The 55,026-nt window shown below is 67.7% G+C and carries 52 protein-coding genes and 2 pseudogenes (1 of these 54 only partly in view); 26 read left to right on the forward strand and 28 right to left on the reverse strand.

Going from position 1 to position 55,026, the window contains the following annotated elements; translation table 11 throughout:
* The 7 genes and pseudogenes from AC1DBX_RS12730 to AC1DBX_RS12760 all read right to left on the reverse strand — a co-directional run.
* A pseudogene (locus AC1DBX_RS12730) lies at nt 1–140 on the reverse strand (bifunctional D-altronate/D-mannonate dehydratase); the annotation flags it as partial.
* Nucleotides 141–229: 89 nt separating this feature from the next.
* Nucleotides 230–1,261 (reverse strand): sugar kinase, encoded by a 1,032-nt coding sequence (locus AC1DBX_RS12735; RefSeq protein WP_476873383.1) that lies wholly within the window; start codon nt 1,259–1,261, stop codon nt 230–232.
* Nucleotides 1,261–1,932, reverse strand: coding sequence for a bifunctional 4-hydroxy-2-oxoglutarate aldolase/2-dehydro-3-deoxy-phosphogluconate aldolase (locus tag AC1DBX_RS12740; RefSeq protein WP_476873384.1), 672 nt, complete (start codon nt 1,930–1,932; stop codon nt 1,261–1,263). Before AC1DBX_RS12740 ends, AC1DBX_RS12735 begins: the two co-directional genes overlap by 1 nt.
* A 77-nt stretch (nt 1,933–2,009) precedes the next feature.
* The gene (dgoD, locus tag AC1DBX_RS12745) at nt 2,010–3,158 is read right to left on the reverse strand and encodes a galactonate dehydratase (protein WP_476931897.1); all 1,149 of its coding nucleotides are present in this window, start codon (nt 3,156–3,158) and stop codon (nt 2,010–2,012) included.
* Between the two features lie 7 nt (nt 3,159–3,165).
* Nucleotides 3,166–4,068, reverse strand: coding sequence for a carbohydrate ABC transporter permease (locus tag AC1DBX_RS12750; RefSeq protein WP_476857978.1), 903 nt, complete (start codon nt 4,066–4,068; stop codon nt 3,166–3,168).
* Entirely contained in the window at nt 4,065–5,033 is a 969-nt protein-coding gene (locus AC1DBX_RS12755) for a carbohydrate ABC transporter permease (protein ID WP_476887559.1), read from the reverse strand. Before AC1DBX_RS12755 ends, AC1DBX_RS12750 begins: the two co-directional genes overlap by 4 nt.
* A 133-nt stretch (nt 5,034–5,166) precedes the next feature.
* Nucleotides 5,167–6,462 carry an ABC transporter substrate-binding protein gene (locus AC1DBX_RS12760; RefSeq protein WP_223913573.1) on the reverse strand — a complete coding sequence of 432 codons (1,296 nt, stop codon included), beginning with the start codon at nt 6,460–6,462 and terminating at the stop codon, nt 5,167–5,169.
* Nucleotides 6,463–6,602: 140 nt separating this feature from the next.
* On the opposite strand from AC1DBX_RS12760, the gene AC1DBX_RS12765 reads away from it, so the two are divergent.
* Nucleotides 6,603–7,367, forward strand: coding sequence for a FadR/GntR family transcriptional regulator (locus tag AC1DBX_RS12765; RefSeq protein WP_476857979.1), 765 nt, complete (start codon nt 6,603–6,605; stop codon nt 7,365–7,367).
* 84 nt (nt 7,368–7,451) lie between these two features.
* Here AC1DBX_RS12765 and AC1DBX_RS12770 read toward each other — a convergent pair whose 3' ends face one another.
* Both AC1DBX_RS12770 and AC1DBX_RS12775 read right to left on the reverse strand, forming a co-directional pair.
* Nucleotides 7,452–8,483: an aldo/keto reductase gene (locus AC1DBX_RS12770; RefSeq protein WP_476851734.1), complete on the reverse strand. Its 1,032-nt coding sequence runs from the start codon at nt 8,481–8,483 to the stop codon at nt 7,452–7,454.
* A 19-nt stretch (nt 8,484–8,502) separates the two neighbouring features.
* The gene (locus tag AC1DBX_RS12775; RefSeq protein WP_476871362.1) at nt 8,503–9,375 is read right to left on the reverse strand and encodes an NAD-dependent epimerase/dehydratase family protein; all 873 of its coding nucleotides are present in this window, start codon (nt 9,373–9,375) and stop codon (nt 8,503–8,505) included.
* A 174-nt stretch (nt 9,376–9,549) separates the two neighbouring features.
* On the opposite strand from AC1DBX_RS12775, the gene AC1DBX_RS12780 reads away from it, so the two are divergent.
* Nucleotides 9,550–10,020, forward strand: coding sequence for a universal stress protein (locus AC1DBX_RS12780; protein WP_223913569.1), 471 nt, complete (start codon nt 9,550–9,552; stop codon nt 10,018–10,020).
* 10 nt (nt 10,021–10,030) lie between these two features.
* Complete coding sequence (locus AC1DBX_RS12785) at nt 10,031–10,717, forward strand: SRPBCC family protein (protein WP_476851736.1); 687 nt, start codon at nt 10,031–10,033, stop codon at nt 10,715–10,717.
* 63 nt (nt 10,718–10,780) lie between these two features.
* On the opposite strand, the gene AC1DBX_RS12790 is transcribed toward AC1DBX_RS12785, so the two are convergent.
* Both AC1DBX_RS12790 and mgtA read right to left on the reverse strand, forming a co-directional pair.
* A complete protein-coding gene (locus AC1DBX_RS12790; RefSeq protein ID WP_476857980.1) occupies nt 10,781–12,145 on the reverse strand; it encodes a phosphoribosyltransferase family protein in 1,365 nt (454 codons plus the stop codon).
* 118 nt (nt 12,146–12,263) lie between these two features.
* A complete protein-coding gene (gene mgtA / locus AC1DBX_RS12795; protein ID WP_476931898.1) occupies nt 12,264–14,999 on the reverse strand; it encodes a magnesium-translocating P-type ATPase in 2,736 nt (911 codons plus the stop codon).
* A 244-nt stretch (nt 15,000–15,243) separates the two neighbouring features.
* On the opposite strand from mgtA, the gene AC1DBX_RS12800 reads away from it, so the two are divergent.
* Nucleotides 15,244–15,978 (forward strand): GAF and ANTAR domain-containing protein, encoded by a 735-nt coding sequence (locus tag AC1DBX_RS12800; protein WP_476851739.1) that lies wholly within the window; start codon nt 15,244–15,246, stop codon nt 15,976–15,978.
* A gap of 25 nt (nt 15,979–16,003) precedes the next feature.
* Here the strand turns inward: AC1DBX_RS12800 and AC1DBX_RS12805 are convergent, their stop codons facing one another.
* The 4 genes from AC1DBX_RS12805 to AC1DBX_RS12820 form a co-directional block, all read right to left on the reverse strand.
* Nucleotides 16,004–16,825 (reverse strand): alpha/beta fold hydrolase, encoded by an 822-nt coding sequence (locus AC1DBX_RS12805; protein WP_476887564.1) that lies wholly within the window; start codon nt 16,823–16,825, stop codon nt 16,004–16,006.
* 143 nt (nt 16,826–16,968) lie between these two features.
* On the reverse strand, nt 16,969–17,178 hold the full coding sequence (locus tag AC1DBX_RS12810; protein ID WP_028276113.1) for a hypothetical protein: 210 nt from the start codon (nt 17,176–17,178) through the stop codon (nt 16,969–16,971).
* 95 nt (nt 17,179–17,273) lie between these two features.
* Nucleotides 17,274–17,687 (reverse strand): VOC family protein, encoded by a 414-nt coding sequence (locus AC1DBX_RS12815; protein WP_028276112.1) that lies wholly within the window; start codon nt 17,685–17,687, stop codon nt 17,274–17,276.
* A 205-nt stretch (nt 17,688–17,892) separates the two neighbouring features.
* Nucleotides 17,893–18,459, reverse strand: a complete 567-nt coding sequence (locus AC1DBX_RS12820; RefSeq protein ID WP_476931899.1) for a type 1 glutamine amidotransferase domain-containing protein — start codon at nt 18,457–18,459, stop codon at nt 17,893–17,895.
* 173 nt (nt 18,460–18,632) lie between these two features.
* Here AC1DBX_RS12820 and AC1DBX_RS12825 point away from each other — a divergent pair, with 173 nt between their 5' ends.
* The 3 genes from AC1DBX_RS12825 to AC1DBX_RS12835 all read left to right on the forward strand — a co-directional run bounded on the left by AC1DBX_RS12825 (nt 18,633) and on the right by AC1DBX_RS12835 (nt 21,944).
* Nucleotides 18,633–20,507, forward strand: a complete 1,875-nt coding sequence (locus AC1DBX_RS12825; protein ID WP_476931900.1) for a Na+/H+ antiporter — start codon at nt 18,633–18,635, stop codon at nt 20,505–20,507.
* A 149-nt stretch (nt 20,508–20,656) separates the two neighbouring features.
* Nucleotides 20,657–20,902 carry a DUF2630 family protein gene (locus AC1DBX_RS12830; RefSeq protein WP_223913561.1) on the forward strand — a complete coding sequence of 82 codons (246 nt, stop codon included), beginning with the start codon at nt 20,657–20,659 and terminating at the stop codon, nt 20,900–20,902.
* Nucleotides 20,903–20,939: 37 nt separating this feature from the next.
* Nucleotides 20,940–21,944: a CapA family protein gene (locus AC1DBX_RS12835; protein WP_476931901.1), complete on the forward strand. Its 1,005-nt coding sequence runs from the start codon at nt 20,940–20,942 to the stop codon at nt 21,942–21,944.
* Nucleotides 21,945–21,977: 33 nt separating this feature from the next.
* Here the strand turns inward: AC1DBX_RS12835 and AC1DBX_RS12840 are convergent, their stop codons facing one another.
* The gene (locus tag AC1DBX_RS12840) at nt 21,978–23,054 is read right to left on the reverse strand and encodes an LLM class flavin-dependent oxidoreductase (protein ID WP_476931902.1); all 1,077 of its coding nucleotides are present in this window, start codon (nt 23,052–23,054) and stop codon (nt 21,978–21,980) included.
* A gap of 253 nt (nt 23,055–23,307) precedes the next feature.
* Here AC1DBX_RS12840 and AC1DBX_RS12845 point away from each other — a divergent pair, with 253 nt between their 5' ends.
* Together AC1DBX_RS12845 and AC1DBX_RS12850 are read left to right on the forward strand one after the other, a co-directional pair.
* Complete coding sequence (locus AC1DBX_RS12845; RefSeq protein WP_476931903.1) at nt 23,308–24,687, forward strand: ammonium transporter; 1,380 nt, start codon at nt 23,308–23,310, stop codon at nt 24,685–24,687.
* Nucleotides 24,688–24,806: 119 nt separating this feature from the next.
* Nucleotides 24,807–26,252, forward strand: a complete 1,446-nt coding sequence (locus AC1DBX_RS12850; protein ID WP_476931904.1) for a S8 family peptidase — start codon at nt 24,807–24,809, stop codon at nt 26,250–26,252.
* A gap of 101 nt (nt 26,253–26,353) precedes the next feature.
* On the opposite strand, the gene AC1DBX_RS12855 is transcribed toward AC1DBX_RS12850, so the two are convergent.
* Both AC1DBX_RS12855 and AC1DBX_RS12860 read right to left on the reverse strand, forming a co-directional pair.
* Entirely contained in the window at nt 26,354–27,034 is a 681-nt protein-coding gene (locus AC1DBX_RS12855; protein ID WP_476851746.1) for a response regulator, read from the reverse strand.
* Nucleotides 27,027–28,367, reverse strand: coding sequence for a sensor histidine kinase (locus AC1DBX_RS12860; protein ID WP_476931905.1), 1,341 nt, complete (start codon nt 28,365–28,367; stop codon nt 27,027–27,029). Before AC1DBX_RS12860 ends, AC1DBX_RS12855 begins: the two co-directional genes overlap by 8 nt.
* A gap of 122 nt (nt 28,368–28,489) precedes the next feature.
* Between AC1DBX_RS12860 and AC1DBX_RS12865 the strand changes: the two genes are divergently transcribed.
* The 3 genes from AC1DBX_RS12865 to AC1DBX_RS12875 all read left to right on the forward strand — a co-directional run bounded on the left by AC1DBX_RS12865 (nt 28,490) and on the right by AC1DBX_RS12875 (nt 30,928).
* Complete coding sequence (locus AC1DBX_RS12865) at nt 28,490–29,851, forward strand: LssY C-terminal domain-containing protein (RefSeq protein ID WP_476931906.1); 1,362 nt, start codon at nt 28,490–28,492, stop codon at nt 29,849–29,851.
* A 97-nt stretch (nt 29,852–29,948) separates the two neighbouring features.
* Nucleotides 29,949–30,098, forward strand: a complete 150-nt coding sequence (locus AC1DBX_RS12870) for a hypothetical protein (RefSeq protein WP_164468554.1) — start codon at nt 29,949–29,951, stop codon at nt 30,096–30,098.
* Nucleotides 30,099–30,286: 188 nt separating this feature from the next.
* Nucleotides 30,287–30,928 carry an NADPH-dependent F420 reductase gene (locus AC1DBX_RS12875; RefSeq protein WP_476931907.1) on the forward strand — a complete coding sequence of 214 codons (642 nt, stop codon included), beginning with the start codon at nt 30,287–30,289 and terminating at the stop codon, nt 30,926–30,928.
* A 102-nt stretch (nt 30,929–31,030) separates the two neighbouring features.
* Here the strand turns inward: AC1DBX_RS12875 and AC1DBX_RS12880 are convergent.
* The 4 genes and pseudogenes from AC1DBX_RS12880 to AC1DBX_RS12895 all read right to left on the reverse strand — a co-directional run.
* Nucleotides 31,031–31,337 (reverse strand): annotated as a pseudogene (locus AC1DBX_RS12880) (phosphogluconate dehydrogenase C-terminal domain-containing protein); the annotation flags it as partial.
* Nucleotides 31,338–31,586: 249 nt separating this feature from the next.
* On the reverse strand, nt 31,587–32,348 hold the full coding sequence (locus AC1DBX_RS12885) for a DUF4386 family protein (RefSeq protein ID WP_476931908.1): 762 nt from the start codon (nt 32,346–32,348) through the stop codon (nt 31,587–31,589).
* Between the two features lie 161 nt (nt 32,349–32,509).
* Complete coding sequence (locus AC1DBX_RS12890; protein ID WP_476859912.1) at nt 32,510–33,421, reverse strand: SDR family oxidoreductase; 912 nt, start codon at nt 33,419–33,421, stop codon at nt 32,510–32,512.
* Between the two features lie 97 nt (nt 33,422–33,518).
* Nucleotides 33,519–34,139, reverse strand: coding sequence for a DnaJ family domain-containing protein (locus AC1DBX_RS12895; RefSeq protein ID WP_476871376.1), 621 nt, complete (start codon nt 34,137–34,139; stop codon nt 33,519–33,521).
* A gap of 245 nt (nt 34,140–34,384) precedes the next feature.
* Between AC1DBX_RS12895 and AC1DBX_RS12900 the strand changes: the two genes are divergently transcribed.
* The 3 genes from AC1DBX_RS12900 (at nt 34,385) to AC1DBX_RS12910 (ending at nt 36,786) form a co-directional block, all read left to right on the forward strand.
* Nucleotides 34,385–34,618 carry a hypothetical protein gene (locus AC1DBX_RS12900; protein ID WP_028276090.1) on the forward strand — a complete coding sequence of 78 codons (234 nt, stop codon included), beginning with the start codon at nt 34,385–34,387 and terminating at the stop codon, nt 34,616–34,618.
* A 131-nt stretch (nt 34,619–34,749) separates the two neighbouring features.
* Entirely contained in the window at nt 34,750–36,075 is a 1,326-nt protein-coding gene (locus AC1DBX_RS12905; protein WP_476931909.1) for a glycosyltransferase family 2 protein, read from the forward strand.
* A 15-nt stretch (nt 36,076–36,090) separates the two neighbouring features.
* The gene (locus tag AC1DBX_RS12910) at nt 36,091–36,786 is read left to right on the forward strand and encodes a PilZ domain-containing protein (protein ID WP_476931910.1); all 696 of its coding nucleotides are present in this window, start codon (nt 36,091–36,093) and stop codon (nt 36,784–36,786) included.
* Nucleotides 36,787–36,813: 27 nt separating this feature from the next.
* Here the strand turns inward: AC1DBX_RS12910 and AC1DBX_RS12915 are convergent, their stop codons facing one another.
* Nucleotides 36,814–37,749 carry an MBL fold metallo-hydrolase gene (locus AC1DBX_RS12915; protein ID WP_476931911.1) on the reverse strand — a complete coding sequence of 312 codons (936 nt, stop codon included), beginning with the start codon at nt 37,747–37,749 and terminating at the stop codon, nt 36,814–36,816.
* Between the two features lie 329 nt (nt 37,750–38,078).
* Here AC1DBX_RS12915 and AC1DBX_RS12920 point away from each other — a divergent pair, with 329 nt between their 5' ends.
* The 4 genes from AC1DBX_RS12920 to AC1DBX_RS12935 all read left to right on the forward strand — a co-directional run bounded on the left by AC1DBX_RS12920 (nt 38,079) and on the right by AC1DBX_RS12935 (nt 44,228).
* Complete coding sequence (locus tag AC1DBX_RS12920) at nt 38,079–39,677, forward strand: PucR family transcriptional regulator (RefSeq protein WP_476931912.1); 1,599 nt, start codon at nt 38,079–38,081, stop codon at nt 39,675–39,677.
* Nucleotides 39,674–40,618, forward strand: a complete 945-nt coding sequence (locus AC1DBX_RS12925) for a glutaminase (RefSeq protein WP_476931913.1) — start codon at nt 39,674–39,676, stop codon at nt 40,616–40,618. Before AC1DBX_RS12920 ends, AC1DBX_RS12925 begins: the two co-directional genes overlap by 4 nt.
* 74 nt (nt 40,619–40,692) lie before the next feature.
* Nucleotides 40,693–42,207, forward strand: coding sequence for an amino acid permease (locus AC1DBX_RS12930; protein ID WP_043435285.1), 1,515 nt, complete (start codon nt 40,693–40,695; stop codon nt 42,205–42,207).
* Nucleotides 42,208–42,500: 293 nt separating this feature from the next.
* The gene (locus AC1DBX_RS12935) at nt 42,501–44,228 is read left to right on the forward strand and encodes a thiamine pyrophosphate-dependent enzyme (RefSeq protein ID WP_476859917.1); all 1,728 of its coding nucleotides are present in this window, start codon (nt 42,501–42,503) and stop codon (nt 44,226–44,228) included.
* Between the two features lie 125 nt (nt 44,229–44,353).
* On the opposite strand, the gene AC1DBX_RS12940 is transcribed toward AC1DBX_RS12935, so the two are convergent.
* Nucleotides 44,354–44,893 carry a DinB family protein gene (locus AC1DBX_RS12940; protein WP_476931914.1) on the reverse strand — a complete coding sequence of 180 codons (540 nt, stop codon included), beginning with the start codon at nt 44,891–44,893 and terminating at the stop codon, nt 44,354–44,356.
* Nucleotides 44,890–45,729 (reverse strand): DUF2306 domain-containing protein, encoded by an 840-nt coding sequence (locus AC1DBX_RS12945; protein ID WP_476931915.1) that lies wholly within the window; start codon nt 45,727–45,729, stop codon nt 44,890–44,892. The genes AC1DBX_RS12940 and AC1DBX_RS12945 overlap by 4 nt, the downstream gene beginning before the upstream one ends.
* 134 nt (nt 45,730–45,863) lie before the next feature.
* Here AC1DBX_RS12945 and AC1DBX_RS12950 point away from each other — a divergent pair, with 134 nt between their 5' ends.
* The gene (locus tag AC1DBX_RS12950) at nt 45,864–46,616 is read left to right on the forward strand and encodes a TetR/AcrR family transcriptional regulator (RefSeq protein WP_476931916.1); all 753 of its coding nucleotides are present in this window, start codon (nt 45,864–45,866) and stop codon (nt 46,614–46,616) included.
* Nucleotides 46,617–46,623: 7 nt separating this feature from the next.
* Here the strand turns inward: AC1DBX_RS12950 and AC1DBX_RS12955 are convergent, their stop codons facing one another.
* From AC1DBX_RS12955 to AC1DBX_RS12965, 3 genes are all read right to left on the reverse strand, one after another.
* The gene (locus AC1DBX_RS12955; protein WP_476931917.1) at nt 46,624–47,412 is read right to left on the reverse strand and encodes an alpha/beta fold hydrolase; all 789 of its coding nucleotides are present in this window, start codon (nt 47,410–47,412) and stop codon (nt 46,624–46,626) included.
* 90 nt (nt 47,413–47,502) lie between these two features.
* A complete protein-coding gene (locus tag AC1DBX_RS12960; protein ID WP_476931918.1) occupies nt 47,503–48,000 on the reverse strand; it encodes an SRPBCC family protein in 498 nt (165 codons plus the stop codon).
* Between the two features lie 18 nt (nt 48,001–48,018).
* Nucleotides 48,019–48,438 (reverse strand): ArsR/SmtB family transcription factor, encoded by a 420-nt coding sequence (locus tag AC1DBX_RS12965; protein ID WP_476931919.1) that lies wholly within the window; start codon nt 48,436–48,438, stop codon nt 48,019–48,021.
* Between the two features lie 123 nt (nt 48,439–48,561).
* On the opposite strand from AC1DBX_RS12965, the gene AC1DBX_RS12970 reads away from it, so the two are divergent.
* The 6 genes from AC1DBX_RS12970 to AC1DBX_RS12995 form a co-directional block, all read left to right on the forward strand.
* Entirely contained in the window at nt 48,562–49,575 is a 1,014-nt protein-coding gene (locus AC1DBX_RS12970) for a medium chain dehydrogenase/reductase family protein (protein WP_476931920.1), read from the forward strand.
* A gap of 114 nt (nt 49,576–49,689) precedes the next feature.
* Complete coding sequence (locus AC1DBX_RS12975) at nt 49,690–50,262, forward strand: MOSC domain-containing protein (RefSeq protein WP_223913536.1); 573 nt, start codon at nt 49,690–49,692, stop codon at nt 50,260–50,262.
* 151 nt (nt 50,263–50,413) lie between these two features.
* Nucleotides 50,414–51,346 carry a LysR family transcriptional regulator gene (locus tag AC1DBX_RS12980; protein WP_476931921.1) on the forward strand — a complete coding sequence of 311 codons (933 nt, stop codon included), beginning with the start codon at nt 50,414–50,416 and terminating at the stop codon, nt 51,344–51,346.
* 116 nt (nt 51,347–51,462) lie between these two features.
* Nucleotides 51,463–52,560, forward strand: coding sequence for a tartrate dehydrogenase (locus AC1DBX_RS12985; RefSeq protein WP_476931922.1), 1,098 nt, complete (start codon nt 51,463–51,465; stop codon nt 52,558–52,560).
* 166 nt (nt 52,561–52,726) lie between these two features.
* Entirely contained in the window at nt 52,727–54,190 is a 1,464-nt protein-coding gene (gene dctA / locus AC1DBX_RS12990) for a C4-dicarboxylate transporter DctA (protein ID WP_476931923.1), read from the forward strand.
* 1 nt (nt 54,191) lies between these two features.
* A protein-coding gene (locus AC1DBX_RS12995) for a glycerate kinase (protein WP_476871390.1) crosses the window boundary here: on the forward strand, nt 54,192–55,026 show its 5' portion. 326 nt of this gene lie beyond the right edge of the window; the window shows 835 of its 1,161 coding nt (coding positions 1–835); the start codon lies at nt 54,192–54,194; its stop codon lies off the right edge, out of view.

Here is a 55,026-nt window from a genome sequence, read left to right on the forward strand (position 1 = left end):
AAATAGGCGGCCACGGCGAGCTCGCGCCCGTTCAGGGTCGCGTCCCCGATCCCGGTCACGCCGTCCTCGGTGGTGATCCGCAGGGTCACGAAGTTCCGGGAGGGGCTGGTGACGAACACTTCAGCGGCAATGATTTTCACAACAGGTCCAGGCTTTCTTGGTCGGTGAATGTCGGGCGCGCCGGATAGCCGCCAGTGTGGTTCAGCGCGGGTGGTTCAGCGCGGGGGGCTTAGCGCTGGGTGGTTCCGCCCGGCGTGGTCCCGAGCAGTGCCAGCTCCGCACGGCCGGGCAGGCCTTCCCAGTCCCCCGCGGTGCTGACGGCGAAGGCTCCCGCCAGGGCGCCGCGCTGCAGGCGGCCGGCGACGTCGGCGCCGTCGAGCAGGGCGGACAGGTAGCCGGCGGTGAAGGCATCCCCGGCGCCCACGGTATCGATGCTGGTCACAGGCACGGCGGGCACTTCCCATCGCCCGTCGGCGGTGTGGACACCGGCGCCGGCGGCGCCGCGCTTGACCACAACTTCGCGGACGCCGCGCTCCAGCAGTTCGGCGGCCATGGCTGTTTCGGCGGCATCTGCATCTGTATCGGCATCGCCGGGGTGCGGTGATCCCTCCGGGCCAGCTCCCACCGGGGCAGCGACCAGCCCGAGCTCATCGTCGGAGGCGATCACGATGCTGGCGTGCCGGGCGAGCGGCGAGAGCGCGGCGCGGGCCTCCTCCCGGGTCCAGAGCTTGCTGCGGTAATTGACGTCGAGGGAGACCTCCATGCCTTCGGCGGCGGCGCGCTCGGCCGCGTACTCCACGGCCTTGCGGGCGTCGGGGCTGAGGGCGGCGGTGACGCCGGTCAGGTGCAGGATCCGCGCCCCGGCCGCCAGGGCACGGTCCAGGTCCTCCCGGCCGAGGGTGGACCCGGCGGATCCGGCGCGGTAGTAGAAGGCCCGGGTGACATCCGCGGTGCGCTGTTCAAGGAACATCACCCCGGTGTTCCTTGCCGCGTCAATCCGGTGCCGCAGCCCGATCCCCTCGGCGCGCAGCTGCCGCAGAATGTACTCCCCGTGCGGGTCGGCGCCGACAACCCCGGCCCAGGTGACGCTGTGCCCGAGCCGGGCGACCCCGACGGCCACGTTCGATTCGGCCCCGGCCACGTGCATGCCGAGGCTGCCGCCGGCGGACAGCGGGCCGGTGGACCGCAGCGAGACCATGGACTCACCAAACGTCAGCAGGTCGACGCCCTCCCCAGCCAAAGCCGGGCCGACGGCGGCCATCACCGCAGGCTCTCCGCGCGTGGGCGGCCGAACCCGGCGGCCAGGGTCAGGAAACCGCGGGCCCGCTCCCGCATCGGGGCGAGGTCGCCGCCGGAGCCGGCATCGCCGAACAGCGGTCCGCCGAGCCCCACGGCAATGGCGCCGGCTTCCCAGTAGCCCTCGGCTTCATCCAGCCCGACGCCGCCGACGGCGATGAACGGGATCCCGGGGAACGGGTCGCGGAGCGCCTTGAGGTAGCCCGGACCGCCGATGGAAGCGGGGAAGAGCTTGACGGCCGTGGCGCCGCGGTTCATGGCTTCGTGGGCTTCGCTGGGTGTCAGCGCACCGGCGAGCACAGGCAGTGCCAGCCGGGCCGACTCGGCAATCGACTCTGCCAGCGACGGGGTCACCATGAACTGGCCGCCCGCATCGGCGACGCGGGCAACGTCCTGGGCCGTCAGCACCGTTCCGGCACCGACGAAGCAGCCCCCGGGGGCGGCCGCGCGGACTTCACGGATGGCTTCAAGGGCCCGCGGCGTGGTGAGCGCTATTTCGACATACCGGAAGCCCTCCTCCATCGCCGCGAGGGCTGCCTTCGCGGCGGCCGCGCCGTCCGTGCCGCGCACAATGGCCACCAGCCGGCTTTCCTGGATCCCGGCCAGCAGCAGTTCGGGCGTCAGGGTGTTCTCCATGTCAGGCTTCTCCTTCGGGGCAAATACGTCAGGGCAAATACGCCGGGGCGACAGGTCCGGTCCCAGCGTTCCGGCGTTCACCACTCGGCGAAGGCGCCGTCGGGGTGCCGCCAGACGGGACCGCGCCAGGCATGCCCGCGCTTGTCCGCGGCCCGGACCACGGCCTCGTCAATCTCGATGCCCAGGCCCGGGCCGGTGAGCCGTTCGATGTGTCCGTCCACGAACTTCAGCGGGGACTTGTCCACCACGTAGTCCAGGACTTCGGCGCCCTGGTTGTAGTGGATGCCGATGCTTTGCTCCTGGATCAGGAAGTTGGGCGTCACGAAGCCCACCTGCAGGCAGGCGGCGAGCGCCAGCGGGCCCAGCGGGCAGTGCGGGGCGAGCTGGACCTCGTAGATTTCGGCGAGCGAGGCGATTTTGCGGACCTCGGTGATGCCGCCGGCGTGGGAGAGGTCCGGTTGGGCCACGGCGATGCCGGCCTGCAGCGCGGGCAGGAATTCCTGCCGGCTGTAGAGCCGCTCACCGGTGGAGACCGGCGTCGTCGTGGAGGATGTGAACTCGCGCAGCAGGTGCGTGTTTTCCGGGACCACCGGCTCTTCGAGGAAGAAGGGCCGGTACGGTTCCAGCAGCGGCGCCACCCGGCGGGCGTTGGCGAGGCTGAAGCGGCCGTGGAAGTCCACGGCGACGTCGCGGTGATCGCCGAGGACCTCGCGGGCGGCGGCGACGCGGCGGACGACGCCGTCGAGCTCGGCCACGGAGGCGATGGGGCTCATCCGGCCGCTGGCGTTCATCTTGACCGCCGTCAGGCCGACCTCCAGCTGCGCGCTGATCTGGTCCGCCACCTCGTTGGGCTCATCCCCGCCCACCCAGCCGTACATCCGGATCCGGTCCCGGACGTGGCCGCCGAGCAGCTGGTGCACGGGCGTGTTGAAGTGCTTGCCGGCGATGTCCCAGAGGGCCTGGTCCAGGCCGGACACGGCGCTGGCCAGGATGGGCCCGCCGCGGTAGAAGGACCCTTTGGTCATGACCTGCCAGTGGTCCTCGATCCGGAGCGCGTCGTTGCCGATGAGCAGCTCGGAGAGCTGGTCGACGGCGGTGCGCACGGTTTCGCTGCGGCCTTCGCAGCTCGCCTCGCCCCAGCCGACGATCCCGCTGTCCGTCTCGATCCGGACGAAGAGCCAGCGCGGAGCGACGAGGAACGTTTCAATCCTGCTGATGAGTGTCATCTGTTGCCTAGCCCTTGGTCGCGCCAGCGGTCATGCCGGAGACGATGTACTTCTGCGTGAAGAGCGCAATGATCATGATCGGAATGGTGACCACGGTGGCGGCCGCCATGAGTCCGCCCCAGTCGATACTGGCGTAGGAGACGAAGTCGAAGATCGCGACCGGCAGGGTCTTGGTCTTGGAGCCGGAGAGCACCAGGGCGAACATGAAGTTGTTCCACGAGAAGATGAAGGACAGGATGCCGGCGGTGGCCATGCCGGCGACGGAGAGCGGCAGGGTGATGCGGCGGAAGGCGCCGATCGGGGTGAGGCCGTCCACCTGGGCCGACTCCTCCAGCTCCAGCGGCAGGGAATCGAAGTAGCTCATCATGATGTACACGATCAGCGGCAGCGCGACGAACATGTGGCTGAGGATCAGCACCTCGAAGCCACCCACCATCTTCAGGTTGGAGAAGACGTAGTACCAGGGCACCAGCAGGGAGACGCCGGGGATGACGCGGGCCATCAGGACCACAAGGGCCGAGCGGTGCATCGTGAACCGGCTCATGGCGTAGGCGGCGGGCACGCCCAGGACCAGCGACAGGGCAGTGGAGACGAAGGCCACCCAGAAGCTGTTGAAGATGAAGACGAAGTAGTTGTTCCGCTGCAGCACATTGGCGTAGTTCTCGAACGTGGGCGTGAACAGGAACGACTTGCCGGTGTCGTAGATGTCCACGTTGGTCTTGAGGGATGCCAGCAGCATCCAGAACAGCGGGGCGATCAGGAACAGCACCACGGCCACCAGTGCCGCCACGCGGAACACCTTGTACGCGCGGGTGCCCAGCGGCTTCCGGGGGCGCGGCGCCGGTGTGGGCCGGGCGGGGTCTGCGGTCCGGGGCTCGGTGTTTTCTGTGTTTTCTGTCAGTACGGTCATTTGCTTACCGCTTTCTTGCGCATGGTCAGCAGCCACATGGAGCCGATGATGATCATGAAGAACAGGATCAGCACCGCGGAGGAGAGCCCGTACTGGTTGTAGTCGAAGCTCAGCCCGTAGGCGTAGACGTTGAGCGTTTCCACTTCGTGGAAGGACCCGCCGCCCTTGCCCTTGGTGGCGTAGAGGATGTCGAAGGTCTTCAGGGCGTCGATGCCCCGGAGCAGGATGGCGACGATCACGGTCGGCATCATGAGGGGCAGCGTGATGAAGAAAAAGCGCTGGAAGGCGTTGGCGCCGTCCATCCGGGCCGCCTCGTCGGGTTCCTCGGAGAGCGAGGTCAGTCCGGCCAGGAGGATCAGGACCACCATGGGGGTCCACTGCCACACATCCATGAAGATGGTGGTGCCGAGCGCCGTGTCCTGGCCGGAGAGCCAGGGCTGGGCGGGAATCCCGACCATGCCGAGCAGCTGGTTGACGAAGCCGATGTTGGGATCGAAGATCAGCCGCCACATCATGCCGACGGCCACGGGAGTGGCGACGAGCGGGAGCAGGATGGCCACGCGGACCCATTTTTCGCCGCGGAACGGGCGCCACAGCAGCAGCGCAATGCACATGCCGAGGACCACTTCGCAGACAAGGGCAACGCCGGTGAAGCTCAGCGTGCGGCCGACGGCGGGCCAGAAGCGTTCGACGTCGGAGAGGACCGTGAGGTAGTTCTGCACGCCAACAAACTCGGAGGTCGCCCGGACCGAGCCCTGCGAATCGGTCAGACTCAGGTACAGGGTCCAGCCGAGGGGGAAAACGATCAGGACGCCGACGAAGATCATGGCGGGGGCGGCGAAGAGCCATTTGCGGTGCCGGTTGGCCCAGCCGGAGAAGTTCTCGCGTGCACCGGGGGTGCGGGCGCCCTTGCGGCCGGACGGCGGCTGGGTCTGGGCGCTGCGGGGAGTGGTCAATACAGACATGGTTCACCTAAGGAGTTGGGGGTGAAGTGAAAAGCTGGCCGCGGCGGGACGACATCGGACCGCCGTCCCGCCGGGCTGTTTGGTGCTCAGGCGCAGTGCTCAGGCGCGAAGCCTGGCTGGCGCGCCGGGGGCGCTACTTCTTTTCGCTGTCCAGGAACTTCTGGAAGGCGTCGTGCGCCGTGTCGGCTGCGGCGGACGAGTCAGAGCCGGTGATAGTGGCGACGATCGGGCCGCCCACGATTTCGCGGGCCTTGCCTACGGTGACAACCTCGGGACGGTCGTGCCCGACGCCGTTCTTGGCGCTGGCGGAGATGGCCTCGGCGAGGTCCTTCGGGTAGGTGGAGGTGCCGGCCTGGTCCGCCCAGACCGAGGCGCGGGGTCCGGGGACTCCGGCCTTCTGTGCCTCGAGGGTGCGTTCCTTGCTGGTGGCCCACTGGATGAACTTCCAGGCGTTGTCCTGGTTGCTGGATGCCTGGTTGATGGCGAGGCCCCAGGACGGGATGTTGTACGGCTTGGAGCCGGCGGGGCCGGCGGGCAGCGCGGCGAAGCCGACGGTGTCGGCGACCTTGGACTTGGCCGGGTCGGTGGCGTTCTTGTAGAGCGAGTCGGCCTCCGTGTAGAAGGCGGCCTTGCCCTGGGTGAAGATCGCCATTGCCTCGGGCCAGCTCATGTCGGTGCTGACGTTGGCGGGGCCGTAGTTCTTGATCAGGCCGCCGTAGAACGCGTAGGCCTTCTTCGCAGCGTCGGAGTTGACGGCGGACTTGCCGCTGGCGTCGGTGAAGTCGCCGCCGAAGCTGTACAGGAAGCTGGAGAACTGGGTGACGGCGGCGGACTTGCCGGTGCGGGCCACGAAGCCGGCCGTGCCCGGGGAGGAAGCCTTGATGGCCTTGGCCGCGGCTTCGAGCTCGTCCATGGTCTTGGGAACCTCCAGGCCGGCGGCCTTCAGCAGGTCCTTGCGGTAGTAGAGGACTTCGCGCTCGGTGATGATCGGGACGCCGACCACCTTGCCGTCAGCGGTGGTGGCCTTGACCGGGCCCTCCTGGTAGTCCTTCCAGTCCCACGCGGCGTCCGAGGAGACCTTGGACGTCAGGTCCGCGAGGTAGCCGTTCTTCGCGAACGCCTTTCCTTCCTGGAGCGGGCGGTACATCATGACGTCGATCTCGTCGCTGCCGGCGTTGAGCTTGACGTTGTACTGGTCCGAGAGCTGGTCTTCGCCCAGCTGGGTCAGTTCGACCTTGAGCCCGCTGGACTTCTCGAATTCCGGAATGGCTGCCTTGATGCCCTCGGTCCAGACGTGGTTGGCGAGGGTGACCCGGACGGTGCCGGAGGTCTTGGCGTCGGCGCTGCCGCTGGCCCCGCCGCAGGCAGTCAGGCCCAGGGACAGGACGGCGGCGACGGCCGCGTACTTCGCAATTGAACGTCGCTTCATTACGACTTCCTTTGGTTTTCAGGGCTGGGCGTCTCTGTCCAGCCGGCTGCAAATGCATCTTTACATCTGCTCTGGAAGTGATCTTAGGTAAATAAAGCAGATTTATACAAGACCTTGAGGGCTCCCAGTATGATTTATTTATGAAAACTCCAAAGGCGGAGCCAACAGCAGACCTGCACGCCGTGCTGCTCCAGAACCTGGGGCTTGCCATCGCCGAAGGGACGCTGGCACCGCACTCGATCCTGCGCCTGGACGAGATTGAGGCCCGGCACAACGTCTCCCGGTCCGTGGTGCGGGAAGCCACCCGCGTGCTGTCCTCCAAGGGGATGCTGGAGTCGCGGCGGCGGCTGGGGACGGTGGTGCAGCCGGAGGAATCGTGGAATGCGTACGACCCGCAGGTAATCCGCTGGCGGCTGGCCTCGTCAAAGCGGCTGGAGCAGCTGCAGGCCCTGAACGAACTCCGCGGGGCAATCGAACCGGCGGCCGCCCGCCTCGCCGCCGGGAGGGCTTCCTGGGATGCCGGGAGCGACCTCGTCTCGCTGGCCGCACGGCTGTGGGCATCCGGCCAGCGCGGAGACCGGGACGAGTTCCTGCGGCTCGACATCGAATTCCACGCGTCAGTACTCCGGGCCTCCGGCAACGCCATGTTCGCCCAGCTGCATAACCTGGTCACCGAGGTCCTGACCGGGCGCACCCAGCACGGCCTCATGCCGCACTTGCCACACCACGAGGCCCTGCAGCTGCACGTCGATGTGGCCAGCGCCATTCAGCGCGGCGAGGCGGACGCCGCGCACGCCGCCATGAGCAGGATCGTGGAGCAGTCCACGGAGGAAATGGGCGACATCTGGTCCAGCTATCATGCCGGCGGCCCCGCCTCCCCGGAAGGGCAGCACTCCCCCGAATGACAGCGCGGGGTCACTTCCGGCCCATCGCCACCCCCCGGACCGGCGCTAAATGACCCCGCGTTGCCTTGTTAGCCCGTTGCCTTGTTAGCGGCCGCCCTCGAGCTTCCGGCTGCGCTGTTCCTGGGCCATCGGCCCGTACGGATAGACTCCGACGCGCGGCCGGCTGGCCTCGGTCAGCCGCTCCGTCTCCCCCGCGGTGAGCCGCAGATCCGCGGCCGCGAGATTGTCCGCCAGCTGCGCGGTGGTGCGGGCGCCCAGGATCACCGAGGTGACCGCCGGCCGGTCCGCCAGCCAGGCCAGCGCCACCTGGGAAGGGCTCACGCCGTGGCGCCCGGCGGTCTGCTCCACCTCGGCAATCACGTCCCAGGTGCGCGGATCGGCGTTGCGGGCCTCCCAGGCCTCCATCCCCCGTTTCGGGTTCTCGCCCAGACGGGTGGCCCCGGCCGGCGGCTGGTCGCGCTTGTACTTGCCGGACAGCCACCCGCCGCCCAGCGGCGACCACGGCAGCAGCCCGATCCCGGCGTCGAGTGCGGCCGGCACAATTTCCGACTCGATCTCACGGACCAGCAGACTGTACTGCGGCTGCAGCGTCACCGGGGCACTCCAGCCATGTGCCTTCGCCACATGGACCGCCTTGGTCAACTGCCAGCCCAGGAAGTTGGAGAAGCCGTAGTAGGCGATTTTGCCGCTGGTGACGGCGTCGTGCAGGAACCGGAGGGTCTCCTCGAGGGGCGTAACAGGGTCCCACGCGTGCAGCTGGTAGAGATCGATCTGTTCTACGCCGAGCCGGCGCAGCGAGTCATCGAGTGCCCGGACAAGGTGCCGGCGGGAGGTTCCGACGTCGTTGGGGGCCTGGCCCATCGGGAAGCGGCCCTTCGTGGCCACCACCGCCCGGTCCCGGACCTCGGCCCGGTCCGCCAGCCACCGGCCGATGATTTCCTCCGACACCCCCGAGCTGTAGACGTCGGCGGTGTCGATGAAGTTGCCGCCCGCCGCGAAGTAGTCATCCAGGATCGCGCGGGATTGCTCCTCGGTGGCCTCGGCGCCAAAAGTCATGGTGCCCAGCGCATAGTTGGAGACGACGGCGCCGCTGTTGCCCAGGGTGCGGTATTGCATGGAGCTCCTCAAGTTGGGGTCAGTCTTCCGTGGGGGTGGTGCGCAGCGGGTGGTAGTTCCGCCAGGTGTGCTCCGGTGCGTAACCCAGCAGCCGTTTGGCCTTGTCGATCGAGAGCATGGTCTCGTGCTCGGCCAGGTCTTTGACCACTTTGACGTTCGGGAACACCTCGGCGGCCAGGCTGGCGCTGGAGCGGCTCATCACCGTGTCCTCGTTGGCGATGATGAACGCCTCGAACCCGGGCTTGCCGTGCTCCAGGGCTCGGGCCACGGCCTGGGCGCCGTCCCGGCCGTCAATGTAGCCCCAGAGATTCCACTTGCGCGCCCGCGCGTCGTGGTCGAAGGAGGGGAATTCCTCATAGTCCTCCGGGTCCATCACATTGGAGAACCGCAGGCCGGTGATGCTCAGGGCCGGGTCCCAGCGGGTCAGCTGGATGGCCATCTGCTCCTCAAGGTGTTTGACCAGGGAGTACGTGCTTTCCGGCCGGGCGGGGTAGTCCTCGTCCACCGGGATGTAGGGAGGGTCCACGTCGAAAGGCAGCCCCAGCACCGTCTCACTGGACGCGTAGACGATTTTCTTGATCCCGGCCCGCCGGGCAGCCTGGAACACGTTGTAGGTGGACTGCATGTTGTTCTCGAAGGTGGCGGCATCCGGGGCATGTCCCGGTGCGGGAATCGCGGCCAGGTGCACCACGGCGTCAAAGCCGGCATGGCGGTCCTCCAGGCCGAGGAACACGTCCACCACCTGGCCGTAGTTCCGCAGGTCCACCTCCGTGAAGCCCGGGCCGCGCGCACCGGTGCGGTCCAGGTTGGTCACCTCGTGCCCGTCATCGCTGAGCCGCCGCACGACGTTTCGGCCCAGCTTTCCGCTTCCTCCGGTAACAGCAACTTTCATCAGGAACTCCTCGGGTGGCAGGCTCGGCTGACCGTCATGGTCCGGCCGGGGGGCCGGCACCTGCTCCGGTGCCGGCGGTCCCCGTTCCACCCTAAGCGGAGGCGGCCACGGTGCCCAGCCCCGCGTGACTTTCGGCCCTAGGCAGTCCCGGGGGCAGGGGCAAGGCTGGGGAGCATGAACGGTGATCAGCGCATTGTCGTGGGTGTGGACGGTTCCGAGTTTTCGACGACGGCGCTCCGCCTCGCCGGGCGCATGTCCACCGCTCTGAACATCCCGTTGGAAGTCATCACATGCCTGGGAACTTCCGATTTCTTCCTGGCCTCCCACCTGCCCGAGGACAGAACGCCCACCCTCGATGAGCTGGAGGAGACCGCCGAACGCCTCGTGGACCAGGCACTGGAGCGGGCCTTCGGCGAATCGCGTCCGGAAGGACTTACCCGCTCGGTCAAGTTCGGGGCGCCCGCCAAGGTCCTCGTCGAGGAAAGCCAGCACGCCGAAATGCTCGTGGTGGGCCGGCGCGGCAAGGGCGGCTTCCTCCATCAGGTCATGGGCTCGGTGAGCGCGGCCGTCGCGGCCCACTCCCACTGCCCGGTGGTGGTGGTTGGGCCGGAATCGGATGACCCCAGGGGCCGGACCAGCGCATGAGGTCCCTCGCGTGAGCGGTCAGCACGTCCCCGGCCGGTTGCGCGGACCGCTCGCGGCGCTGGCTGCGGCATCGGCGGGCGCAGCCTACGTCCTGGCTGTCCGGCCGCGGCTCCTGCGCTGGGGGGCTACCACCCAGGAGGCCGCCGGCCCGCTCGCCGGGGACGAGATCGTGCCCGCCCCGCGCATGCAAAGCACCCGCGCGATCACTATTGCGGCCCCGGTGGCAGAGGTCTGGCCGTGGCTTGTCCAGATGGGCGCCGGGCGGGGCGGTTTCTACTCCTACGACTGGCTCGAACGCGGCGCGGGTCTGGGCATCCGGAGCGCGGACCGGATTCTTCCGGAGCTGCAGCGCCTGAAAGTTGGCGACGTCGTTCCGCTGTCCCCCGACGGCGGCCTTCCGGTCCGGCTCATCCAGTCCGGGGCGGCGCTGGGGCTGGGCGGAACCATCGATCTGCGCACGGGGAGGATGTCGCCGGCAGGGGTCCGTCCCATCGGGCGCCGGCTGGACGTCGGCTGGACGTTCGTGTTGCGACCTGCTGGGCCCCAGGCCACCAGGCTGCTGTCCCGCACCCGGTACGACTTTTCGCCCCTGGCGGAGGGTCTGGCCCTGCGTGCACTGCTGGAACCGGTGCAGTTCCTGATGGAACGGCGGATGCTCCTGGGGATCCGGTCCAGGGCAGAGGGCCGCCGGCGCTAGGGTCCGCGGGATTCGTGGTCCCGGCCCTCCCCGGTTCTGGCCACCTCAGACGCCCGCGGCCCCTCAGACGCCCGCGGCCCGCGCGCCGGCACCGTTCGGGGGAAGCAGGTAGTCGACAAACCAGTCCCGCGCCAGGATGGCCGCCGCCGCGAGCGTGCCCGGCTCTTCAAACAAGTGCGTTGCCCCCTGCACGACGGCGAGCTGGCTGGGACTGCGCATCATCGCCTTCGCCCGGCGGTTCAGTTCCAGGACCTCGTGGTCCAGGCTCCCCACAATCAGGAGCGTGGGCGCCTTGACGGCGGACAACCGCGGGCCGGCGAGGTCGGGGCGGCCGCCGCGGGACACGACAGCCGCGATCCGCGCCGACGGCTCCGACGCCGCCCACAGTGCAGCCCCGGCTCCCGTGCTCGCACCGAAGTACCCCAGAGCGCAGGAGGCCGTGTCCGCCCGGGTGGAAAGCCAGTCCGTTGCCGAGGACAGCCTGCGGGCCAGGAGTTCGATGTCAAAGACGTTGGCGCGGTGGCGCTCCTCCGCCGGCGTCAGCAGGTCCAGCAGCAGCGTGCCGAGACCGGCCTGTTGCAGGACGCCGGCCACGTACCGGTTCCGGGGGCTGTGGCGGCTGCTGCCGCTGCCATGGGCGAACAGCACCACGGCGCTGGCCGGCACCGGAAGGTGCAGCTGGGCCTGGAGCCGCACCGCGCGGGACGGGATTTCCACTTCCTCGTCGACGTCGGCGGCGTTGTCGGCGCGGATCGCCGTCGAGGTCCAGAAGGGCGGCGGTGCGGCCTCGACGCGTTTGGCCGCAAGATCGAGCAGGCGCAGCACCTCGTCGTCGTCAGTCGGCGAGAAGTCCCGGTAGTGGTATCCGACGGCGGTGAACTGGCGCGGCGTCGCCAGGCAGACCACTTCGTCCGGTTCCGTCAGGTCGGCGAGGGTCTCGGCGGGGGCAACCGGAACGGCCAGGATCACGCGGGCCGCACCCTGTTTGCGGGCGACCCGGCAGGCCACGCGGGCGGTGGAGCCGGTGGCGATCCCGTCGTCGACGATCACCGCGATGCGTCCGGTCAGGTCGTGCCGGGTCCGGCCCTTCCGGAACAGGACCACCCGGTTTTCCAGCACGCCGCGTTCGCGTTCTTCAACAGCTTGGAGTTCCGCACCGCTGATCCGCGCATGGGCCAGGACCTCCTCGTCCAGGACTTTGGCGCCGCCTTCACCGATAGCCCCCATGGCGAGCTCGGGCTGGTAGGGAAGCCCAAGTTTCCGCACCACAATCACATCCAGGGGAGCATCCAGGGCTGCGGCGACTTCGAAGGCCACAGGCACGCCGCCGCGCGGCAGGCCCAAGACCACAATGTCCTGGCCACGCAATTCCGCCAGACGCCTGCCGAGCTGCCTGCCGGCGTCGACCCTGTCTTCAAAAATGCTCATGGGCTATGGCTTTCAAGTCGAAGCGTGGGCCATCGGCCATCAGTCGTGTGCTGCTGAAACTGGTGCGCTCCTACGGGTTCCCCTAACCCGAACAGGACCAGGTGGCCGCTGACTCCAACTATCCGCCCGCGCCCGAAACCCTGTGAGGGCCTTTATGCCCGAGTTTGCGTCGGCGGCGCCAGCCCGGGCCACGGTGGACGAGCAGCGGCCTGGCCGCCGGGATGCTGAAGCGGGCGGCCCGGCGGGCGATGCGGTGGGTCTGGCCGCGGTGCCGGAGCGCCGCCGGCTCGCGTGAGACAGGCTGCTGGGCGGCCCGGGAGTAGAACCAGACTTTCGCCATTTCCACCAGCACCAGGTACACCACTGCCATCCCGAGCAGGGCGAGGAAGAACGGCACAGGCAGCGGATCGAAGCCCAGCACGCCGGCCAGGGGCGAGAACGGCAGGTACACCCCGAGGGCCACCACGCCCAGGGAGGCCCCGACCAGGCCCAGCGACGGCCTGCTCCGGAAAAAGGGCACGCGCCGGGTCCTGATGACGAAGATGATCAGCGTCTGCGTCACGATGGACTCGATGAACCAGCCGGCCCGGAATTCGCCCGGAACCGCGTCGAAGACGAAAAGCATGAGGGCGAAGGTCGCGAAGTCGAAGATGGAGCTGATGGGGCCAAACAGGAACATGAAACGCCGGATGAAGCCGATGTCCCAATGCGATGGGGCCACCAGCTGTTCCTTGTCCACCCGGTCGCCCGGAATGGCCAGCTGGCCGGCATCGTAGAGCAGGTTGTTGAGCAGAATCTGGCCCGGCAGCATGGGCAGGAAACTCAACACCACGGAGGCCGTGGCCGCGCTGAACATGTTGCCGAAGTTGCTGGACGTGCCCATGAGAACGTACTTGATGGTGTTGGCGAAGATCCGCCGGCCTTCCATGACGCCCTCGGCCAACACCCCCAGGTCCTTGTCGAGCAGCACGACGTCGGCAGCGTCCTTGGCGACGTCGGTGGCGCTGTCGACCGAGATGCCGATGTCCGCGGCATGCAGTGCGAGGGCGTCGTTGACGCCGTCGCCCATGAACCCGACGGCGCCGCCGCTTAGCCGCAGCAGCCGGATGATCCGCGCCTTCTGTTCGGGCGACACGCGGGCGAAGATGCTCGCCTCCCGTGCGGCGGCGGCCAGCTCCGGATCGGACATGGCCTCCACGGCGGCGCCGCTGAGCGTCCCGCCGGAGAGCACGCCGAGTTCGTCACAGACCTTTTCGGCGACCCTGGCGTTGTCGCCGGTGGCGATCTTGACCGTAATGCCGAGCGCCTCGAGCTGGTCAAGGGAGGCCCGTGCATTGGCTTTGGGCCGGTCCAGGAAGATGAGGAAACCGGCAAGGACCAGGTCCTTCTCGTCGGGCGGCGTCAGGTCCTCCAAGCCGCCAGCGGGTCGCGTTCCGACAGCCACCACCCGGGATCCGGCGTCGAACTGCTTGTCCAGCACCGCCTGCACGTCCGCCGGCGTGCCCACGCAGAGGGCCAGGACGTCTTCCGGCGAGCCCTTTGTGATGATGCGGGCAGGTCCGTTCGCTTCGCGCACCAGCACGCTGGTCCGGCGGCGCTGGTGGTCGAAGTCTATGACGTCCAGGCGTTCGTAGCGCTCCGGCCGGAAGCCCGCCGCGTCGGGTGATTCCCAGAGGGCGGCATCCAAGGGGTTCAGGCCGACCGTAGAGAGCCTCGCCTCGGCGTATTCGGCCTCTGTCGCCAGCAGTCCGAGCGTGAGCAGCTCAGCGGGCTCGATGCCCGCGCCGACGGGCAGCGCGGCGGTGAAGCTGATCCGGCCCTCGGTCAGCGTCCCGGTCTTGTCCGTGACCAGGATGTCCATGTCGCCCAGGTCCTCGATGCAGACCAGGCGCTTCACCAGGACCTTGCGCCGGGCCAGCTGCCGGGTGCCCGTGGCCAGGCTGGTGCTGACCACCGCGGGCAGCAGCTGCGGAGTGATGCCGACCGCGATCGCCAGGGAGAACAGCAGGGATTCGATCACGGGCCGGTGCAGCAGCAGGTTCGCGACGAAGATGAGCGAGCTCAGTCCGATGGCCACCTGCAGCAGCAGGAAGGAGAACCGCTTGAGGCCCAGCTGGAACTCGGTCTGCGGCTGCCGTTCGCCCAGGCCCAGTGCAATCCGGCCGAATTCCGCCCGGCCTCCGGTGGCTACCACCACTGCCGTGCAGCTGCCGGACTGGAGCACGGTCCCCATGAAGACGCAGCTGGTCAGGTCCGCCAGCGGGGCATCCTGCGGCACGGGCGCAGGATCCTTGGCGACCGGCAGCGATTCCCCGGTCAGGATGCTTTCATCACACAGGAGGTCCTTGGCCGTCAGCACCCGCATGTCCGCCGGAATGATCGCGCCGATCCCCAGGTGGACGACGTCGCCGGGCACCAGCGCGGTGACGTCGATTTCGCCCGGACTTCCGTCGCGGACGACGACGGCGCGGTGCGTGACGCGGGAATGCAAGGCCTCCGCAGCGCGTTCGGCCCGGTATTCGTTGCTGAACCCCAGCCCGACGCTGACCATCAGGATCACGCCGATGACGATCGCGTTCGTGGCGTCCCCGAGAAACAGTGAAAGCCCGGCGGTGATGAGCAGGAGGAGCAGGATGGGGCTTGCCAGCTGCCGGCCCAGCACCGACCACCCGCTGGCCATGTGGGTCCGCACCGCATTCGGCCCGATTTCCGTCAGGCGCCTGCCCGCTTCGGCACCCGTCAGTCCGTTCCCGCCCGAGCCCAGCTCGGCCAACACGGCGCCAACAGGCCGGCCCGCGGCGCGGGCGATCGCCAGCGGGGCGGAGGGTAAGTCCTTGACGTCCAGCTCTGGCATACGGAATCCGTTCGCGACATTTCGCCTAAGGCACAGCTTATGCCCGGGACGAACGGTTCAGGAGCCGTCCGGCCCGGAGCCCTGTGTGGAACCTGCGTTTCCCGGATGTATATACTCTCCCGGTACGGTTTTGCAGCGAGCCGTTGGATTGTTCTTCGATCCGGCCGCTGCCGTATCCGCCCCTTGCCGCGGTGGGAAGCTCGGCCGGGTCGTCTTGACCTGAGTGAAACGGCACAACAGATAAGTGGTCAGCGAGTCAACCGCAAATTCAATAAACCAGCAGCTGCATGAACTGGTGCTCAGCAGCTCCGACGTCGAGGACTTCCTCGGGGAGCTGGCCCGCGTATCCGCGCGCAGCCTGTCCGAGCCCGGGGACGAGATCCTGTGCGGCATCACGCTTCTTCGGGAAAAGAAGGCGGCCACCGTCGCGAGCAGCAGCCCCGCCGCGCAGGCCATGGACGAAATCCAGTACACCTTCGGTGACGGCCCTTGCATGACGGCTTCCCGGGAACAGGTAACCGTCCACGTTGGGGACCTTGAACTCGATGGCCGTTGGCCGCAGTACGCCGCGGCGGTGCGGGGGCACGGCTTCCGGTCGATCCTGGCGCTGCCGTTCCTGCTGGAAGGCGAGACCCGGGCCGCCCTGAACCTCTATTCGCACCGGCCGGGCCGGTTCGATCACCGCGCCACGGAGCTGGCCCGTGACTTCGTCCACCAGACGTCCATGGCGCTGCGCCTCGCCGTCCGGTTCGCGCACAGCAGCGATACAGCCGCCAACCTCAAGGCCACTCTGGAGACGCGGACCGTGATCGACGTCGCCGTCGGCATCATCATGGCGCAGAACCGCTGCAGCCAGGACGAGGCGTTCGAGCTCCTGAAGTCGGCCTCGAGCGCCCGGAACATCAAGCTCCACGCCGTCGCGGCCGGGGTGGTCGAGTCACTCGGGCAGGGCCCCACCCGGACCCACTTCGACGTCTAACCCCGGCCCCGAGCAGCCAGTGCGGTCAGGCCGGGCTTCCGGGCAGCGGCTCGCCCGCCGCCGCGCCAAGGCCCGTAAACGCCAGAATGCCGTCCCGCACTTCGAGGGCCCGGTTGTGCTGGACGACATGCCCGGTTCCCTGCACTTCCAGCAGCCGCCCGCGGCTGGCGAGCCCGGCCAGCCGGCGGCACCAGTCTGCATCCGCGATGGGGTCGTTGGCGCCGCGCACCACGAGGACCGGTGCGCTGACGCCGGCGATCTTCTGTTCCATCGGGTACTCCATCATGACCTGCAGGGTCTTGAAGTACCAGGACGGGCCGCAACGCAGGTAGTCGGTGAAAACCAAGGCGTTCGAGGAGGGACTCTCGTAGAACAGGCAGTCACGGCCCAGCGCCAGGCCCATCTGTGCCACGGATCCGTGCCTGGGGTCCACCACGGGACCCATCAGCACCACATTCGAGATCTGTTCCGGCTGCTGAAGGGCCGCTTCCAGAGCCATCTGTGTTCCCATTGAGTGCCCCACCAGCACTATTTCCGCCACGCCAAGCTGTTCCATGGCGCCGAGGATGTAACGGGCGTGGTCGGCAATGGACAGCTGGTACGCGGGCTTGGGGGTGGCACCGAATCCCGGCAGGTCGATGGAGTAGGTCTCCCTCGACCCGGCCAGGAGCCGGTGCAGCCGGCGCAGGTAGCGGTGTGACGCGCCGATTCCGTGGATGAGCACGACGGCGGGCGCGGACCCGCCGGCCATTTCGCGCGAGGCGAAGACGTGGCCGGCGTGGCCCGCGGCTGAAATCTCCAGGCGGACCGGACCGGTCATGCTGTAAACGACCGCGGCGGGGAGCACGGGTACAGGAGGGACCGCGTGGCAGCTGCCGGGGTCATGAAGGGCTCGTTTCGTCGCCGGGTGGTCAGCCCAGTCTAGTAAGCCTGCTGGCTAGAACCCTGACGCCGTGCGGGGCGGCCGGCCCTTCAGGATGATCGGGCGGATCAGTTGTCCCGTTTGTCCCGCTCCTCGAACTCCTCATCGAGGTCATAGTGCCGGAATTCCGTCTCCGGATTCGGCTCCCCCTCCACCACGTACTCATAGTCCAGTTGGCGCTCGACTTGGCTGTCGAGTACCTGAAGATCCTTGTCCGGCAACTTGCTGAGATCCTCCGGGAAGTCATCTTCCGGGCTGAGGTGCAGCTTCTCGGTCATTGCATGGCTCCCTTGGCCAGGGGTTGGACTCGCGCTTGCACTGTCCTGGCTGCATTCAGGATAGCCCTTACTGCCGGCGCGGCCGAGGGCCCGTTTTAGGCGGGCTCGGAGCCTACGTTTACCAGCCAGTCCACACCAAACCGGTCCTTGCACATGCCGAAGACGTCGCCCCAGGGTGCCTTCTCCAGCGGCATGGCGACTGTGCCGCCATCGGCCAGCTTGTCGAAGTAGCCGCGGAGCTCAGCTTCGTTGGATCCGCTCAGGGACACGGAAAAGTTGTTGCCCGCGGTGTAGTCCATGCTGTTGGGCGTGTCCGCGCCCATCAGCACCATGCCGGCGTCCGTCCTGAGCTGGGCATGCATGATTTTCTCCTGCTCCGCCGGGTCTTCGCTGGCGTGGTATTCGGCGAAGGTACTCATGGTCAGTTCCCCGCCGAACACCGACTGGTAGAAGGTCATGGCGTCTTTCGCGTTGTCGCGGAAGCCGAGGTAGGGATTGAGCGTAGTCATGTCCGAAACTCCTTGCTGTTGGGGGCGCCGGCCGGGCGGCAACGACGACGGTGCACGGTACAGGGCATATCCTGCCGCAAAACCAACAGCGTGGGTAGGTGTCCGGCCGCGGAACCGGGCAGCCCGCGACTAACCAGGTGAACGGCCGGCCGAGGGCGTCCGACGGCGGCCGGTGCCGCCGTCGGACGCTGCGGCGGGAGTGCGGCTACGGCGTCTGGCCTGCGTGCTCGCCTTCGGCGATTTCCTCAAGGAGTTTGGCGTTGAAGGCCGGAAGGTCACGTGGGCTGCGGCTGGTCACCAGGCCCTGGTCCACCACGACCTCCTCGTCAGTCCAGATCGCGCCGGCATTCTTCAGGTCCGTCTGCAGCGTGTGGTAGGAGGTCAGGTTCCTGCCGCTGACCACGCCGGCGTCGATGAGCAGCCACGGCCCGTGGCAGATGGCGGCGACGGGCTTGTGCTGCTCGAAGAAGGCACGCGTGAACGCCTGGGCCTCCTTGTCGACTCTGAGGTGATCGGCGTTGACCACGCCGCCGGGGATGACCAGGGCGTGGAAATCAGCGGCGTCGGCCCGCCCCACGGCGAGGTCGACGGCGAACCGCTGCCCCTTTTCGGTGCCGTCATAGCCCTGCAGCTCTCCGGTCTTGGGCGAGACCAGGGTTGGCACACCGCCGGCTTCCTTGACGGCATCCCACGGGCTGGTCAGCTCCACTTGCTCCACACCGTCAGTCAGCAGGAACGCGACCTTCTTGCCGGAAAGATTGTGCTCTGACATGTGTCCTCCTCGTGCCGGGCGCGGGCCGGGCAATATTCGTTCAGTGCCGGCACCAGCGCAGTGTCCCACTTGGTTTGCAGTCTTAACTCTAGAAAGCCGCCAAGTCGTAAGCAAGCTGATGATGCATTGCAGGGACCCGCCGGCACCGGACGGGAAGCTGAGAGAATGGGCCCATGGAAGTCGCTTTCGGGCTGCTGGCCCTCGTCGCCATCGTCTGTGCCTGCAGCGCACTGGGCCAAAGGATCAACATCTCCGTCCCCCTGCTGCTGGTGCTGGCCGGCGTGGTGTGCTCGTTCCTGCCGTTCGTTCCGACCATCGAGCTGAACCCCGAAATCGTTCTGGTCGGGCTGTTGCCGCCGCTGCTCTATGCGGCGGCGCTGCAGACCTCGCTGTTCGATTTCCGTTCCAACCGCCGCTCCATCGGCCTGTTGTCGGTCGGCTACGTCATTTTCGGCACCGTCAGCGTCGGGCTGGTGGTCGCCTGGCTGTTTCCCGAGATCCCGCTGGCGGCCGCCATGGCCCTGGGCGCCGTCGTCGCGCCCCCTGACGCCGTGGCGGCGACGGCGATTGCGCGAAAGGTGGGCATGCCCCGCCGGGTTGTCACCATCCTGGAGGGCGAATCGCTGGTCAACGACGCCACGGCGCTGGTCTGCCTGCGTGCTGCCATCGCCGCGATCGCCGGAGTTGTCTCCGCCGCGGAGATTGCCGGCGGCTTCGTCCTGGCGGTTGGCGGGGGCGTGGCGGTGGGCGTTGCCGCGGCCTTCGTGCTCACGGCGCTCCGCAAGCGGATCCGCAACGTGGCCATCAACACTTCCACTTCCCTGATCGCCCCGCTTGTCGCCTACCTCCCGGCGGAAGCGATCCACGCCTCCGGCGTCCTGGCCGTCGTCGTCACCGGGCTGATCATGGGGACCAAGGCGCCGTCCATGCCAAACGGGGCGGCCCGGCTGAGCCAGCGCAGCAATTGGCACACGGTCCAGTTCCTGCTGGAGAATTCCGTTTTCCTGCTGATCGGGCTGCAGGTCCGGACCATCATCGAGGGCGTCCGGGATGACTCGCTGGGGCCGGAACGGATCTGGTTCGGCTGTGCCGCCGTGCTGCTGGCCGTGCTGGTCCTGCGCCCGGTCTGGGTCTTCCCCGCAACGTACCTGCCGCGGCTCATTCCCGCGGTCCGGCGCAAGGATCCCGCGCCGCCCTGGCAATTTCCGGCGATCGTCTCCTGGGCCGGCATGCGCGGCGTGGTGACGCTTGCCGCCGTCCTGGTCCTGCCGGCGGAGCTGGAGCACCGGTCGGTCCTGATCCTGATGGCCCTCGTGGTGGTGGCCGGCACGCTGACCCTGCAGGGTTTCACGCTCCCGGCGCTGGTCCGGTTGCTGCGCGTGAAGGGACCGGACCCGCGCGAGGACGCGCTCAACGAGGCGTCGCTGATGCAGATGGCGACGGCGGCTGGCGTGCAGCGGCTCCAGGAACTGCGTTCGGACGCCGATCCCCCCGAAGTCGTGGCGATGCTCAAACGGCGCACCCAGGAGCGCGGGCTGGCCGCATGGGAGCGGCTGGGCCGGCCGTCCGCCGAAGCCGCCACCCCCAGCCAGCGGTACGCCCAACTCCGGCTGGCGATGCTGGACGCCGAGCGCACCAAGGTCCTCGAGCTGCGGCGCGGCGGCGGATACGCGCACGAGGTCCTGGTCAACGTCCTTGACCGCCTCGACGTCGAAGAGTCCATGCTGGACGCCGCACTGGAGGAACCGGACGCGGACGGCGGCAGCGGCGGCGAGGGAATCGCCCGGCCCCGCGGCGTTTGTCCGCACCTGGAGTCCGCCCCCGATCTCACCGTCCCGACTGGTCCCTTCTGCGAGGCGTGCGAACGGGAGGGGACGACGACGGTGCATCTGCGGATGTGCCTGCAGTGCGGCAACGTGGCCTGCTGCGATTCCTCGCCGGGAACCCACGCGTACAAACACTTCCAGCTCAGCGGCCACCCCGTCATGCGCAGCGTCGAGCCCGGCGAGGACTGGCGCTGGTGCTACCCGGACGAGCTCCTGGGCTAGGCCGCAGGCGCCGGCCAGCGCCGTCCGGCCCCGGCATCCGGCGCCCCTGTTCACCGCACCGTGCCCTCCGTAGGCTGGAAGGGGACCTGCTGGAAGTGGACCCTGCGAAGAGAAGACTGCCTGCCGCCGTCGGACGAAAAGAGGACACCATGGACAATCAAGACATCCTGGAGCGCATCAAGGCCCTGGTGGAGGAGGAACACGGCCTCCGCGAAGGCTCAACCCAGTCTGGCGGGACCGGAGGCCCGGACATCCTCCGGCTGCAGCAGGTGGAAGAACAACTGGATCAGTGCTGGGACCTGCTCCGCCAGCGGCGCGCGAAAAAAGACTATGGCGAGAACCCCGACGAGGCGGAAGTGCGGCCGGTCAGCGAGGTCGAAGGCTACCAAAGCTAGCCCCCGGGCCCTGACGTGACAGGCAGGCAGGCAGTCCATGCTGATCGCGCTGCTGGGAGACGTCATGCTGGGCCGGCTGGTGAACCGGCACCTGGCAGCGGCCAGGCCTGCCTATCCCTGGGGCGACACGCTGGCGGTCCTGGAGCAGGCGGACGTCCGCGTCGCCAACCTCGAGTGTGTCCTGGCGGCCGGCGGCGAGCCCGAACCCGGCAAGATCTTCCATTTCCGCTCGGACCCGAAGAATGTGGCCAGCCCCCTCGCGGCCGGGATCGACGTCGTCTCGCTGGCCAACAACCACGTCCTGGATTTCGGCCAGGACGCGTTCGTGGAGATGCTGCCGGCGCTGGACGGCGGCGGCATCCTCCATGCCGGGGCCGGCCCCGACCTGGAGGCCGCCCGCCGCCCGGCCGTGTGGCGCGTGGGCGCCATCGCCGTCGGATTCATTGCCTTCACGGACAACGAGCCCGGCTGGGAGGCGGGCACCGCGGCTCCCGGGGTCTACTACGTCCCGGTGGAGGATATCCCAATCGATGACGCCGGCCGGCGCCGCGGGACACGATTGGACGGACTCTTGGAACTGGTCGCCAGGACCAAGGCCCGCGTCCAGGTCCTCATCGTGTCAGCCCATTGGGGCGGCAACTGGGGCTACGACGTTCCGGCCGGGCACCAGGACCTTGCCCGGGACCTCATCGAGGCCGGGGCCGACGTCGTGTTCGGCCACTCGCCGCACATATTTCGCGGCGTCGGCATCCACCGGAACCGTCCCATCATCTACAGTGCCGGGGACTTCATTGACGACTACGCTGTGGACCCGGTCGAGCGCAATGACCAGTCTTTCGTGTTCATGCTCGACACCGACGCCGGCGCACCCCGAACGCTTCGGCTGCATCCGACCATCATCGCCGGATTCCAGGCGCGCCTGGCCCGCGGATCGGCACCCGGCATTGCCGCCCGGATGCAGCGGCTGAGCGGTCAGCTGGGCACGCTGGGCTACTGGAACGCCTCCGGCCGCTGCCTGGAGATTCCGCTGGACCAAAACTGAATCGCTGTAGTGGGCCAGCCGGCGGGCTGATTGTCAGACTGGTTGCTTGCCGGTCCGGCTGCTTACCAGGGCGGCCGAGACGTCCCTGTTGACGGCGGGCATGATCTCCGTGGCCAGCAGTTCAATCGACCGGGCCGTCTCGGCAAAGGGTAGGCCGCCCAGTCCGATCTGGGCCAGGTATCGCGAGTTCCCCAGAGTCTGGTGGATCTCCAGGAGCTTCTCGGTGATCTGCTGCGGGCTCCCCACCAGCAACCCGCCGCCGGGCTCGGTCCAGGAATCGAAGGTGGATCGGGGGAAGTGGTCTACGGGTCGCGGCATGTTTTGTTCGAAGTAGGCCCGGTAGTAGGGGTAGAACGTGTCGCGCGCCTGCTGTGACGTCGGCGCCGCGTAGAAGTGACCGCCAGCCCCCACCGGCAGCGCGCCGGCATCGTGGCCGGCCTCGGCAGCGCTCTCGCGGTAGAGCTCAACAAGGCGGCGGAAACGGGCCGGCCCTGACAGCAGGGCGATGAAAAGAGGAAGCCCGAGCCTGCCCGCCCGGGAAAAACTCGCCGGGGTGCCACCGACGCCCACCCAGACTGGCAGCTTCGCCTGCACCGGGCGCGGGGCGATGTCCATGTCCGGGATGCTCTGAGTCAGTCTTCCGGCCCACTGCACTGTGGAGTTGTCCCGGGCGTTGTCCCGCAGTTCCAGCAGCAGGCGCAGCTTCTCATCAAACAGGGCGTCGTAGTCGTCGAGCCTGTGGCCGAACAATGAATACGACTCCACGAACGCGCCGCGGCCCGCAATGATCTCGGCCCGGCCGTCGGAGATCAGGTCCAGAGTGGCGAACTGTTCAAAGAGCCGCACGGGGTCCTGGGTGGAGAGCACCGTCACGGCCGTGCCCAGCCGGAGATTGGATGTTTCCCGGGCGATCGCTGCCAGGACGACTTCCGGGGCCGAGAGGGCGAAGTCGCGCCGATGATGCTCCCCCAACCCCAGGAATCCGAGGCCCGCCTGATCGGCCAGCTTGGCGAGTTCGACGATCTCTTTTAGCCGCTGCTGCGGGGACAGCGCGATGCCGGTGCTGCTATCGCGGGTGAGCTCGCCGAAAGTGAAGATACCAAAGTCCATATTTATTGAACATTCAATCATTTGAATTCATTCCTGGCCCACCCGGCAGCATCAAAACCGGCGGGCATATGAGGCCGCGTTTACATTCCTGAAACATGCCGGTCACGCGAACTTCACGCCGTCGCGATTCCCGTAACGTGCCCGCAACTTTTCGCCTCACTGCCGGAAACATGGCTCCGCGAGGATTAAATCCGGATCGGGGGCCGGCGGCGACGTGTCCCGGTACGGAAGACTGACGAGAAGGGACCCGCCGGTGGAGCTCACTGCTGGAAGCGTCTGGATGATTGTGTCGGCAGCGATGGTTCTGCTGATGACCCCGGCCCTGGGCCTGTTTTACGGCGGGATGACCCGGGCCAAGGCCTCGCTCAACATGATGATGATGAGCTTCGTCTCGGTGGGGATCGTCGGCGTGGTGTGGGTCCTCTGGGGCTACTCCATGAGCACCGGGCAAGGTGTCCTCGGCGTGTTCGGCAACCCGTTCGCGAGCTTCGGCCTGAGCAGCCTCATCGGTTCGCCGGACCTGATCAAGGCCGGCTACAGCGCCACTTTTGCCATCCTCACCGTGGCCCTCATCAGCGGCGCCATCGCGGACCGCGCGAAGTTCACCTCCTGGGCCCTCTTCGTCCCCGTCTGGATCACCCTCGTGTACTGCCCCCTGGCCTTCATGGTCTGGGGCGGAGGCCTCATGAGTGCCGGCGGCGCCGTAAGTGCCGTCTTCGGCCAGGTCATCGACTTCGCCGGCGGCACCGTAGTGGAAATCGCGTCCGGAACCGCGGCGCTGGTCCTGGTCCTGATCCTGGGCAACCGGCACGGCTTCGGCAAGGACCCCGGCCACCGCCCCCACAACATCCCCTTCATTATGCTCGGCGCGGGCATCCTGTGGTTCGGCTGGTTCGGCTTCAACGCCGGCGCCGCCACCACAGTGGAGCAGGCCGGCCTGATCTGGGTGAACACCCTGGCCGCCCCTGCCGCAGCCATGATCAGCTGGCTGGTGACCGAGAAGGTCCGCCACGGCCACCACACCTCCTTGGGCGCGGCGTCCGGCGCCGTCGCCGGCCTGGTGGCGATCACGCCGTCGTGCGCCAACATCAGCCCGCTCGCCGCGCTGGGCCTTGGCTTCGTGGCCGGTGCGGCCTGCGCCGTGTTCGTGGACCTGAAATTCAAGTTTGGCTTCGATGACTCGCTCGACGTCGTCGGCGTCCACCTCGGCGGCGGCCTGATCGGCACGCTCGCCCTCGGTTTCATTGCGCTCCCGGTGGACGGTGCCGGCGGCGGGCTGTTCTACGGCGGCGGGCTCCACCAGGTCATCGCGCAGGCCGTGGCCGTCCTCATCACGGTGGCCGTGTCCGGCCTCGGGACCGCGGTGATCGGACTCGCCATCCACAAGACGCTGGGTTTCCGGGTCAGCCGCGAGGACGAACTCGCCGGAGTCGACCGGTCCGAACACGCCGAGACCGCGTATGCCTTTGCCGAGCTCGGTTTCAGCCGGTTCAACCCGTTCGGCCACCACACCGGCGCGGCCCACGCCGCGACGCCTTCCCACGCCGCGACGTCCGCCCACGCGGCCGGCCACGCGGCCGGCCGGGCACCGGAAAATGCCTCCGCGCGCGCAAAGGAAGACAGCCTCGTCTGAGCCGGCCGCTGGGGCCGGCTCAAGTTTTTCCAAAGGGCCCGGGTGTAAGACGCGGTCGGAGGCTTAAGATATGGGCGGGGGGCACTCGAATTAGCGAACTCGCTTAATGGGAGGCCACGATGTTCAGCCAAGCCAGCCGCAAGGCATCAAAACCGAAGCTAACATCGGTGGCGCGGACCCCGCGCAGACACCGGCGCAGCTCCCTTCCCAGACCGGACACATTTTGGTTCGGGCGCGGGCTGGCCTCGCTGGCGGCCTTTGCCCTGGCGGCGGGCGGCGGCCTGGTGGCGTCCGCTCCTTCGAACGCCGCCAACCCGGCACAAAACTACATCGTGGTGCTCAAGGACGGCGTCGTGGACGCCGGAGCGGCGGCGGCCGCCCAGCAAAGCGCCTACGGATTCACGGCATCGAAGGTCTACCGCAACGCTGTGAACGGCTACTCTGCCACCCTGACGGCGGCCCAGGCGCAACGCGTCAAGGCCGACCCCAACGTCGACTTCGTCACGGCAGGCCGGACCTTCCAGCAACCGCGGGATCTTGGAACCGCGGCCACCCAGGAGACGCCGTTTTGGCGCAAGCGGATCGCCGGAACCAGCTCAGACGTCCGGAAGGCCCTCGACCGGGGGCCAAGCCGGATCAACGTCAACGTAGCGGTGATCGACAGCGGCATCGATGCGACCCACCCGGACCTGAACGTCAAGGGCGGCGTCGACTGCCAGTCCGGCTCGCCCGTCGATGTGACCCCCGTTGACGTCCTGGGGCACGGGACATTCGTTGCGGGCGTGATCGGCGCCCGGAACAACCGCCTGGGCGTCATCGGGACCGCCCCGGGCACTCCGCTGTGGTCTGTCCGGGTGGTTGACGACAACGGCCTGATCTCCGAGCAGAGCCTGATCTGCGCGATTGACTGGGTGACCTCGACGCGCAAGGACCATGACGACAGCAACGACATCGCCGTGGCCAACATCAGCATCGCCGGCGGCGCCGCGGACACGCCCAACTGCGGCAAGGGCACGGACCCAATGCACTACGCCATCTGCCGCTCGGTCCGGGCCGGTGTCACCTATGCCGTCGCGGCCGGCAACGCCGGTGAGGACTTCGCCAACACAGTGCCGGCCACGTACGACCAAGTACTGACCGCCACCGCCATGGGCGATTTCGACGGAAAGTCCGGCGGGGATGCCGCCCCGATCTGCGGCCCTGACGACTTTTCGAAGTACGGGCAAAAGGATGACCAGCCTGCATTCTTCTCCAACTTCGCCACCACGAGTGACGACAAGGCCCACACGGTCGCCGGACCCGGCGTGTGCATGCTCTCCACCTGGCCCGGAGGCTACAACGTAAGCAACGGCACCAGCTTCGCCAGCCCGGCCGTGGCAGGGTCCGTGGCCCTCTGTATCAGCCAGAAGGCCTGCACGGGCTCAGCCGAGCACGTCATGGAGCAGTACCTGGACCTGACAAAGTCGTACTCGAAGCGGCACCACGACTACGGCTTCGGCGGCGATCCCATCCACCCAATCGGGGGACAGTACTACGGATACCTGACCCAGACGGTGAGCTTCTGACGCTACGGCGGTGAGGAATCCGGCGGCGCAAGTCGCCGCGCCAGCGGCCCTCGGCGAGTCTCAGCCGAGGGCCCAGCCGCGTCTCAGCCCAACAGCCGGTTTCAGCCCAGCAGCCGGCGCTCATAGGCGAAGGCCACCAGTTGGAGCCGGGTCCCGAGGCCCAGCTTGCCCAGCACGCTCCTGAGGTGCGTCTTGACCGTCGCCTCGGACACGAACAGGCTTCCGGCGATCTCACCGTTGGCCAGCCCCTTGGCCGCGAGCAGGAAGACGTCCCGTTCCCGGACAGACAGCACCTCCAGCGCGGACAGGTCCGGTCCCCCGGCCGGCACGGTCCGGGCGGCATGCTGGAACAAATCCTGCACTGATCCCGGCGCAATCACGGAGTACCCGGAGTACACCGTCCGGATCGCGGCGAGCAGGAACTCCGGTTCGGCGCTCTTGAGCAGGTAGCCGCTGGCCCCGGCGTGCACGGCGTCAACCACCGCCTGGTCCCGGTTGAAGGTGGTCAGGGCGATGATCTTCGGCGCGCCGGTGCCTGCGGCCTCCGCCTGCCGCACGATCCGCCGTGTGGCGCCGACGCCGTCAAGGACCGGCATGCGCAGGTCCATTAGCATCACGTCGGGGCACCGTTCGACGGCGAATGCCGCCGCCTGCGCGCCGTCGCCGGCTTCCCAGGCCATCGCCATGTCCGGCTGGCTCTCCACCAGCATCCGGATTCCCGCACGGAACAGGGCCTGGTCATCGACAATCGCCACGGTAATGGCCGCCCCGGCATCAGCCACGGTCGCCGGCTTCGGCCAGCGGCATTCCCGGGCGCGCTGCAGGGCTTCCCGCGGGAACCAGGTCCGGCTCCGCGCTGGCTGCGGCAGCATCGGCGTCGGCCGTCCTTGTGCCGTAGGGGATAAAAACGGTCACCCGGTACTGCTCGCCATCCGGACCGGACGTCATCCAGCCTCCAGCGAGGTGGGCGCGTTCCCGCATCCCGGCGAGGCCGCGGCCCACCCGCGTTTCGGCGGCGGGGTCCGGGCTGTCCCTGCCTGTGGTCTCCGGGATCCCGGACGCCGCATGCAGGGTCAGCCCCGGGCCGCTCCAGTCCAGGTGCAGCCGCACCGCGGTGCCGCGGCCGCCGTGTTTCAGTGCGTTGGTCAGGCATTCCTGGATGATCCGGAATACGGCGAGCTGCTGCCCGGCGGAAAGCTCGGCGGGCGTGCCGGACTCGCTCTGTTCGATCTCGAGGCTGCCCTGCATGCGCGCCACTAGGGGCCCGACGTCGCTGAGCCGGGGCTGGGGCGTGACCATGCCGTCGTCGTGCACCCCCTCGATGACGCGCTGCGCGTCCACCAGGGCGCTCCGGGCCGACGTCGCAATGTTCTCCAGGGCGTTTAGCACTGCCCTCGGCTGGTCCTTGCTCAGGTAGCGGGTGCCATCCGCCTGCGCCGCGATCACGGCGAGTGAGTGGGCCAGCACGTCGTGCAGGTCCCGGCCGATCCGGGTCCGTTCCTGCTCCACGATCAGGTCCACCTCGGCTTCCCTGAGGCTGGTCTGGGCGATGGTCCTGGCCTGGAACAGGCTGCCGCGTTCCTGATACATCGCCAGCAGAAGTCCGACGGCGGCGCAGGCTGCCGCGATCACCAGCAGCAGCGAAAAGAGTTGCCAGCCGTAGGCTTGAAAGGTCCACCGGTCGCCCATGTACAGCGGAAGGAACCAGCCGACGCCGTTGCCGTAGCGCCAGGACAGCATCAGGAAGGCCATGGCGCCGGCGAACACCACGTTGGCGGCCGCCGCGATGAAGCGTGTCCTTCGCCGGGCCGTCCATTGGATGAAAGCCAGGGACACGAACGCCCCGAGGTAAATGGCCCAGTGGTTGGCGTGCATCGCGGGAATGGCGTACCCCAGTTGGCCCGCGAGCAGCCCTGCCGTGAATCCAAGCGACGCGGAGGGCTTCCAGGCGGCGCAGGCAATCGCTGCCGTCATGAGGATCAGCGGCCACGTCCCCTCCCAGGTGTGGAGGCCGGGGCCCATCCGCCCGGCCTCGGCCACGCACCACAGCGTGAAGAAGAGAACGGCCGCCGCGGGGGCGCCCCAATGCCGCAAAACTTTCAGTAGTGGTTCCATGCTGTCACCCTATCCACGGCGGCTGTCACAGGCAGGTCACATCCGGCCGCACTCCACCTTGGGGCCAGAAGATTCATCTTTCGAGCCAGCCCTCCGTCGATAGCGGGCGTAGTATGGCGGCCATGACCAAGGCAGCGGTTGAGGTCACAGCTCCCGCCGAAGCGGTGCCGTACTCCGTGCTGGACAGCGTGTTCTTCGTGGTGGGCGGCGTTGCGGCTGTGTGGCTGACCGCGCTCCTGGTGCAGTTGAGCTTCGAATGGGGCTGGGCGCAGGTCTGGTTCCTCTTCATCTTCTGGGCCCTGCTCGCCTATCTGGTGCTTCCCCGTCTGCACCGGATCCTGACCCGGCTCTACGTTCCGGACTACTTCATCGGCCGGGCGCGCACCAGCGACGGGCTGCTGGGCGATCCCGTGAACATCGCCCTGCTGGGATCGGAACCGCAGATCCATGGCGTGATGCGGTCCGCGGGCTGGACAAGGGCCGATGACGTGACCCTGGCCAGCAGCCGGCGGATCGTCTCCTCCACCCTCCTGCGCCGCAGCTATCTCGAGGCCCCGGTCAGTCCGCTGTTCCTGTTCGGCCGCCAGCAGGATTTTGCCTACCAGCAGGAAGTCGACGGCACCCCGGGCAAACGGCACCACGTCCGCTTCTGGCGGTGCCCGCCCGGCTGGCTGCTGCCGGGCGGGCTGGCCGTCGACTGGTTGGCGGCCGGCACGTATGACCGCAGCGTCGGGCTGTCCCTGTTTACCCTGCAGATCACCCACAAGATCGATGAGAACACCGACGCCGAACGCGACCATGTGGTCGGCGCCATTACCGGGGCCGATCCCGCGGCCGGGCTCAGGGTGATCCGTGATTTTTCCACCGGCTATCACGCGCGCAACGGCGGGGGCGACACCATCACCACCGACGGCAATCTCCCCATCGTCGATCTCAGGCAGACCGTCGCGGAGCCGACCGCTGCGGGCTCGCTTGGGAGCGACACGCCCCCGGGCGAGGGCCGCGCCAGGCGTCCTTCGACCACGATTGTCGGGGCGATCTTCGTCGGTGCCCGCGCGGCGGCGGCCGCGCTGCTGGCCCTGTCCCTGGTGCTCTTCAAGGACGCGCACGTCGGCTCACTGGTGCAGCCCGTAGCCGGCCCGGCGGTCACAGAGGCCCAGGCGGAATTGGCCGTCAGCGCCGCAACGGCGGTTGTCCTGCTCTTTGCCGTGGCCGAGATCCTGCTGGCGTGGTTCGTGTTCCTCGGCCGAAACTGGGCCCGGACGGTGGCCATGGCACTGAGCACGGCCGCCATCTGCTTCCAGGCCGTCGATGTTTTCCACGGCGGCCCGGACATCACCCTGAAGTCCAATCTCCCCGGCCTGACCCTGGACATCCTGTTGCTTCTGGCGCTCTCCAGCAAGCGGTCCCGCGACTATGCCCTGCGCCCCCGCAAGGTAATCAAACGGGATTCCAGCCTTCCCGGCGGCCGGACGCCCGTCTGAATCCCCAGGATCAACGGGCCCTTGACAGCCCTCTCGCCGCGGGAGCTAGATGTTCAAATAGCCAGCAATCCACCGCAGGAGCAGCTAAGGAGCGGACATGAGCGACGACTCACAGGCGCCGGAGCGCCACCACAGCGAGACCCCGGCCGAAGGTGATGCAACGGCTGAACCCTTCGACGACCGCGCCCATTCCCAGGACGCGGCAGAAGGCCCGGACACCGACGACGAACCGGGCCCCACGGCCTAGCCTCCCCACGCGCTAGCCTCTCTACGAGCGAATTCGCCGGAACCCTGCGGGCTCGCCGGAACTTTCCGGCGAGCGGGGAGGCTTCCGGCGATTTGGACTCGCCTGCCCCGACCGGTGTCCTGTCGGTCCCCGGCGCACACAGTCCTTAACAGGCGAAATATCTTCGCTTGCCCGGCTGTTGCTCCGGCATGACAACTATCGGAATCATCGGTGCAGGACACATTGGCGGCCAGATCGCCCGCAAGGCCGTGGAGGTCGGCTACGACGTCGTGGTCAGCAACTCGCGCGGGCCGGAAACCCTGGCGGACCTCGTCGCGGAACTGGGGCCCAGGGCCCGGGCCGCAACGCCGGCCGAGGCGGCCGCAGCCGGCGACTTCGCCGTCGTCACCGTGCCGCTCAGGAGCCTCCCGGACGTCCCCGTGGAACCGCTGGCCGGCAAGATCGTCCTCGACACCAACAACTACTACTGGGAACGCGACGGGCATATCCCGGCCCTGGATGCCGGCGAGGCCACCACGTCCGGCCTGTTGCAGGAGCACCTTCCCCAGTCGAAGGTGGCCAAAGCCTTCAACCACATCATGTACTCCCAGATCACCACGGACGGGACGCCGGCCGGCACCCCGAACCGCCGAGCCCTGGCCACGGCGAGCGATTTCCCGGAGGCGGCTGAGCTGGTGACCAGGCTCTACGACGAATTCGGCTTCGACACCGTCAACATGGGCCCGCTCGCCGAGAGCTGGCGCACGGAACGGGACCGCCCGGCTTACGTGATCCGGCAGAACGCGGCCGAGCTCACAGAGAACCTGGCCAAGGCTCCCCGCACCATCTGACCCGACCTGGCCCGGGCGCGTGAATTCGCCGGAAGCTTGCGAGGTCGCCGGACTTTTCCGGCGGGCTCGCAGCCTTCCGGCGAATTCGACCGGGGGAAGGTGTCAGCGCTGGACGGCGGGCTCGAGCTTGAGCATCTTGGCGATGACGTAGTCGAGCTCGGAGTCGTCGAAGATCTTCTTCCAGTCGTCCTTGATGATGGGTGTCCTTGCCGTACTGGATGGCGATTTCGCACGCCTCGGAGAACGGGTTGGAACCGCGCAGGGCGTTGGTCAGGGCGATCTGGACGTGTCCGAACAGCATGGCCTTGGCTGCTTCCTCGGGGACGCCGGCGGTGTGCACGGTTTCGTGCAGGGCTTCCTTGAGCAGGGTCCCGATCATGCAGGCGACAGTCTCCACGAGGCTCGCCTCGCCGCGCGATTTCGCCGGACGCCTGCGAAGTCGCCGGACTTTTCCGGCGGGCTCGCAGCTATCCGGCGAATCCGGGCGGCCGCCCGCGGCTACGCCACCGCAGGAACCGGGGAAACCCTGAAGGGGACGACTCCCGGATGGTCATTCCCCTATGCGCTTTGCTGGGCTCCGGACCCTGCGTCCCGGAACTCTGACGGACGCGACGACGACGGCGGCCGAACCTCCCGCCGTCGGGGTCCGCTAGCCGCGTCACCTGTCGCGGGCGGGCGCGTCCTTCCCGAACCATGCACTGACCAGCAGCCACACGGACCACACGAGGATGAGGACAATCCCAGCGAGTGTAGGAATGGAGTTGGCCGGAGAGAAGCCTTCGGCGCCGACGATCCAGCCCTGCGCGAGGTAGGCGAGCCCGGACAGCGCCATAAGGTAGCCGATCAGCCGGGAGACGCGGCGCGCCCCGACAACCACGACACCGGTCAGGACCAGGGCCACGCCCAGCACAAAGCTCTGGTAACTGCGCATGCCCCACTCCAGCCAACGGATACCCTCGGCCGTCGCAAACCGCGCAGCTTTCTCCGGCTCCGGAGCCGCAACCCAGGCGTCCACTGCGTGCTTGAGGGCAACGCCGTCGACGGCTTGGAGCGCGGCGTAAACTGCCAGCGCGGCGACCGCAGCGACAGCACCGAAGCGGGCCGTCCAGGCCATGGCCCCGTCCGGTGCTTTCAAGACCACCAGCAGGACCAGCAGCCCGGAGATGAGAAGCGCCATGCCGGCGAACTGGCCGAGGTGGACCGCCGTCCAAATACCGCTGCGGGCGTACTCCGCGAACGTCGCCGGGTGGTCATTTGCGCTGGCCGTATCGGCATGGAGCAGCCCGGCGACCACGGACAGCGCGAAGCCGGCAAACGCCAGGGTGGCGGCCAGGCGAAGCGGTGCACGGTCTGATGCCGGGCGCCCAGACCCGGCCGAAGCCGCCGGCCGCGGATTATGATCAGTGCCGTATTTCTTCATGGCATCGCCCGTTTCGTGCCGACGCGCGGGTGCGCGAAGTGCGCGCCTAAGCGCAGGCTACGCCGATTGCGTCCCCGGAGCCACGGGCCTTTGACCGGCATGTGGCGGCGGCACGTGTGACCCGGCGGGACCGCCCGTTAATCTGGACACCGCCGCACCCACTAGGACTGCGCTCGTCCGTGGCCCAACCGCGCAGCGAAGCGCGCGACCGCGTCTTCCGGAGTTGGCGCGGGGCCGAAGAGTTCTGCCTGGCGGCTCGTGTTGGCCACGTAGCGGCCGGTTTCGAACCACGCCGCCATGGCTCCCATGTCGCTCATGCGCGAGCCGGACTTTCCCGAAATCTTGCCTATCCTGAGGAGCAGTCCGGTGGGAAGGGAGAGCACCCTAATTTTCTTGTTCGCCAGCCGCGACGCCAGTTCAGCGCCTTCCCGCATGCTGATGGGGCGCGTCCAGCCGATTTCGATGCGTTCGCCGTCGGCGATGTCGGCGTCGACGGCTTCGGCGAGGTAGGTTGCGAGGTCGCTGGTCAGAACGAACGTCAGGGGGACGCTCTTTGAGCCGAGCCAGATGATGCGGCCCTTCTCGAACGGGTCACCGCCGAGCCGGGCAATCTGGTCGAAAAATGCTCCGGGGCGCAGCGCGACGAACGGGACGTTGAGTTCTTCGAGCTTGTCCTCGGCGAGCTTCTTGTGCCAGAAATGCGGCACACCGGGTGTCTGGTCACTCGTGAGGATGCTGGTGAGCACGAAGCGCGGCACCCCGGTTTTGCTGGCGGCGATGGCGAGATTGGCGTTGCCACGCGTGTCGATCTCGTGGGCGTTCTTGTTCTTCCCGGTGTACCCGGCCGCCGTCGTGATCACAGCGGCGGCGCCGGTCATCGCGGCGACGAGCGAATCGAGGTCGAGCATGTCGCCGCGGGCTATCTCGACGCCCTTGGCCTCGAGTTTGCCCGCGTCCGAGCTCGGGCGGACAAGCGCCCGCACCTTCTTGCCCCGGTCAAGAAGCCGGTCGACGACCTGCCCACCGAGCGATCCCGTTGCACCGACCACCAGCACGGGTTCCTGTTCAGACATTGTTATCTCCTAGTTGTTTTCTCTGCGGCAGCTGCGAAGGGCCGGCCCCCGGGTAATGAGCCGAAGGAGTTCGACGGCGCCCGTAGCCTGTGAGCGTTTAGTTCGGCGGCGCCTGGCCCGCCCCGCTCCACAGCCGCCGCCACCAGGGCCGCTTCGGCTCCGGCTCCGGAGGGGCGATGGCGGCCGCGGCAGCCCGGCGACCCCGCCAGCGGTCCAGTTCGGCGTCGACGTCCCGCGTTTTGGTGATCACGGGCGGCCCGCCCTGGAGCTGCCGCCGGGCATCGATGACCCGGGCATTGAAGTCCTCCACGATCTCGCGGACCTGCTTTTCGCTGAACTGGGCATCGAGCCGCGCGTCGAGCTCGGCGTCCTCGGTGCGGAGCAGGATCGCCTTCGGGCCCAGCCCGGAGATGTTCTCCCGCTGGATCAGGCCCTTGACCCACCAGTCGGGGTCGTACGCCTCGCCCAGCCCGGGAATGGGTTTGCCGGCGTACTTGAGGTTGTCGAACTTGCCCTGCGCCATGGCATCCCGGATCAGGTACTCAGCCTTGGCGGCGTCGTCGATCTTGGCGCGCTTTTGCCGGAGTTCCTCCTCGGCGGCGTTGAGCTCGTCGTTCTCCTGCGCCGTGCTGCCCGAGGCCCGCACGGCCCGGAGTTCCGCGGCACGCTCCACCCGGCGCCGGAAAGCGCTGTTGGAACCACTGACCCCGCTGCTCATCAGTCACCACCGTCCTCGCCTGTCGGAATCGCGGATCTGCCTTCCAGTATGAGGAACAGCGGGGCGGCGGCAAAAGGTCCGCACGGCGGCGAACCGCGACGATGGCAACCCGCCCCCTCGCCGAGACGGGATCCTTACACTCCCGTAACCCGGCGTTAACTCACCCGTGCGAAGCTGGGGACTTCGGATAAAACTAAGCATCCTTCCCATCTTTTCTGCACAGCAGATCCCGAGGAGTTGCAGCCGTGAACAGCCAAAACCAGAGCGCGTCCGGAAGCCCCCTACAAACCAGCCGCGAGGAAGCGCCAGAGGATCAGAGCAGCACGCACGTCACGCATGTCCGCGAAGACGTGGCCATGGCGGGCCGGTGTGCCAACGTCCACCTGCCCACCGGGCGCACGTGCACGTTGCCCAAGCGCCACCCCGGCTCGTGCAATTTCGTCGGGCCCGAGGACGCGGAGCACGTTGCAAAGCAATAGATCAAAGCAGTAGGACGAAGCGCACGCCCTCCGCAGTTTTGCGCAAGGATTCCGGCGGCTCCGGTCACTGGTGCCATGCCGCGGCTACGCTGATCGGACATTGCGCACCGGATCTAGCTGAGGGAGATCACGTGCCTCGAGAGAACCTGCGTGAAGATCTGCAGCACGCCGAGAACGTATCGGCTCAAGGACTGCCGACTGGAAGATTATCCGCTGCGCCGCGGCCCGTACCACTGGACGCCACAGCCCTGACCCGGGCCGGCATTGCCGGCTGGGCCGCCCGGCTCGGACCTCCCGGAGCGGAAGCACCCCGGTCCCGGAGGCTGGCCCATGTCGGCGGTATCGCGGCCATCGCCGCCCTGGTCCTCTACCTGACGTGGCGCGTCCTGTTCACGATGCCGTCGGGGGAATGGAACCTGGCCATCGCCTGGATCCTGGTTACCTTCGAGGCCTTGCCGCTGGCCGGCCTCATCCTGAAGGCCTGGTCCGTGTGGAACATCGACAGCCATCCGCCGGCGCCCGTGACGGAGGCCCCGAACGGCATGCGGGTGGCGGTGCTGATCCCCACGTACAACGAGCCCATCGAGGTTCTGACGCCCACGGTCGCGGCGGCCTGCGAGCTGGCCCCGGCGCATGAGACGTGGGTCCTCGACGACGGCGACCGGCCTTGGGTCGAAGAAATGTGCGTCGCCTACGGCGCCCGGTATGTCCGACGGGCCGTCCACGACCACGCCAAGGCCGGCAACATGAACCACGCCCTGGGCCTGATGGCCTCGGAGAAGGCCGCCGGCGGCCCCGGCATCGACATCATCGCCGTCCTGGACTGCGACCACGTCCCGCTGCCCACGTTCCTCAGCGCCACCCTGGGCTGGTTCGAAGACCCCGGGATCGCACTGATCCAGGGTCCGCAGTCGTTCTACAACGGCGGCGCGTTCGACGACGACGGCATCACGGGTGAGCAGGGCACCTTCTTCAACGTTCTCATGGCGTCCCGCAACGTACCCGGCGCCGGACCCTTCTGGTGCGGGTCGACGTCGTTGTTGCGTCTGAGCGCCCTGCAGGAGGTGGGCGGCGTGGCGACCGAGACCATCACCGAGGACATGCACACCACGCTCAAACTCATCCGGCGCGGCTGGCGGACCGTCTACCACCACCAGACGCTCGCCGTCGGGCTCGCGCCGGCGACGCCGGACCAGTACTTGCTGCAGCGCCGGCGCTGGGGCATGGGTGCCATGCAGATCCTCGTCCACGAGAAGCTGTGGGCGGCGAAGGGGTGGCTGTCGTGGCGGAATTACCACGAGTACCTCAACGGCACGCTGTGGTGGCTGGAGGGCATCGCCACGCTCGTGGCCTTCCTGATTCCGGTGGTGATCATGCTGTCCGGGGCGCAGACCTCCACTGCCGGGCCTCTGCTTTTCACCGGGGTCTTCCTGGTCATGTTCACCGTGCGCCTGTAGGGCTCCAAGCAGCTGATGCGCAACGAAATCCACTGGCCCACGGCCTTCGCTCTGCGGATTTTCCGCGTCCCGGTCGGCCTGGCGTGCCTCTGGTGGCTCATGTCCCGGAACATCCTGGAGTTCCAGGTGACGCCCAAGGGCGCCACCGACCTCCGGCTCCGGGGCCGGACCCCGCGCATCCTGATCGTGATGGTTGTCCTCATCACCGCGGTGATTCTGTACGCGGCGGCCGGGTTGGCCGGGCTGGTGCCCTGGCGCACGACGCCCGGTTCCACGGTGGCGTCCGGTGCCTGGCTGGTGCTCGCCGGCGCGGTCCTGGTGCTCGGAACGCGCAGGATCCGGGCCGCCGAATTCGCCACATCCCGCCGCAACGCCTACCGGATGGAGGTGTCCGCGCCGGTGGAGGCTGAGGGCACCGGCGGAGAGCTGCTGGACATTTCGGTCGGCGGAGCAGCAGTCCGCTTCCCGCACGGCACGCTGCCGGCTTCGGGGTCCGTCATGCTCCGGTTGCCGGAGGCCGCGCCGGTCCGGCTGCAGGTCATCCGCACCACCGGGCAACCCGACGGCACCGAGATCGCGTCCCTGCGGGCGGCCGACGACGACTGGGCCACCTACCGTGCGCTCTCGTTATGGATCTTCCACACGCCCGCAGGGGCGCTGCCCGATTTCCCGCCCGGCGTCCCGGCGGCGGCGTCGCTGCGGGGGCGCTGAGGGCTGGAGGCCGGCGTTCCCGCCCGCTCACTCCCCCTCGAGGCAGAGGATGAACCCGGGAAACACATGCCGGCCGGGGCGTCCGCCCACCTCGTCGATGGCCCGGCGGATCTGCCGGAGCTGCTCGACGGTCATCTGCAGCGGTGGTTCGTCGGGCTGGTAGGTGGTGAAGATCGGATAGTCGACGCCGGGCTGCTGCGACATTTCGATGTGGCAGCCCAGGACATGGGTGACGGGGTGGGTGGCGCAGAACCCGATCAGCCGGTCGATGGTGCTCACAAACGCTGGCCAGTCCTGGATGTAGAGCCGGCCGGGATAGACCGTGTCACCGGTGAGCAGGAACCCGGTGTGGGGATCGTAGAACGTCACGGCCGCGTCGTGGTGCCCCGGACTGGGCCAGCATGCCAGGACGCGCCCGCCGAGGTCCACCTGCGCGGGCTGAACGGCGCCGCCGCCGCCGTCCGGGTCGCCGGAGTCCGGGTCGCCGGCGTCCGGGGCACCCGCGGCAGTGAATCCGAAAAATCCCCAGGCATTGTCACGGGCCGCGTCCACCAGAACGGTGTCGGGACGGCCCGCGAACTGGGCATCGCCCGCGACATGATCGCCATGCGGGTGGGTGTGGAGGACAAGGAGACCGTAGCCGTCGCGGGGATGGGCGGCAAGCCAGGCCTCCACAAGGCCGTCGACAACGCGGCGCAGCGGGAAGAAGTCCGCGGATGCGGTCGCGCCGGTATCGATGAGGACGGCCCTGGCGTTGCCGAACAGCAGGAACATGAACGGCGCCTCGTAGTTGACCGCCATGTTCTGGCGCAGGATGAACGTGTGCCCGTCGTAGGCGTGGACCTGGATGTCCGGGTCCGTATTGTGCTTCGCCGATTCCGAGCCGTGGATCCAGGCCGCCTCCAGGTCTCCCGACCGGGCGCGGCCTGCGGTGAAGTCGATCAGGTCCGGGGGCGTCTCCATGGGTTCTCCTAGGGGCGTCAGCGCCAGTGGCGGCGGGTGCGGCGGACGTCGGGTTCCACAATGACGCACCAACACTCCATGATGACCGGTCTCCTTCCGGTCCTCAAACCCCGCCGGTTGCGCCGTAGATGCCCTTTTGACGAGTGATTACGGCACTTACGGAGCAATCGATGGGGCCCCGCAGCTCTGCAGACCTCTCCTTGGTCCGCAGACCTAAAACGGGCCACGTAATTTAGGAACTTTTCCATACTTTCGGCGATGCCTGCTGGATAGGCTGAGGTGTCCGGACAAAGCCGTCCGGGAAGGGTGCCAATGTCAGAAAGAAGCCCATGGCCGCAGCTACAGTGGACGACATCCTCGCGGATCTCCCCCTCGGTTTCGCCAGCCTGATGCTTCGGCCGTCCCGCACGGACGCGGCGATCGAACGCTTTCTTATCGTCGACGCCGACGACGAGACCGCCGACGGCGCGACTGCGTTCGTCCTGCTGATCGGCGTTCGCGGACGCTCCGCGTTGCCCGCAGTGCGGCGCCTCTTGAAAAGCCCGCCCCTGGTCCTGGCCGTCAAGGGCAGCCCCGACGAACTGGCGGAAGCCGAAGAGCTACTCCGCGCCGCCGGAACCGGCCTGCTGCTGGTGGACCCGGCGGCAGACTGGGACCGGTTGCTGTCCATCGCCAAGGACCGAATCCAGCCGCCCAGCTACCAGCGCGAAGTGCTGACCCTGCTCGAAGAAGACCTCTTCGCCATCGCCCAGACCACGGCCCGCCTGACCTCCAGCCACGTGGTGATCGAGGACGCCGCCAACAAGGTCCTGGCCTACTCCACGGTCACCAACGCCATTGACGAACTACGCAAGGCCTCGATTCTGGCCCGGCGCGGCCCGCGCAAATACGAACTCCTCCTCAAGGACCTCGGCGCCTACCGCGAGCTGCACCGGACGCGCCTGCCGGTCCGGGTTCCCGCCCGGCCCCAGGACGGCCTGCGGGAGCGCGTCGCCATCAGTCTGTTCGCCGGTGACCGCATCATGGGTTACATCTGGCTTCAGGAAACCGGCGGCGGCTTCGGCGACGACGTCGACTACGTGCTCACGGGCTCGGCCGCGCGGGCCTCCGCCGAGCTGATCCGGTACCGCAACCAGCAATCCGTGCACATGCGCGAGGACCGGATCGTGCGCCTCCTTTCGGGTCCCGCGGAGGCTGCGGCGAGCGCGCACAGCGAGAAGATCCCTGCGGACCGCCCCGCGGCCCTGATCCTGATTGGCCTCTCGGCATCCGAAGCCCAGGAGAACGACGCCGCACTCAAACACGGCGAGCTGGCCAACCTCGCTTCAATCCATGCAGCCGCCTACAAGCCCTCAGCCATCGTGGGACAGTTTCACGGCGACACCGCCGTGATCCTTCCCGGGCTGCAGTCCGCCAACGCGGGGGCCGGTCTGCGGAGTCTGGCCGAGGCAATCGTCAAGGACGCCAACAAGCACCTCGGCATCAGCCCCTTTGCCGCCGTCGGCCCCGCTGTTCCCGATCTGCTATCAATCCATTCCGTGACCGGAATATGCGAAGCGCTGCTGGGCTGCATGCGCCGCTCCGGCGAAGTTTCGGTTGCCACGGTGGACGACTTCGAAGCCGAGATCCTCTTCCACGACGCCGTGGAGAACTTTACGACGGCGGCCTTTCGGCACCGCAGCCTCTGGGCCCTGCTCCGCGACGACGCGGAACTGGCCGTAACCCTGCGTGCCTTCTTCGACGCGTCACTCGACGTGGCCGAGTGCGCGAAGCGGATGCAGCTGCATAAGAACACCGTCTACTACCGGATCGGCAAGGTCAGCCGGGTCACCGGCCTGGACTTCGGCAATCCCCGCCATGCACTGGTCGCGCTGCTGCATGTTCAGGAGTGGTCCGGCACGCAGAAGGAGCACGTGGGCAAGAAATGATGACAACACTTGATTCGCCGCCGCTTGCCTTATTACTGGATGACATTGTCCGCGGCCACCGGCCCCGGACGGAAGCGGGGTCAGTCCCCGCAAACATTCCCCACCTGCAGTCCCCGCCGTTCGACCGTTTCGGCATCGCAGTTGCCACGACGTCCGGGGAACTATTCAGTTCCGGCGACGCCGATCTTCCGTTCTCGATCCAGAGCATCTCCAAGGTCTTCACCCTGGCGATGGCGCTCAGCGCCGATGACTCCGGCTCGTTGTGGTCCAGGGTCCTTCGCGAGCCTTCAGGGACGTCCTTCAACTCTTTGGTCCAGCTTGAAGTCGAGCACGGGATCCCACGGAACCCCTTCATCAACTCGGGCGCCCTGGTGGTAACCGACCATCTGATGGAAAGAACTCCCGACGCCGCCGCCCAGGTCCTGCGTTTCCTCACCGGCCAGGTGGGACACCAGAATGGAAGACAGGGCCCTTTCATCGACGAGATCGCCGCAAAGAGTGAACTCTCCAGCAGCAGCCGCAACCTGGCCCTCGCCCACTTCCTGAAGGAATTCGGCAACCTGCGGCAGCCCGCAGAGGCAGTGGTCGAGAACTACGTCCGGCAGTGCTCAATCATGATGACCTGCGCGGAGGTAGCCAAGGCGGGTCTATTCCTCGCGCAGGATGGTCGTGGAATACAAGGCGCGGTGATCTCCAGGAGCGAGGCTAAGCGCATCGGTTCCATCATGCTGACCTGCGGCATGTATGACGCAGCCGGCGAGTTCGCCTACCGCGTGGGACTTCCCGGGAAAAGCGGTGTAGGCGGCGGCATCCTGGCGATTGTCCCCGGCCAGTGCGCCATCTGCGTCTGGAGCCCGCGGCTGGATTCCAAAGGAAATTCCCTGGCAGGCACGGCGGCTCTCGCTGACCTGTCCGACCGGACCGGGTGGTCGATTTTCTGATCTGACGTCCGGCTGTCCCCACAATCTCCCTCCAGAACCCCATTTAGATCTCTGACAGATCGAAAGGAACACCCATGCCCAACAACCCCAATGACGAGGTTGGCTTGTACCAGGCCGATGGCGGCCACGCCCACGCTTCGGATGCCCTGATCCACGCGGAGGACTCGGGCTATCACAAGAGCCTGAAGCCCCGGCAGATCCAGATGATCGCGATCGGCGGGGCCATCGGGACAGGCCTGTTCCTGGGTGCCGGCGGCAGGCTCAACGCGGCCGGCCCGTCACTGGTCATCGCCTACGCAGTCTGCGGCTTCTTCGCGTTCCTGATCCTGCGCGCCCTGGGTGAACTGGTGCTGCACCGGCCCTCGTCAGGATCGTTCGTGTCCTACGCCCGCGAATTCTACGGAGAGAAGGCCGCGTTCATCTCCGGCTGGTTCTATTGGATCAACTGGGCCACCACCACCATCGTGGACATCACCGCCGCGGCCCTCTACATGAACTTCTTCGGCAAATACATCCCCTGGATGGGGGCCGTACCGCAGTGGGCGTGGGCGCTGATCGCCCTCGTCGTGGTCCTCTGCCTCAACCTCGTCTCCGTCAAGGTGTTCGGCGAGCTCGAGTTCTGGTTCGCCCTGATCAAGGTCGCGGCCTTGGTCGCGTTCCTGTTGGTCGGCACCTACTTCGTCATGTTCGGCACGCCTGTGGAAGGCCAGGAAGTCGGATTCAGCCTCATCACCGACAATGGCGGCCTCTTCCCCAACGGCCTGCTGCCCATGATCATCCTTATGCAGGGCGTGCTGTTCGCCTACGCCTCGATCGAACTGATCGGTACCGCCGCCGGCGAAACCGAAAACCCCGAAAGAATCATGCCCAAGGCCATCAACTCCGTGGTCTTCCGGATCGCCGTCTTCTACGTCGGCTCGGTCATTCTGCTCGCCCTGTTGCTGCCCTACACCTCGTATGAAAAAGGCGTCAGCCCGTTTGTGACGTTCTTCGGATCCATCGGTATCCAGGGCGTGGACGTCATCATGAACCTCGTGGTCCTCACGGCCGCCCTGTCCTCGCTGAACGCCGGTCTCTACTCCACCGGCCGCATCCTGCGTTCCATGTCAGTGGCCGGATCGGCCCCGAAGTTCGCCCAGCGGATGAATAAGGCCGGTGTCCCCTACGGCGGCATCGCCATCACCGCCGGCGTCTCCCTCCTCGGGGTCCCGCTGAACTACCTGGTCCCCGGCCAGGCTTTCGAGATCGTCCTGAACGTCGCCGCCGTAGGCATCGTCGTCACTTGGGCCACCATTGTGCTCTGCCAGATCCAGCTCAAACGGTGGGCAGACAAAGGCTGGCTTGAGCGCCCCTCTTTCCGGATGTTCGGCGCCCCCTACACCGGGTACCTCTCCCTGGTATTCCTGCTCGGCGTCCTCGTCATGGTCTTCATCGATTCCCCGCTCACATTGCTGGTGACCCTGGTGGCCTGCGCGCTGATGGTAGGCGGCTGGTACGCCTGCCGGAAGCAGATCCACGACATCGCCGAAACCCGCGACGGCTTCACGGGCGCCGCGCCTGTGCTGGCCAACCGGACCCCAATCCGCTAATCGAACGTCCCAGTGCCGACCAATCCCGCAACCCGGCACCCAACGCGAAAGCCTTCATGCAGCCACGAAACCCGCTGAGTCCCGGCCGCCCTAGCGCTCTGCAGGAGCGCCACCCGCCAGACGCGCACAAAGACAAGCCGCCGGCGTCGAACGACAGTTGCGAGGACGGCTGCTTCTTCTGCACCGGACCGGAAACAGACTAGCCACCGTTCCGCTGGATTCAGTGGACATGCCATGCCCGCCAACCCAACCCAAGAAGACAAGTAGTGATGAAAACCGAGTCTGCATCCACAATGACCGCAACCGACACGCACCCAGTTGAAGGCGACACCATCAAACCCCTGCAGACGGCCCCAGGGGCTGTCCTGGATAACCGCAACGGCGCCAGCACCCTCAAGTCCGCCGGCCACGTGATTGTTGATTCGCTCGCAGCGCACGGGGTGGAACGCACGTTTGTTGTCCCGGGGGAAAGCTTCCTGGACGTCCTCGACGGGCTGCACGGCTCTGAGATCGAGACCGTGGTCTGCCGGCACGAGGGCGGCGCCGCCTACATGGCCGAGGCCGACGGCAAGATGAACCAGCGCCCCGGCGTCGCCATGGTCACCCGCGGCCCCGGGGCAGCGAACGCCCATGTGGGCCTGCACACCGCGTGGCAGGACTCCACCCCGATGCTGCTCTTCGTCGGACTGATTCCGTTCGCGCACCGGGACCGCGAGGCGTTCCAGGAGTTCGACATCAAGGCGTGGTTCGACACCGGCGCCAAACGCGTGATGGTCCTCGACCACCCCGAGCGGGCCTCCGAAATTGTCGCGGAGGCAATGTTCGCGGCCATGAGCGGCCGTCCCGGGCCCGTGGTGGTGGGCCTGCCGGAGGACATCATCCGGGTCCCCATTGATCCGGCCCTGCACCCGGCCATCCCGGTTGCCGCGGGCGGCATGAGCAGCACCGATGCCGGTGCGCTGGCTGAGGCGCTGGCACAGTCGAAGAAGCCGCTCTTTGTCACCGGCGGGAACGACTGGACCCAGGAAGCCGCCTCGGAACTAACCCGCTGGCTCGAAAAGCACCACATCCCGGCCGCGGCGGAGTGGCGTACACAGGGGACCGTCTCCTTTGATTCGCCCAGCTACGTGGGGCCGATCGGCTACGGCCGGCCCCGCCCCACCTATGACCTCCTGGAGGAAACCGACCTGCTCGTTTTCGTCGGGACGGTCCCGGGGGACGTGATCACGGACGGTTTCGTCTGCCGGCAGGACTGGAACAAGAACAACTTCCTCGTCAGCATCGATCCCTCGCTGCGCGGCCGCTCCGGTCCGGTCTCCCGCCAGATCCTGGCCAAGCCGGACGCCTTCGTCCGGGACTTGGTCAACATCGACCTGCCCGTCAGGCAGGAGTGGAAGGCGTGGACGGCCCGGATGCGCGCCGAGCAGCAGTCGTTCGCCAGCCTGCCGCCGTCGACACCCGGCGCCGGTCCCGCGAAGATGGACACCCTGATGGCCAACCTCGTCCCGCTGCTGCCGCAGGACGCCCTGGTGACATTCGGGGCAGGCGAGCACACCAACTGGGCGCACCGGTACTTCCCCACCCGGGGCTACGCCTCGATGATCAGTGCCCGGAACGGTTCCATGGGGTACTCGGTGCCTTCGGCCATCGCCGCCTCACTGGCCAGCCCGGAGCGCCGGGTGGTCACCATCGCCGGCGACGGGGAATTCCTGATGAACGGCCAGGAGCTCGCCACGGCCGCCCAGTACGGAGCCACGCCGCTGATCATCGTGATGGACAACCAGGAGTACGGCACCATCCGCACCCATCAGGAACGCCACTACCCGTCCCGGGTGTCGGGCACGCAGCTGAAGAACCCCGACTTCGGCATGATGGCCCGGGCGTTCGGCGGTTTCGGCATCACCGTCACCGAGGATAAGGATGTGCCGGCCGCCCTCGAGGCGGCGCTGGCCGCCATCGACCGGGACGGCGTGTTCGCCCTGGTCCACCTCATCGTCGAACAGCGGGTCAAGGCCTACTAAATACACCCTGCCTAATCTGGTTGCGCTATCAGTCCTGGTCGTCATTCGGCGTCCATAACCGCCAAGACTGATAGCGCAACGGGTGGTTGGAGGGTTGCCTCGAGGCTACTCCCCCGTTTCGCCGCCTATTCCCCCGTCTCGCCGTCTAGGGCCTCGCGGAGGAGATCGGCATGGCCGTTGTGCCGGGCATACTCCTCGATCATGTGGCACAGGATCCAGCGCAGGCTCGGTGCCGAACCGTCCGGCCACGGGCGACGGGCCAATTGGTCCAGGTCGCCGGAGGCCAGGGCCTCCGTGACGCTGGCCCGGGACCGGTCCACGGCGTCCTGCCAGAAGGTGCGCAGCTGGTCCGGGGTGTCCTCGGCGGCGGAATGCCACTCCCAGTCCGGGTCGGCCTTCCAATCCACGGCGGCAAACGGGGCCTCCCGGTCCCGGGCGTGCAGGGAACGGGAGAACCATTCGCTCTCCACATAGGCCATGTGCTTCAGGAGCCCACCCAGTGTCATCGATGAGGCAGCGGTAGTAGCCATGAAGCCGGCCGCGTCCAGCCCGGCGCATTTCCACGCCAGCGTGGCCCGCTGGTAGTCCAGGAAACCCAGGAGGGTCGCGGTTTCATCGGCGGCAAGGGGAGGCTCCGGGCGGCCCTGATCGTCCACAATTGTCATGCGCGTGAGTCTAGCCGCCCGGCCTCCACGTCGCCGGAAACCGTCCGCTTCGCCGGAAAAGTACGGCGAGCCGGCACGCTTCCGGCGACTTCGACGACGGCGGCAGCAGGCACGGGAACGACGGCGGCAGGCGCGGGGACGGCGGCGGCAGGTTCGGGCACGGTCAGCCTGGCGCGCACGGTCCGCCTGGCGCGCCGGTGGATGACGTACTCGGCCACCGCAAGGTTGATCACCCAGGCTGCCCCCAGGAGCACAGCCCGGGTCGGCTCGTCGGGCGGGCCCACCAGCAGCATCCACGGCAGCCCCGTCAGCGCCTGCGTTCCCGCGGCAACGCCGATCGCATAGCCGCGGGTCATCCACGCGCCGTGCCGCACAAAATCCCGGCGCACAACCGCCACGACTCCCAGGACAATGCTCGCCGCCATGGCCGAGCCGAAGACCAGCCGCAGCACCAACAGCGCCGGTCCGTCCCCGGGCGGCAGCGGATAAAAGACGGCCATCCACAGGCCGGACAGGGCGGCCAGCAGGCCCGCCGGCGCGAGGATGCGGCCGGCGATGCGGTGCCAGCCCCGGCGGCCCCGCAGCACGGGGAGGAACTGGAACGCACCGAGCAGGCTGTAGGTGGTGACACTGAGGATGTGGGTCACCACGGGCACGGGTGAGGCGAAGAACCGGGCGTTCTGGGCGGTGACGGCGGCCCCGCCGGTCAGTTCCGTCAGCCGCGCCGCACCGGCGATCACCGGGATGAGGCTGAGAAGGATCAATCCGGCGGGCACTGGCCACTGGGGGCGGCGGCGGACTCGGGGGACGGGGGCGCTGCTGGCGTGTGTTGTCACGGCGTGGTCCTTGGCTGGGATGGCTGGCGGCGGCGGTACATGAGACGCGCGGTGTACGGCGTACACCTGATGCGGCCACGTTAGGTGTACGGCGTACACTTGTCAATAGGGAACCGTTAGGGAAGGGTGGCCGGATGACCCAGCAAGCGGAGCGAACACGCCGGATTCCGTTGAGCCGGGACCGCGTCCTGGCTGCCGCCGTCGTGCTGGCCGATCAGGTGGGGATCGAGGCGCTGAGCATGCGCCGGCTGGCGCAGGAACTCGGCGTCGTTCCGATGGCGCTTTACAAGCACGTGGCCAACAAGGAGGAACTCCTTGACGGCATGGTGGACGCCCTTGTCAGCGAGATCGATCCTCCCGTCCGCGATGCCGGCTGGAAGGACGCCGTGCGACTGAGGGTGCTCTCGGCGCGGGGGGCGCTGCTGCGGCATCCGTGGGCCCGGCAAGTGCTGGAATCGCGCACGAATAAAACTCCAGCGGTCCTTGGCTACATGGACTCGTTCATCGGCATGTTCCTGGCCGGAGGCTTCTCCGTGGACCTGACCCATCACGTCATGCACGCCCTCGGCAGCCGCATGTGGGGGTTCACCCAGGAACTGTTCGACGACTCCGCCGACGGGAACGCCGCAGGGCTGGCCACCCTTCCGCCGGAGGCGCAGGCAGTCATGTTCCAGGAGATGGCCGAGCGGTATCCGAACATCCTGAAGGTCGCCACCGCCTCCGCGCACCAGGACTCTGTGGTGGGCCAAGGGTGCGATGACCAGTTCGAGTTCGAGTTCGCCCTGGATCTGCTCCTGGACGGCTTCGAGCGGCTGCACCGGCAGCACTGGACCTCCAGTCCGGCGCAGACCAGTCCGGCGCAGACCTCGACGCCGGCGAGGCCCTGACCGGCCCCTACTCCTCCAGGAACCGCAGCAGGTACGGGAGAGTGGTCCGCATGGCCCGCAGGTCGCCCCCGCTCGCGGCCAGCTCGCCCAAATAATCGCCGTGGGTACCCGGCACGATCATCAGGCGCGCCCCGGGAATGACCCGTGACATCCGCACGGCGTGGTCAGCGCTGACGACGTCGCGGTCGGCGCTCAGCACCAGGGTCCGGGCCGTGATGCGGCGCAGGTCCTCGTCCGACCATCCGGGGAAGCTCAGGATCCGCTGGCGGTCCAGTTCGAACATCCGCTCGAGGTGTCCGGGGTCCGGGTTCAGCCGACGGTCCGCCTCCTGGTACACCTCCGGCATGTCATCGAGGGTTGCCTTTTCCATCCCCTCCCAGAACTCATCGCCCACAGCGTCGCGGCTGGCGAAGGTGGAGGCGGCAATCAGGCACCGCACCATGGACGGATGCCTCATGGCCAGCGCGAGCGCGGTGTGGCCCCCGGCGCTGAACCCGAGCACATCCACGGAGTCCACGTTGAGCGCATCGAGCACGGCCTTGATGTCCCCTGCCGATCCTTCGGCGGTGAGCGGCCGGGCGGTAGCCGCGGTCCGGCCGTGGCCTTCCTCTTCGACGGCGATCACCTGCAGGCTCTCGGCCAGCAGCGCGGGGATGAGGCCGGCGAAATTGGTCTCGATGCTCGAGCCTCCGCCGGGAATCAGCAACAGCGGGGGCTCGCCGACCCGCGGGTGACCATGGACCTCGTAGTACATGCGGAGGTCGCCGTTCGCCGCGTAACCGTGGGTGAATGTCACACGGCATCCTAACGCCGCACGCGGCGGGCTGAATAGGGCCAAAGAGAACGACGGCGGGAGATTCCCGCCGCCGTCGTCTTGCGTTGCAGGTCAGGCGTTGACGGACTCGGCGAGGATCGCGTCGACCTGGCCCAGTGCCCCCTTCATGCCTTCTTCCATGCCCATGGCGACGATCTGCTCCATCTGCTCCTCGGCCTCGAAGGTGGACAGGATGGTCATTCGGGTGCGGCCGCCGATTGGCTCCAGCGTCACAACACCGTGAATGGTGCCCATGTCGGCCACGGGGTCGCCATTGTCGTCCGCGAAGCCGTCATCGAATTCCAGGCGGTGCGGGGCGTTGATGGTCACGAACCGCCACCAGCCGCGGGCCTTCTCCCCCTCGGGTCCCGTCATGTAGTAGCTGGCCTCGCCGCCCGGGACGAACTCGTGCTTCTCGAAGGTGGCCGGCCACGTGGGCGGCCCCCACCAGCGCTCGAGCTGGCGCGGGTCTTCCCAGATTTGCCAGACGCGCTCCACTCCGGCATCGAACTCGGCGACCACGGTGAGGCTCAGCGCCTCAAGATTCTTGACTGAACTGACAACCGTCATGACGAACTCTCCTATCCTTCAGTTTCCTTCAGCTTGGCCTTGCGATTTCTTGATTGGTCTGGCGCCTGCCTGCGTCTCGTCAGGTTCCGGGGCGGCCCCTTCGGCAAGCAGGTCCGCAATCCGGTCGGCGCGCTGGCGCCAAATGACCTCGTAGTCGTCCAGCAGGCGGCGGGCCCGCTGCAGGCCGTCATGGTTGGCCCGCACGATCTGCTCCCTTCCCCGCTTCTCCTTCGAGACAAGGGAAGCGCGTTCCAGCACCGCCACATGCTTCTGGACGGCCGCGAAACTCATGGCGTAGAGGGCGGCGAGCCCGGAGACCGAGTACTCGCCCACTGTCACCCGGCGCACGATGTCCCTGCGGGTCGCGTCGGCGAATGCGTGGAAAAGGCGGTCGAGTTCGTCGTCGTTGAGCTGGGTTCTGAGCTGATCTACAACCATTTGGTTGTAGGATAGTCCGACCGTTCGGGGGTGTCAATGGTTCACGAAACGACCCCGGTGGAGACAAGGACCGGGCGGCAAGAGGCCGGTGTGCGGAGCGTGTGCCGAGCGTAGAGTGAGCCCATGAAGCGTGTGGTGATCGACCGCTTCGGCGGCCCCGAGGTCCTGCAGGTGGTGGAGGTCGACGATCCACGGCCCGGCCCGGGCGAAGTCCGCGTCAGGGTCCTGGCTTCGGGGGTCTCTTTCACCGACGCCCAGCTGCGCGCCGGCACCTACCTCGGCGGACCGAAGCCGCCTTTCACGCCCGGCTATGAGCTCGTCGGCATCGTTGATGAGCTCGGGCCCGGTTGCTCGCGGGTACGGGTCGGGGACCGCATCGGCGCGCTGACGGTGTGGGGCGCCAACGCCGAGCGCGTCTGTGTGCCAGAGGCATACGCGGTGGATGTGCCTGAGGACCTCGACCCGGCCGAGGTCGTAAGCCTCGTCTTCCCCTACATGACCGCCTACCAGCTGCTGCACCGGACGGCCCAGGCGAAGCCCGGGGAGAGTGTTCTGGTTCACGGCGCGGCAGGCAGGGTAGGGGCCGCCATCCTCGAGCTCGGAGCACTGGCCCGCCTCCGCCTCTACGGGACCGCCTCCGGCCGGGACCGCGCGGCAGTTGAGCGGCTGGGCGCGGTGGCGATCGACTATCAGAACGAGGATTTCCTGGCCCGAGTGCGCGGGCTCACCGGCGACGGCGTAGACATTGCCCTCGACGGGATCGGTGGGCCGTTGTCTCTGCGCTCCTTCCGCGCGCTGCGGCCCGGCGGTCGGCTCGTTGTGTTTGGCCGCTACGCCACCATCGCGCAGGGGCGCAAGAACTGGCCGGGCGTGATCGCCTGGTACGCGGCAACGGGGAGCGTCGCCCTCTGGGGCTGGCTGTCACCCCGCCGAAAAGTGTTGTCCTACCGGATCCAGAAGCTGCGCATCCACCACCAGGACTGGTTCAGGGCAGACTTCTTCGCGCTGCTCGAGTTGCTTCGCCGCGGCGAGATTCACCCGGTGGTGGCCGAGCGCCTGCCGCTTTCCGACGTTCGCCGCGCCCATGAGCTGCTGGGGAGCACCGCGTCGAAAGGGAAGATCGTGCTCGTACCCTGATGAGGCCCCGCCGAGTTCGCGGGAAGCCTGCGAGGTCGCCGCAAGGTTCCGGCGAGTCCGCACGTTTCCGGCGACTTGGCGCGCCGGCGCTGCGAGGGAGGATAGTTTTAGGGCATGACGGCAAGCTACAGGTACGACGTCGAGATTCTGCACCTCCTTGTCTCGCCGGCGCACGCCTACTTCGGCCGCGCCCGCGATGGTGCGGCGCAGGTCCCCACGACGGACGCGGACCAAGTGGAACTTGTGGCCGGCAAGGGCATCGTCGGCGACCGGTTCTTCGGCAAGGCCGCGCACATGGACGCCGCCGTCACCCTCCTCTCGATCGAGGCCCTCGAGGCGATGGCCAAGGAACTGGCAGCCGGCCCCTTTGACCCGCTCCTGACCCGGCGCAATGTGGTCCTCCGGGGCGCCCAGCTCGCTCCCCTGCTCGGCGAAGAGTTCGCGCTCGAGTCGAGGGGCAACGTGGTCCGGCTCCGGGCCGGACGGCCAGCCCACCCCTGCGCCTGGATGGACCGGATGCTTGCCCCCGGCGCGCACGCCGCCATGCGCGGCCGGGGAGGCGTGCGCTGCCAGCCGCTTTCGACCGGCCTCCTGAGCCGCGGCCCGGCCGTGCTGGTCAGCCCCGTCCCGCTCGACCCCGGGCAGGCCGGCGTCCCCACGCTGCTGCGCCCCTCCCGGCTGCCGTAGCGGCGCGGTCGACGGCGAGCGGCGATCATGTTCTTTGCCGCGGAGGTGGAACAAATGCTCATCCGAATCGTCGGCAGGAAATAGGCTCGGACTCATCGATCAGGCGGCCGCACGGCAACCGTCAAGCGCAAAAACCGGTGAAGGAGCCAGGGTGGACACCCGAAAGCTGAAGTATTTTCTGGCTGTTGTTGACCACGACGGGTTCAGCCGGGCCGCGGAGCACCTGCTCATCGCCCAGCCATCGCTCTCGCAGACCATCGCCGCCCTCGAGAAGGAGCTGGGCGTGCCGCTCTTCCACCGGATCGGGCGGCGGGCGGTGCTCACCGAGGCGGGCAAGGAGCTGATCGGGCCGGCCCGGCTCGTGATGCGCAACCTCGATGCTGCGCAGTCCGCGGTGCAGTCGGTGCGTGGGTTGCGCAGCGGACGGCTGGACATCGTCACGATGCCCTCACCCGGGATCGAGCCCCTGTCCTCGATGATCGCCGCCTTCACCCGGGCGCATCCCCTGGTCAGGCTCAATGTCAGCGCCGCCTTCACCCCGGAGGACGTCATCGAGTCTGTCCGAAGCGGCAGCACGGAGATCGGGCTGGCAGGCTCCCCCAAGCCCATCAAGGTTCCCGGCGTTGAGGTGCTGGAGCTCGATCGCCAGCCGCTGATCCTTCTCGTCAATCCCCAGTCCGATACGTTTGGCGCCGCAACAACGATCCAACGCGAGGAGCTGGCCGGCCACCGCCTGGTCGCGAGCCAGCGCGGTTCGCTGATGCGCTGGCTTGTGGACGATGCACTGGCGCGGGGGATCGACGCCGAAATCGTCGTCGAGGTCGCCCACCGGACCTCGATCCTGCCGTTGGTCCTGGCCGGGGTCGGCCACGCCGTGATGCCGTCGTCGTGGGCGCCCCTGGCCCACAAATCGGGGCTGCGGACGCTGCTGATCGAACCCGTGTCCTACCTGGATGTTGCCGTTCTCAGCAGGAGGGACGACCTGACCCCCGCAGCCCGGTCCTTCCTGGCGGTGGCGCGGCTGCACGCGGCCCCGCCACCGCCAGGAAGGACAGACACGCCTCCCCCGGCGCATCATCAATAGGCTGAACCTATCTAGCGGATCGGATCTTGGTCTTGGACGGCATGTGGTGCCGGCCCGTCTACTTGAAGAGGAAGGCAGTGTGACGCTGCTAACACACTCAACGAGGAGGTCGGCACATGAGCGCCACCCAGAAATTCAGCATCGCTTCAATCCCCGCAGACGGAGTCGGCAAAGAGGTCGTCTCCGCCGGACGCCGGGTCCTGGACGCCCTGGCGCAGAATTCCGGCGGCAAGTTCGCCTTCGAATGGACCGAGTTCCCGTGGGGCTGCGAGTACTACGCCAAGACGGGCCAGATGATGGACCCCGACGGACTGGACACCCTCAAGGACTTCGACGCCATCTACTTCGGCGCTGTCGGCTGGGAAAACGTCCCGGACCACATCAGCCTCTGGGGCCTGCGCCTGAATATCACGCAGAACTTTGACCAGTGGGCGAACATCCGTCCGGTGAAGTTCCTCCCGGGCATCCAGTCCCCGCTGCGCAAGGCCGACACCACCGAGCTCGACTGGATTGTGGTCCGCGAAAACAGCGAAGGCGAGTATGCCGGCCTCGGCGGGCGGAACCTCAGCGGCCGCGGCCCGGGCAACGAGGTCGCCCTGCAGACCGCGCTGTTCACCGAGAAAGGCTGCGAGCGCATCATCCGCTTCGCGTTCGATCTGGCCCGGACCCGCACGGTGAAGAAGGTCTCCTCCGTCACCAAGTCCAACGCCCAGCAGTACGGCATGGTCCTCTGGGACGAAACCTTCCAGCGGGTTGCCCTGGACTACCCCGATGTCGCCACCGAGAGCGTCCTGGTCGACGCGATGAGCGCCAAGTTCATCCTGCACCCGGAAGACCTCTCCGTGGTCGTCGCCTCCAACCTGAACGCCGACATCCTCTCCGACCTCGGCTCGGCCCTTGCCGGCAGCCTCGGCCTGGCGGCCAGCGCAAACCTGAACCCGGAGCGCCGCTTCCCGTCCATGTTCGAGCCGGTGCACGGCTCGGCCCCGGACATCGCGGGCAAGGGCATCAGCAACCCGATCGGCGCGATCGCCAGCGCAGCCCTGATGCTGGACCACTTCGGCCTGCACGAGGAAGCCTGCCGCGTCGAGGCCGCCATCGAAGAGGCAACCGGCGCCGGCCACCTGACCCGCGACGTCGGCGGCGACGCCACCACCGCGGACGTCACCGACGCCATCATCGAGGCCCTGGCCCGCACCCTGGCGGCCGTCTAACGCTTCCGTCCAGCGCTGCGGCGCACTGAAACGGACGACGCCGGCCGCGCGGCCGCCGTCGAACGCTACACACTGCACGGGGCGGCTGCGCCGAACTGGCACCCGCCCCGCGCAAACCCCCACACTTAAAGCATCTCCAGAGACATTCCACAATGAGGTAGGAATCATGGGACACATCACCACCGCGGGCACGGAAATCCCGGCCCCCAAGAAACGCTGGTACAGGCAGCTGTACTTCTGGGTATTGACCGGCATCGTCCTCGGCATTCTGGTGGGCTGGCTGGCCCCGGCCGCGGGCATTGCCATGGAACCGATCGGCACCACCTTCGTCAACGCCATGAGAATGCTGATCGGCCCGATCGTGTTCCTGACCATCGTCGGCGGCATCGCCAGCGTCGCGGATCTGAAGAAGGTCGGCATGACCGGGCTGAAGGCCCTGACGTATTTCCAGATCGGCACGATCTTTGCCCTGCTCTTTGGCCTGGTCGCCATCAACATCTTCCGCCTCGGCGACGGCGTCAACGCAGACGCCAGCGCGATCAAGACGACGGACTCCGCGGCCAAACTCATCGACGCCGGCGCCCACCAGGAATGGTGGCAGTTCCTGACCCACATCATCCCCACCAGCGTCGTCGCGCCCTTCGTGGAAGGCGACATCCTCCAGATCATCTTCATCGCCGTGATCTTCGGCGTCGCGCTGAACGCCATGGGCAAGGTCGGGGCGCCCGTCCTGGACGGTGTCCAGCGCCTCACCGGGGTCATGTTCAAAATCCTGGGCTTCATCATGAAGGCCGCCCCGCTGGGCGCGTTCGGCGCGATGGCCTTCGCCGTCGGCAAGTACGGCGTCTCTTCCCTCTCCAGCATGGGCGGGCTGATCGCCCTCTTCTACGCCACCTCGATCCTCTTCGTCGTCGTGGTCCTCGGCTCCGTCATGGCCTTCCTGAAGCTGAACATCTTCAAGATGATCCGCCACCTCAAAGAGGAGTACCTGCTCATTCTGGGCACCTCCACTGCCGAACCGGCCCTCCCGGGCCTGATGCGCAAGCTCGAGCACGCCGGTGTGAAGAAGGAAACGGTCGGGCTCGTCGTCCCCACGGGCTACAGCTTCAACCTCGACGGCGCCGCCATCTACCTTTCCCTGGCCGCCGTCTACATCGCCCAGGCAACCAACACGAACCTGACCATCGGCCAGCAACTGGGCCTCATCGCGGTCATGCTGCTCACCTCCAAGGGCGCGGCAGGCGTCGCCGGCGGCGGCTTCATCGCCCTGACCGCCACCCTGTCCACGCTCGGCACCATCCCTGCCGCCGGCATCATGCTTATCTTCGGCATCGACAAGTTCATGTCCGAGTGCCGGGCCCTGGTGAACTTCACCGGTAATGCCGTCGCCACCTTGTTCATCGCCTGGTGGGACCGCACCCTGGACGCGGACCGCGTCCGCCGCGTCTTCAACGGCGAAACTGTTGAGCCGCTGCCCAGCGAGGACCCGGTCCTCCCGGACGGCTACGGCGACATCGACGATGACCTGATCGAATACGGCCACCACACGCACCCGGAGCGCACAGAAGCCGCCGATGCCGATTCGACGGCCAAGGACACCCGCCGCCCTGCCTACTCAGAAACCATCTGACATGTTCAACACCACCGCCCCGAAAACCGTGCGGACCCTCATCGCACCGGACAAGTTCAAAGGCAGCCTCACGGCCGGCGAGGTGGCCGACGCCCTGGCCGCAGGGCTCCGCGCCGGAGCCGGCTCCACCGGCGGGGCCGGAGCGGTCCACTGCGAGCTGCTTCCCCTGGCCGACGGCGGGGACGGCAGTGTGGACGCCGCCGTCGCCGCCGGCTTCACCCGGCACCGCCACACTGTCACCGGGCCCACCGGCCGGCCCGTCCCGGCCGGCATCGCGTTCGACGGCACCACCGCCGTCGTCGAGGTCGCCAACACCTGCGGCCTGGCGCACCTGCCGGCGGGCCAGCTGGAACCCTTGGCGGCCTCCAGCCGGGGCTTTGGGGAAGCGATCCTGTTCGCCCTCAGTCTCAACCCGGCCAGGATCGTCCTGGCGCTGGGCGGAAGTGCCAGCACCGACGGCGGCATGGGAATGCTCACCGCCCTGGGCTACGGCTTCCACGACGCCCGCGGCCGGCAGCTCCACGGCAGCGGAGAGTCACTGGCGCAGATCCACACCATCCGCCGGACCAGGTTCCCCGAACTGGACAGCACGGAACTCGTGGTCGCCAGCGACGTCCACAATCCACTGCTCGGGCCCGGCGGCGCGCCGGCGGTCTTCGGACCCCAAAAGGGCGCCGGACCGCAGGACGTTGCGGCACTGGAGCACGGGCTGGCGCACCTCGTCGCCACGATGACGGACGCCGGATTTGAGGACGCCGCCGAACTGGCGCAGCGCGAGGGCGCCGGAAGCGCCGGCGGGATCGGCTTCGCCTGCCTGCTGCTGGGCGCCAAGCAGG

The sequence above is a fragment of the Arthrobacter sp. 10N44_2 genome (genome assembly GCF_056394385.1).

Excerpts from the sequence above, each read along its gene's own strand:
- AC1DBX_RS12735 (WP_476873383.1), bottom strand. The coding sequence starts at position 1,261 with ATGGCCGCCGTCGGCCCGGCTTTGGCTGGGGAGGGCGTCGACCTGCTG.
- AC1DBX_RS12740 (WP_476873384.1), bottom strand. The coding sequence starts at position 1,932 with ATGGAGAACACCCTGACGCCCGAACTGCTGCTGGCCGGGATCCAGGAA.
- dgoD (WP_476931897.1), bottom strand. The coding sequence starts at position 3,158 with ATGACACTCATCAGCAGGATTGAAACGTTCCTCGTCGCTCCGCGCTGG.
- AC1DBX_RS12750 (WP_476857978.1), bottom strand. The coding sequence starts at position 4,068 with ATGACCGTACTGACAGAAAACACAGAAAACACCGAGCCCCGGACCGCA.
- AC1DBX_RS12755 (WP_476887559.1), bottom strand. The coding sequence starts at position 5,033 with ATGTCTGTATTGACCACTCCCCGCAGCGCCCAGACCCAGCCGCCGTCC.
- AC1DBX_RS12760 (WP_223913573.1), bottom strand. The coding sequence starts at position 6,462 with ATGAAGCGACGTTCAATTGCGAAGTACGCGGCCGTCGCCGCCGTCCTG.
- AC1DBX_RS12765 (WP_476857979.1), top strand. The coding sequence starts at position 6,603 with ATGAAAACTCCAAAGGCGGAGCCAACAGCAGACCTGCACGCCGTGCTG.
- AC1DBX_RS12770 (WP_476851734.1), bottom strand. The coding sequence starts at position 8,483 with ATGCAATACCGCACCCTGGGCAACAGCGGCGCCGTCGTCTCCAACTAT.
- AC1DBX_RS12775 (WP_476871362.1), bottom strand. The coding sequence starts at position 9,375 with ATGAAAGTTGCTGTTACCGGAGGAAGCGGAAAGCTGGGCCGAAACGTC.
- AC1DBX_RS12780 (WP_223913569.1), top strand. The coding sequence starts at position 9,550 with ATGAACGGTGATCAGCGCATTGTCGTGGGTGTGGACGGTTCCGAGTTT.
- AC1DBX_RS12790 (WP_476857980.1), bottom strand. The coding sequence starts at position 12,145 with ATGAGCATTTTTGAAGACAGGGTCGACGCCGGCAGGCAGCTCGGCAGG.
- mgtA (WP_476931898.1), bottom strand. The coding sequence starts at position 14,999 with ATGCCAGAGCTGGACGTCAAGGACTTACCCTCCGCCCCGCTGGCGATC.
- AC1DBX_RS12810 (WP_028276113.1), bottom strand. The coding sequence starts at position 17,178 with ATGACCGAGAAGCTGCACCTCAGCCCGGAAGATGACTTCCCGGAGGAT.
- AC1DBX_RS12815 (WP_028276112.1), bottom strand. The coding sequence starts at position 17,687 with ATGACTACGCTCAATCCCTACCTCGGCTTCCGCGACAACGCGAAAGAC.
- AC1DBX_RS12820 (WP_476931899.1), bottom strand. The coding sequence starts at position 18,459 with ATGTCAGAGCACAATCTTTCCGGCAAGAAGGTCGCGTTCCTGCTGACT.
- AC1DBX_RS12825 (WP_476931900.1), top strand. The coding sequence starts at position 18,633 with ATGGAAGTCGCTTTCGGGCTGCTGGCCCTCGTCGCCATCGTCTGTGCC.
- AC1DBX_RS12830 (WP_223913561.1), top strand. The coding sequence starts at position 20,657 with ATGGACAATCAAGACATCCTGGAGCGCATCAAGGCCCTGGTGGAGGAG.
- AC1DBX_RS12835 (WP_476931901.1), top strand. The coding sequence starts at position 20,940 with ATGCTGATCGCGCTGCTGGGAGACGTCATGCTGGGCCGGCTGGTGAAC.
- AC1DBX_RS12840 (WP_476931902.1), bottom strand. The coding sequence starts at position 23,054 with ATGGACTTTGGTATCTTCACTTTCGGCGAGCTCACCCGCGATAGCAGC.
- AC1DBX_RS12850 (WP_476931904.1), top strand. The coding sequence starts at position 24,807 with ATGTTCAGCCAAGCCAGCCGCAAGGCATCAAAACCGAAGCTAACATCG.
- AC1DBX_RS12860 (WP_476931905.1), bottom strand. The coding sequence starts at position 28,367 with ATGGAACCACTACTGAAAGTTTTGCGGCATTGGGGCGCCCCCGCGGCG.
- AC1DBX_RS12865 (WP_476931906.1), top strand. The coding sequence starts at position 28,490 with ATGACCAAGGCAGCGGTTGAGGTCACAGCTCCCGCCGAAGCGGTGCCG.
- AC1DBX_RS12870 (WP_164468554.1), top strand. The coding sequence starts at position 29,949 with ATGAGCGACGACTCACAGGCGCCGGAGCGCCACCACAGCGAGACCCCG.
- AC1DBX_RS12875 (WP_476931907.1), top strand. The coding sequence starts at position 30,287 with ATGACAACTATCGGAATCATCGGTGCAGGACACATTGGCGGCCAGATC.
- AC1DBX_RS12885 (WP_476931908.1), bottom strand. The coding sequence starts at position 32,348 with ATGAAGAAATACGGCACTGATCATAATCCGCGGCCGGCGGCTTCGGCC.
- AC1DBX_RS12890 (WP_476859912.1), bottom strand. The coding sequence starts at position 33,421 with ATGTCTGAACAGGAACCCGTGCTGGTGGTCGGTGCAACGGGATCGCTC.
- AC1DBX_RS12895 (WP_476871376.1), bottom strand. The coding sequence starts at position 34,139 with ATGAGCAGCGGGGTCAGTGGTTCCAACAGCGCTTTCCGGCGCCGGGTG.
- AC1DBX_RS12910 (WP_476931910.1), top strand. The coding sequence starts at position 36,091 with ATGCGCAACGAAATCCACTGGCCCACGGCCTTCGCTCTGCGGATTTTC.
- AC1DBX_RS12915 (WP_476931911.1), bottom strand. The coding sequence starts at position 37,749 with ATGGAGACGCCCCCGGACCTGATCGACTTCACCGCAGGCCGCGCCCGG.
- AC1DBX_RS12920 (WP_476931912.1), top strand. The coding sequence starts at position 38,079 with ATGGCCGCAGCTACAGTGGACGACATCCTCGCGGATCTCCCCCTCGGT.
- AC1DBX_RS12925 (WP_476931913.1), top strand. The coding sequence starts at position 39,674 with ATGATGACAACACTTGATTCGCCGCCGCTTGCCTTATTACTGGATGAC.
- AC1DBX_RS12930 (WP_043435285.1), top strand. The coding sequence starts at position 40,693 with ATGCCCAACAACCCCAATGACGAGGTTGGCTTGTACCAGGCCGATGGC.
- AC1DBX_RS12935 (WP_476859917.1), top strand. The coding sequence starts at position 42,501 with ATGACCGCAACCGACACGCACCCAGTTGAAGGCGACACCATCAAACCC.
- AC1DBX_RS12940 (WP_476931914.1), bottom strand. The coding sequence starts at position 44,893 with ATGACAATTGTGGACGATCAGGGCCGCCCGGAGCCTCCCCTTGCCGCC.
- AC1DBX_RS12950 (WP_476931916.1), top strand. The coding sequence starts at position 45,864 with ATGACCCAGCAAGCGGAGCGAACACGCCGGATTCCGTTGAGCCGGGAC.
- AC1DBX_RS12960 (WP_476931918.1), bottom strand. The coding sequence starts at position 48,000 with ATGACGGTTGTCAGTTCAGTCAAGAATCTTGAGGCGCTGAGCCTCACC.
- AC1DBX_RS12965 (WP_476931919.1), bottom strand. The coding sequence starts at position 48,438 with ATGGTTGTAGATCAGCTCAGAACCCAGCTCAACGACGACGAACTCGAC.
- AC1DBX_RS12970 (WP_476931920.1), top strand. The coding sequence starts at position 48,562 with ATGAAGCGTGTGGTGATCGACCGCTTCGGCGGCCCCGAGGTCCTGCAG.
- AC1DBX_RS12975 (WP_223913536.1), top strand. The coding sequence starts at position 49,690 with ATGACGGCAAGCTACAGGTACGACGTCGAGATTCTGCACCTCCTTGTC.
- AC1DBX_RS12985 (WP_476931922.1), top strand. The coding sequence starts at position 51,463 with ATGAGCGCCACCCAGAAATTCAGCATCGCTTCAATCCCCGCAGACGGA.
- dctA (WP_476931923.1), top strand. The coding sequence starts at position 52,727 with ATGGGACACATCACCACCGCGGGCACGGAAATCCCGGCCCCCAAGAAA.